The sequence below is a fragment of the Mesorhizobium sp. B2-6-4 genome, from assembly GCF_006441495.1.
Classification (GTDB): domain Bacteria; phylum Pseudomonadota; class Alphaproteobacteria; order Rhizobiales; family Rhizobiaceae; genus Mesorhizobium.
In genome coordinates this window covers 171,440-228,215 of the sequence record NZ_VFUE01000001.1, presented here as the reverse complement: position 1 = coordinate 228,215, position 56,776 = coordinate 171,440, and the positions used below count along the sequence as shown (strand labels likewise).

Genomic DNA, 56,776 nt, shown 5'->3' with positions numbered 1-56,776 from the left:
TTTTGCCGTGTCGGCGGCGATGATGAAGTCGCACATCATCGCCAGTTCGCAGCCGCCGCCCAGCGCATAGCCGGCCACCGCCGCGATGATCGGCTTGCGCGCCCGGGTCAACTCTTCCCAGCCGACGAAAAAGTCCTTGATGTAGGCATCGACGTAGGAAATCGACTGCATTTCCTTGATGTCGGCGCCTGCGGCGAAGGCCTTCTCGGAACCGGTGACGACCATCGCGCCGATGCCGTCATCTGCCCCGAACACGTTTACCGCGGCCACCAATTCCGCCATGACCTGGGAATTCAGCGCATTGAGCGCCTTCGGCCGGTTCAAGGTGATCAGCCCGACCTTGCCCCTGGTTTCAACGACGATCGTTTCATAGGCCATGGCTTCGGCTCCTCTTCCAGGCAATTGAAGATCGATCTAGCTCACCGCTGACAGGTCCGGCAATAGAAGGTCGAGCGGCCGCTCTGCGTGATGCGCTCGATATGGCCGCCGCAGCCAGGCTTGGAGCAGGATTCGCCCTCCCGGTCATACACCGCGAAGGAGTGCTGGAAATAGCCCAGCGAACCGTCGGTCTGCATGTAGTCGCGCAGCGACGATCCGCCGGCCGCAATGGCATCTGCGATGACCGAGCGGACCGCCACGGCAAGCCCCCGGCTTTGCTCACCCGCTTTCTTGCCGGCTTTGGCTATCGTGCCCGCCTCGCGCAGCGGCGACAGCCCGGCGCGCCATAGCGCCTCCGAGACATAGATGTTGCCGAGCCCGGCTATCAATCTCTGGTCGAGAAGAGCGGCCTTCAGCGGCGATTTCCGGCCCTTCAGCAGTGAGGCCAGCAGCACTCCGTCAAGCGCATTGCCGGTGGGTTCGACGCCGAGCCCCGCCAGCATCGGATGGGTGTCCGGCGGCCCTTCGCAAAACAGCATGAAGCCGAAGCGACGCGGATCGTTGAAAACCACGCGCGAGCGGGTGCCGTCCCGAGAGGCGACGTCGAAGATGACATGGTCGTGCGTCGAACTCTTCGACCGCTCGTGATGGAACACGCCGGGCATTTCGGCAGCGTCGGCCGTCTCGATGCGAAACGAGCCCGACATGCCGAGATGGCAGATCAGGGCGGGACCGCCTTCGAGATCCATCGTCAGATATTTGGCTCGGCGTCCGAGCGCCGTGATCGTCTTGCCGGTCAGCCGCTCGGCGAATTTTTCGGGGAATGGAAAACGCAGGTCCGGCCGGCGTGCCTCGGCGCGGATGATGCGGGCACCCTCCAGAACCGGCTCCAGCCCGCGCCGGACCGTCTCGACCTCGGGCAATTCAGGCATGGCCGCCCATATCCGGGTAAAAGGAAGTGCCGTAGCGGCCGTGCGCCAACCCGAGATGTTCGGCCACGGTTTCACCAATGTCGCAGAATGTCGTTCTCAGCCCGATGTCGCCGCCCGTCAGACCTGGTCCGATGCCGATCACCGGAATGCGTTCGCGTGTGTGGTCGGTGCCGCGCCAGGTCGGGTCGTTGCCATGGTCGGCCGTCAGGATCAGCAGATCGCCCTGTCGCAATCTCGCGAATGCTTCCGGCAGTCGCCGGTCGAAGGCCTCGAGCCCGGCGGCATAACCTGCAACATCGCGGCGATGGCCGAACTCGGTGTCGAAATCGACGAAATTGGCGAAGACGAGATCGCCGTCGCGGGCCGCATCCATTGCATCAAGCGCCTGGTCGAACATGGCCATGTTGCCCGCGGCCTTGCGCACTTCCGAAATCCCCCGATGGGCAAAGATGTCGCCGATCTTGCCGACGGCGATGACGCGGCTGCCACGCGCCGTCAGCCGGTCGAGCAATGTCGGCTCGGGTGGCGGCACGGCGTAGTCGTGTCGATTGTAGGTCCGCTCGAAAGTGGCTGCCGTCTCGCCGACGAACGGTCGCGCGATCACCCTTCCGATCCTCAACGGATCAACCAGGCGACGCACCACCTTGCAGAATTCGTAGAGCCGCTCCAGGCCGAAATGGACCTCGTGCGCGGCGACTTGCAGGACTGAGTCCACGGAGGTGTAGCAGATTGGCTTGCCCGTGCGGACGTGCTCCTCGCCGAACCGTTCGATGATCTCGGTACCAGGCGCATGGCAGTTGCCGAGAATGCCCGGCACCTTGCCTTCGCGGATGATGGCCTCGGTCAGTTCGGAGGGAAAGGCCGGGACCGTGTCGGGAAAGTAGCCCCAGTCGAAACGTACCGGCAGGCCTGCTATCTCCCAATGGCCGGATGGCGTGTCCTTGCCGCTCGAAACCTCCTGGGCGGCACCGTGGAAGGCATTGGCGACGAGATCCGTCCCGAAAGAGGCAAAGCCCAGCCCCGTCGCGGTCTCGGCAGCCTTGCCAAGTCCGAGCGACGCCATGTTGGGAACAAACAACGGTCCCTGGCGAAGTCCTTCACGATCGGCGCGGCCTTCCGCACAGGCCTCGGTGATATGGGCGAAGGTGTTGGCACCGGCATCGCCGTAGCGTTCGGCGTCGGCGGCGCCGCCTATGCCGAAGGAATCCAGGACGAAGAGGAAAGCACGCGCCATGAGAACATTGTTGCCGGTTTGAGCATCCAGACATAGGGTTCCACGGCGGCATTGGCAATTCGGAAACCAAACGGCAACCGCTCGGCGCGATAGTCCGGAACCAATTCACTGACGGATCGCAGGACCGGGTCTCCCATGAAAGCTGCCCTGAAGGCATGCGCCGCTCTCATGATCGCGCAAGGCGCGGTCTGGTCCGGCTCGGCGCGCGCCGACTGGCGTGACGATATCGGCACGTTTCGCATCGGCATCGTCGCCGAACCCGGCGCAGCCAACACCGTTCCAGGCCTGGCGCGGTTGACCGAGGCCTTTACCAACGCGCTGGGCATGAAGGTGGAGTTCGTCGTTGCCCGCGACTATGCCGCGCTGATCGATGCGCAGGCCAATGCCCGCATCGAATATGCCGTCTACTCGGCGACCGCCTACGCAACGGCGTCAAGACGCTGCGAGTGCGTCGAACCGCTCGTGGCTCCGGTCGATTCCGATGGCGCGGTCGGCATCCGCGCCGTGCTGCTGACGAAGGAAGGCAAGGTGCCCAGCCTGGCGGCGATGGAAACCCACCGGATCGCCATGCCGCCGGCGGACAGCATTGGTTCTCTTTTGCCATTGGCCGGACTGGCCGCCGAGCACGTCAAGATCGCAGAGGATGCATCGTTTCTGGTTCGCGCCGATTCCGCCTCGGCCGCGGAAGGAATGCTGGTCGATGGCCAGGCCGATGCCTTGTTCGGCTGGGCGACGGCGGCGGCCGACGGCGAGCCAAGACTATCGGGCACGCAGGCAAGGCTCGAAGCCGCCGGGCTTTCGGCGACCGCCCTTCAAGTCGTATGGACGTCGGGTTTGCTGAGATACGGTCCTCACGCGGTGCGTAGCGATCTCGACCCGGAAGCCAAGCGCCGGTTGGCGGTTTTCCTGACCAATCTCAAATCGACGACGCCCGACATCTACGACCTGCTGGAATCGAGGCATTCCGGCGGTTTCGCCACCGTGGTTCCCAAGGATTACGAGATGGCGCACGCCATCGTGCGTCTGGTGTCGGACGGTGGCGTGCGGCGATAGGGTCGTCAGCAGTCGCCGCAGGGGATCGTCAGGCTTCTGCGCGGACGCAGATAATAGGTCTCGCCCATCGATATGTTGTTGAAGACCGTCGTCAATCCGGCCGTCTGTGAGCTGTCTGCGGACCAGGTGATGATCGGTTTGTAACCAAGTTTGCTTTCGACACGAATGAGAAAGGTGCCTGCGACCCTGAGCGTTGCCGGAACCGTAGTGGTTGCGGGCAGGGCGGTGCCGATACTGTAAGCACCATTGACCACCTTGCGCGACCACACCACGTTCACCCTGGGCGGCGTGTCGGTTGTGACCTGTATTGCCGTGATGGTGATATCCGGCTTCGAGCGATTGTACGGCTGCAAGGTGGAGGTGCCGATCTTCATGATGGCATCCAGATCCGCCTTGACGATGGTCGGCTGCTGCGTGACCAGATCCGCGACCATGCTGCCGATGCGGCTGACCTTCTTGCTGGTCTCGATGGCCTGCGAAGCCTCCATGGTGATGAAATACATGATCAGCAGGATTGGCACGATGAGAGCGAACTCGACCGCCGCGATGCCACGGCGATCGCGTATGAAACCGACCCACTTCCCCCAGCGTCCTGCAATTTCTGGATGTGCCCCCGCACGCATCATGCCCGTCCCTTTTTCTTGGCTTTGCTTTCGCCGCGAACTCAGTTGTCGAATGGCTCGTTCTGCCAGGTCACCGATGCAAAATGCAGTGTCTTGTTACCGCCCATCGACTGAGCCAGAAGATCGGTCATGACGGGCCATTTGTAGAAGACCCGCAGCATGTTCTTCGATTCTGCCAGGCCCGGCGTGGTCGCGAAGGGCTGCGAGTTGGCGCCTTGCATCAAGATGATCTCGCCATTCTCGATCTTGAAGCTGGCCGTGGCCGCGTCGGCGAACGTGGTATATGCGCGAAGGTCCACGTCCAGCTGATTTGGGCAATCCTGCGAGACGATGATCTTCAGTTTGTCGCAGATCATGGTCTTCAACTTGTCCCCGGCGACGTCGGCCGGTCTCAACTGCCCGGTGCGCAATTTGCGCGCGATGTCGTCGGTGATGTTGGCCATAACTTCCTGGCCGGCAAATGAGATGCAGCTTTCCAGGATGGCGAAGACAAGAACCGCGAACGGCAATGCGAGCAGCGCGAATTCCAGTGCCGTACTGCCGCGGCGGTCGCCGGCGAAGCGTGCGAAAAGCCGTGCCCGTCTTGCCTTGCGGTCGCTTGTCGAGACGAATTCGATGCTCATGCTCTGATCCTGCCCATCCCCAGACGGTCTCGGCAGGTGTACTAGTGCAAACCAGTTGAAGTCCGGTTTGAATGATCGTTAAAGTCGCCGCGGGCGCCTTAACCACCCGCTAACCTGGACCGCGTGCCTACCGGCTGACGCTCATCTCGGCTTCTGAGGATTTTTCGGCTTCGCTCTTGTAGGAGCTTTCGCAATAGGGCGTGCAGGACATGGTCTGAACTTCAGCGCGCCGGTAGATGCGCACCGACGAGGCCGCCTGCCGCACGACGGTGATCTGTTCATCGATGATCGGGCTGCCATCCTGGTCGAGGACGACGAGGTTGGTGACGCCGAAGCCCTTGCCAGTCAGCACGATCGTCGAGGCGTCCTGCACGGACGCGTCGGCGATTGCCGGGTTGCCGACCACGATCGTGTCGGCGGGGCGCGACAGTTTGACGATCTTGGCCTGGTTCATGGTGACCTCGATGCCGGTGTCGGCCCTGGCGGGCATGACAAAGCTCACGGCGGCAAGAAGCACGGCAATCAGGATCGACGATTTCGGCTCGGCCATTGACGCGCTCCAGGCGGGCGGACTGTTCAACGGAACATGAACGAGATTGGTGAACCAACGGTTAAGCAGGCCCGGGCGCCATATGCCGCGATCGTCATACGCGCCGCGGAGCTGTTTCTTTTGCGGCTGCTTGCCTGGGAATTGCGCCTCGGCCGGCGCTTAGCCCATAGTTAACCACGCAATATGTTCCAACCGGGAAAGGAATCGGTAAGGCTGTTTATTAAGTCGATCGAAAGAGCTTCTCCCTAGATTGGCAGCATCCGATCAACCATCACAGAAGTTGACGGAAGTGCTGTAACACGTGGAGTAGGAGCTCTCGAATGTCTAATCTCATTGCACGTTTCGTAAAGGACGAATCCGGCGCGACCGCTATCGAATATGGTCTGATCGCCGCCCTCATCGCGCTCGCCATCATCGTCGGCGCCGGCGCGCTTGGCAACGCCATCAACGCCAAGTTCGAAGCTATCGGAACGTCCCTGAACAACGTCCCGACGCCCTGAACGACGTCAAGTATATTGAGCGCTCGGATTGCGTTCTGGACAAGGGCCGCCACCTGGCGGCCCTTGTTCTATTCAATGTCTTTTTGCCCTGGGCCTCATCAATCGTTAATCGAACATGCTTAGATTGAGTGCGGCTTAATCCGATAATAGGCATAGCGCCGATGCTTGAAGCCCTGATCTTCGTCGTCTTCCCGTTCTGCATGCTGTTCGCCGCGATCTCCGACATGCTGTCGATGACGATCGCCAATCGCGTGCCGGTGCTGCTCGTCGTCGTCTTCGCGCTGGTTGCGCCGCTGACCGGCATGGAATGGGCGGCCTATGGCTGGCATTTCGCCGCCGGCGCGCTGGTTCTTGCCGCAACGTTCGGCCTCTTTGCAATGGGCGGCATGGGCGGCGGTGATGCCAAGCTGCTGGCCGCGACCGCCGTGTGGATGGGACTCAACATCCAGCTCGTCGAGTATCTCGTGGTCTCGACCTTCATAGGCGGCTTGCTGACGCTTGCCATTCTCGTCTACCGGAAGTCGCCGCTTGCGGTTTTTACCGGCCGCAATCCGTTCCTGCGTCACTTCGCGGACGAGACGACCGGGGTTCCCTACGGCATCGCGCTCGGTTTGGGCGGATTGCTGACCTACCCGGATTCGCCCCTGATGGTCTGGGCGCTGGCCAGGCTGGCGGCCTGACCTTACCGATCATTCCTTGGCTGTGTTGCGGCTGGCTCCGTGGAGCGGGGCTGGCTGTTTGTCCGTGGCTGCGCAATACAGCTAATTTATGTAAACCTTAAATTAATCACGATCGTAAGCATTACATTAACCTTGTTTTGACGATTGCCGCTGCAAAGTCCGGCCTGGCTAGGTGGTTTGCCAAGGCGAGGGTTCGGACAGATGCCAGCATCCCGATTGATTATTCTGAGCGTGGCGGTCGCCGCGGCGGGTGGTGCTGGCTATGTCGCGAAGAACATGGTCGCCGCGCCGCCACCGCAGATCGTCGAGTCCGGTCCAGCGGCTCCCGCCGTGGCATTGCAGGACGTGCTTGTCCTGTCGGGTGATGTCACCATGGGCAGCCAGCTCGAGAACAACATTGCCTGGCAATCCTGGCCGGTCGACGGCATCAACGCCAATTTCATCACCAAGGCCACTGCTCCCGACGCCCTGGAGAAACTGAAGGGGTCCATAGCCCGTGTGCCGATGTACGCGGGCGAGCCGGTGCGGCGTTCCAAGCTGATCGGCGAGGGGCAAAGCTTCATGTCGTCGATCCTGCCCTCCGGCATGCGGGCGGTCGCCACGACGATATCGGCCGACACCTCTGCCGGCGGCTTCATCCTTCCGAATGATTTCGTCGACGTCATTATGACCCGCCGGGCCGATGCCAACAGCGGCGGCTCCGGCTTCAACACCGAAACCATCCTCAAGAACATCCGCGTCCTGGCGATCGACCAGACCATCCAGGAGGACGAGGAAGGCAAGAAGACCAGGGTGGGCCAGACCGCCACGCTGGAACTGACGCCCAAGCAGGCGGAGATCATCACCGTCGCCCAGCAGATGGCGGATCGCCTGACGCTCGCGCTGCGCGCGATCACGGACACCCAGGAAAAGAATTTGGATGAGGCCGACTATCTCGTTTCCGGCAATGGCCGCAAGGGAACGGTCAGGCTGATCAAGTCGGGCGAAGTTTCCGAAGTGGGGGCAAGGAAATGAGGCTAAGCGGTAAACTGCCGGCGATCATGGCAGCGGCTTTCGGCCTGCTGCTCATTGGGACAAACGTGCAGAGCGTTGTCGAGGCCAAGAGTGCACAGGTTTCGGCTTCGGCGGCCACCCAGCGCGTCAAGCTCGGCCTTAACAAGTCGGTGGTCATCGACCTGCCGAGTGATGCCTACGACATTCTTGTCGCCAATCCGACCGTCGCCGATGCGGTGACCCGCACCGCGAGGCGCATCTACCTGTTCGGCAAGGCGGTTGGCGAGACCAACATCTTTGTGTTCGGGCCGAATGGCGAACAGATCGTCAGCCTCGATCTGGCCGTCGAACGCGACGTCGCAGGCCTGGAGGATTATATCAAGCGCTTCATCCCGACATCGTCCATCAAGGTCGAACTGCTGAACGACAACGTCGTCCTGACGGGAACCGTCGACACGCCGCTGGACGCCAAACGCGCCGTCGACCTGGCGACGATCTTCGTCTCGGGCGGTGAAGCGACGACGGGACAATATTCGCAGACCGCGGCCGGCGGCTCGGCCCAGAGTGGTGTCGACATCAACAATCCGGACCAGGAACGCCGCGTCTCGAAAATCGTCAATCTTTTGCAGATCATCGGCGACGACCAGGTCACGCTCAAGGTGACGGTCGCCGAAGTCAGCCGCTCCGTGATGAAGCAGCTTGGCGTCAACATGGTGGGCAGCGGCGGTAGCAACGGCATCAGCTATGACGCGATGAGCACCCCGGCATACGGGCTTGGGAAACCGCTCTCGCAATTCTCGGGAGCTTCGATCGGCACCTCGGCGCTTCAGGCGTATCTAAACGCAATGGAGCAAGGTGGCGTCATGAAGACGCTGGCGGAGCCGACCCTCACCGCCGTGTCGGGTGAGAAGGCAACATTCAGGGTCGGTGGCGAGTTCAATCTCATCACCAGCCGTACGAACAATGTTTCGGACGAGAACAAGACAGGGCAGGTCACATACACCAACGACAAACTTGAATACGGCATCGGCCTGGAGTTCCAACCGGTTGTGCTGTCGGCCGGTCGGATCAGCCTCAAGGTCCGGACGTCCGTGTCGGAGCCTACTGCCGAAGGCGCCACCACGCTGGAAGCTGCAGGCAGGTTGCCCGGAACCACGCTGTTGTCTATCCGCAAGAGACTTGCCGACACGACCGTCGAATTGCCGTCAGGTGGTTCGATGATGATCGCCGGCCTCGTCCGCGATGACGTCAGGCAGGCTGTCGCCGGCCTGCCCGGGCTGACAAAGATCCCGGTGCTCGGCACACTGTTCCGAAGCAGAGACTTCGTGCGCAACGAGACCGAACTGGTGATCATCATCACGCCCTATCTGGTGAAACCGGTGGCACGAAACGACCTCGCCAAACCTGACGACAATTTCAACGCCGCCAGCGATGGCGCCGGTATGTTCCTGGGCCGAGTCAATCGTGTCTACGGCACAATGCAGACGGACAAGCCCAGCGGCCGTTATCACGGCGTCGTCGGCTTCATCTACAAGTGAACGGGGAAGCGGACATGTCTCAGTCAGCATTGCAGGCAAGGACCATCGCCATGACCACGCGCTCCGGCCGTTCGGGAATTCTCCGGCGCGCCATTCCTGCCCTGGCGGTGGCGATGGCGGCATTGCTGGCCGGCTGCGCCCAGCGCGACAGTGTCACCGTCGGCGCCATTCCAGACGACTACCGCACCAACCATCCGATCGTGATCGCCGAGAAGAACCAAAAGATAGATCTACCTGTCGGTGCAGGTGACCGCGGCATGACCGGCTCGCAGCGCGATACGCTCCTGGGTTTCCTCGACGGCTATGACAAGAGTGCTGCCCCGACGCTGACGATCCAGGTTCCGAGCGGCTCGGCCAACGAGGTCGCCGCCGCCGCAGCAGCGCGCGATTTCGCCCGGCTCGCGATTGCCGCGGGCGTCAAGCGCAACCGGATCGTGGTCGTCTCCTATCAGGCTGCCTCGAGTGAGACATCCGCCCCGATCCGGGTCGCCTATATCGCCGTGAAGGCCCAGACCGACAAATGCGGACGATGGCCAGATGACCTGCTGGAGACGTCTGAGAACAAACACTATGCCGATTTCGGCTGCTCCTATCAAAACAATCTCGCCGCCCAGATGGCCAATCCGGCCGACCTGATCGGGCCGCGCAAGCAGACCACCATCGACGCGGAAAATCGTGGCGCGGTGATCGACGTCTACCGCAGCAGGGGTATTTCGGACGAGTTCCTCGGCAATTCTGAAGTGACATACTGAGCCGCGCCCTAAGGAAAAGAGAAGTCACGGAAAGATGACCATGAGCAATCTTGCCTATGACACCCCCGTGGACGGCGGTGAGACCTCGCCGCAGGACATCGCCGCGATGCAGGCGCTGCGGCCGGTTCCCCGCATCTCGATCCAGGCATTCTGCGAGACCGAGGGTGTCGCCAATCCAGTCGAGCGCGCCGGCGAGGACCGCCGCATGACCAAGGCCCATCTCAAGGTCCATATGGGCGGCGTCCCCACGGCCATCGAATTCTACCAGTCGGCGCCGACGCCGAACCTGATCCTGCTGGAGTCGCGCAGCGAACCCAAACAGCTGCTGGAACAGCTCGCGCAGCTCTCGGAATATTGCGACCCGTCTTCCAAAGTGGTGGTAATCGGCCACTACAACGATGTCGGCCTCTATCGCGAGCTCATCCGCTCCGGCATTTCCGAATATGTCATCGCGCCGGTGTCGATGGCCGACATCGTCAGCGTCATATCGTCGATCTTTGTCGATCCGGAAGCCGAGCCGCTCGGCCGCTCGATCGCCTTCGTCGGCGCCAAGGGTGGCGTCGGCTCTTCCACCATCGCCCATAACGTGGCTTGGGCGATGTCCTCCCTGTTCAAATCCGAGGTGGTCGTCGCAGACCTCGACCTCGCTTTCGGCACGGCCAACATCAATTTCGACCAGGATCCCGCGCAAGGCATCGCCGAAGCGGTGTTTTCGCCCGAGCGCATCGATGAAGTCTATCTCGACCGGCTGCTGACCCAGTGCGCCGAACACCTTTCGCTGCTCGCCGCGCCCTCGACGCTCGAACGCGTCTATGATTTCGATCCCGACGCCTTTACGCAGCTTGTCGACACCGCGCAGCGCACCGTGCCGCTCCTGGTGCTCGACGTTCCCCATGTCTGGACGGGTTGGACCAAGAACACCCTGATCAAGGCCGATGAAATCGTCATCACGGCGACGCCGGAACTGGCCAATTTGCGCAATACCAAGAATTTGGTCGACATGCTCAAACGGCTTCGTCCCAACGACTCGCCGCCCAAACTCATCATCAATCAGGCCGGCGTGCCCAAACGTCCGGAGATTTCCCCGTCCGATTTCGCCGAGCCGCTCGGCCTGGCCGCGATGGCGATCATCGGCTTTGACCCGCTGCTGTTCGGCAATGCCGCTAACAACGGACGTATGCTTGGTGAAATGGACGCCAAGAACCCGGTTGTCGCCACGATCAACGAAATTGCCCATGTGCTGACCGGCCGCAGCGAAATCCGGGTGAAGAAAAAAGCGGGTCTCGGAAATCTGCTCGGCAAGCTTTCGCGCAACAAGAAATGATGCTTCTTCAGTGGAATCGGTAGTCGATCATGTTTGGTAAGAGAGGCAGCGACGACGGCAACCGGTTCAAGCCGGAATTCCGCCAGCCGGCACCGGCGCCGACCGCGCCAGCCGTCGCGGATTCGGCCGATACGGCGGTTCTTGCGAGGCCGGCGGCCGCACCCGCGTCGAGCGCTCCTGTTGCACCGCCGGCCCGCCGCGCGGTCGAGTCGCCGCCGATAGCTCCGGAGCCGAAGCGGGCGGCGCGCGAAAAGAGCGAAACCTACTACGACACCAAGAGCCAGGTCTTCGCCGCCCTGATCGACACGATCGACCTGTCGCAACTCGCCAAGCTCGATCCCGAAAGCGCGCGCGAGGAAATCCGCGACATCGTCAACGACATCATCGCGATCAAGAATTTCGCGATGTCGATCGCCGAACAGGAAGAACTGCTCGAGGATATCTGCAACGACGTGCTTGGCTATGGGCCGCTCGAGCCATTGCTCGCCCGCGACGACATCGCCGACATCATGGTCAACGGCTCCAAGAACGTCTACATCGAAGTCAACGGCAAGGTCGAACAGACCGGCATTCGTTTTCGTGACAACCAGCAGCTTCTCAACATCTGCCAGCGCATCGTCAGCCAGGTTGGCCGCCGCGTCGATGAATCCAGCCCGATCTGCGATGCGCGTCTTCCCGACGGCTCCCGCGTCAACGTCATCGCGCCGCCGCTCGCCATCGACGGCACCGCGCTCACCATCCGCAAATTCAAGAAGGACAAGCTGACGCTCGATCAGCTGGTGAAGTTCGGCGCCATCTCGCCGCAAGGAGCCGAGGTTCTCAAGATCATCGGCCGTGTCCGCTGCAACATCGTCATCTCCGGCGGCACCGGCTCGGGCAAGACGACGCTGCTCAACTGCCTGACCAACTACATCGACCGCGAGGAACGCGTCATCACCTGCGAGGACTCGGCCGAACTGCAACTACAGCAGCCGCATGTTGTCCGTCTGGAAACCCGCCCGCCCAACCTTGAAGGCGAAGGCGAGGTGACGATGCGGGATCTGGTCAAGAACTGCCTGCGCATGCGGCCCGAGCGCATCATCGTCGGCGAAGTGCGCGGACCCGAGGTGTTCGACCTTCTGCAGGCGATGAACACCGGCCATGACGGCTCGATGGGAACGATCCACTCGAACAGCCCGCGCGAATGCCTGAATCGTATCGAATCCATGATCGCAATGGGCGGTTTTTCGCTGCCGCAGAAGACCGTGCGCGAAATCGTCGTCGGCTCCATCGACGTGATTATCCAGGCGGCACGCCTGCGCGACGGGTCGCGCCGCATCACTCACATCACCGAGGTGATCGGAATGGAAGGCGACGTCATCATCACGCAGGACATCGTCCTCTACAACATCAAGGGCGAGGACGCGAATGGGCGGCTGCTGGGAGAGCATGTATCGACCGGCATCGGTCGCCCCCATTTCTGGGACCGCGCCCGTTACTATGGCGAGGAGCAGCGCCTCGCAATAGCGCTTGAGGCGATGGAGAAACGCGCTGACTGACGCTGCTGCAGGCGTAAGGGTTCTGGTCGATGTTTGGAATTGACGGCACCGTATTGGCGTTTGTCGTGCTCGCCGGCTTCAGCGCCGGCGCGGTCGCCTATGCATTCCTGTTCACCCGGATCAGCAACGAAAAGCAGGCCGGCAAGCGGCTGGAAACGATCAAGACCGCGGAGACGGATCGCTCCGTCGTCAAGGCCTCGCGCGATCGCGTGGCGGAGGCGGCCAAAAGACGCAAGTCGGTCCAGGATTCCTTGAAGGAACTCGACGAGAAGCAGAAATCCAAGGACAGCGCGGTCAAGAAACCGCCGCTGAAAGCCCAACTGCGCCAAGCCGGCCTGAAGGTTTCCATCGAACGCTTCTACATCTATTCCGCCATTTGCGGCCTAGCCCTGACGATCATCGCCTTTGTGGTGGGGGCGCCGCTTTTTGTTTTGCCTGGCGTGCTGCTGGCCGGTGCGCTCGGCCTGCCGCGCTGGTTCGTCTCATTTCGCCGCGCGCGGCGGGTCAAGGCATTCCTCAACGAATTTCCCAACGCGCTCGACATCATCGTGCGCGCGGTCAAATCCGGCCTGCCGCTGAACGATGCGGTGCGCCTGATCGCCAATGAATCCCCCGAGCCCGTCAAGGCCGAGTTTCGCCGCATCGTCGATTCGCAGCAGATGGGCCTGTCGATCCCGGATGCCACCTTGCGTATGCCCGAGACCATGCCATGCACCGAGGCGAGCTTTTTCGGCATCGTCATTCAGATCCAGTCGCAGGCCGGCGGCAATCTCTCCGAGGCGCTGGGCAATCTTTCGCGCGTGCTTCGCGACCGCAAGAAGATGAAGGCCAAGGTCCAGGCGCTGTCGATGGAAGCCAAGGCGTCCGCCGCCATCATCGGCGCGCTGCCTTTCATCGTCGCATTTCTCGTCTATCTCTCCAGCCCCAACTACCTGATGCCGCTGTTCACCACGAGCATCGGTAACCTGATCCTGGGGGTTTCGGCCGTCTGGATGTCGATCGGCATCTTCGTGATGCGCAAGATGATGAACTTCGAAGTCTAGGGCCGCAGCATGACCGAACAAGTCGTCAAATCACTGACGGATCCCGGCCTCCTGATCGCGCTGCTGGTCGGCATTGCCGTGTTCGCGACGGTCTTCACCTTGCTGCCGGCATTTGGCGGAAACCAGCTCAAGGCGCGCATGAAGTCGGTCGCGCTGGAACGCGACGAATTGCGCGCCAAGCAGCGCGCGCGGCTTGCAAGCGAGGCGGATCGCCGCCGCAAGGGCCTGCGCGAAGAACAGTCGATCGGCATGCGCAACATCGTCGACAGGCTCGACCTGCGGCGCGCCCTCGCCGACGAGGGTACCTTGCAGAAGCTCAAGGTTGCCGGTTTCCGTGGACAGAACCCGCTGACGCGGTTTCTCTTCTTCCGCCTCGTGCTTCCGTTTGTCGGCTTCGCACTGGGCGTGATCTACATATTCGTGCTCGGAGGACTGCCGCAGCAGCCATTGTTCATCCGGCTGTTCGTCTGCGTCCTCGTTGCCTATGGCGGCTTCTACGCACCGGTCGTCTATGTCAACAACCGCGCCACCAAGCGCAAGCAATCGATCCAGATGGCATGGCCGGACGCGCTTGACCTGATGCTGATCTGCGTCGAGTCGGGCATGTCGGTGGAAGCGGCATTGCGCAAGGTCGCCGACGAGATCGGCGCCCAATCCGTGGCCCTTGCGGAAGAATTCATCCTGACGAACGCCGAGCTCTCCTATCTGCAGGAGCGCAAGCAGGCCTATGAGAATCTCGCCAGCCGCACCGGCCTGGAATCCGTCAAGTCGGTGTCGCAGGCACTCGTCCAGGCCGAGCGTTACGGCACCCCTGTGGCGCATGCGTTGCGCGTGCTCGCGGGTGAAAGCCGGGACCAACGCATGAACGCTGCCGAGAAGAAGGCCGCCGCCTTGCCGCCCAAGCTCACCGTGCCGATGATCCTGTTTTTCCTGCCGGTGCTGTTCGCCATCATCCTCGGCCCTGCCGGCATCCAGGTCAGCCAGCGCGGCATCTTCGGCCAGGCGCACGAAACCAGCAGCCAGTAGGTGAATCTGACCGATCCAAAGAAAAACCGCGCGGCTGACGCAGCGCGGTTCTCTTATGCAGGGGTTCGGTGGCCGCGTGCCGCTCAGTTGGTTGCGGCTTTCGCCTTGTCCTGGTCCTTGAGCTGGCTCCAGGCATTTTGCTGAGCCAGCATCTGCCTGAGATAAGCGACATTGGCCTGCGCCTGTTCAGGTGACAGCTCCTGCGAGGCGATCTTCTCGGCTTCGTCGAAGCGGCCCTGCAGGCCGACGACCAGCGCCAGGTTCTGGCGCACGCGGCTGTCGGCATTCGGCTGCTCTGCGGCCGAGCGCATATAGGTTTCGGCGGTGCGCAGGTCGCCTCCCAGCACATAGGACATGCCAAGGTTGGAAAGCACCGAAGGTTCGTTCGGCTTGAGCTCCAGCGCCTTGCGGTAGAGCTGGCGCGCGTCGTCCTTCTGGCCGAGCTGGTCGAGAATGGCCGCTTCCGCCGACACCAGCCTCCAGTCGGGATATTCCGGCGTCTGCGCCCGGCGCACGGCGTCAAGCGCCGCCTCGAACTGGCCGTTGGCGGCAAGCGCCTTGCCGTAGGCGGCAAGCACGTCGCGATCCTTGGGATAGGCGATCGCCAGCTTGCGCATCACGGCAAGCGACTGGTCGGCATCGCCATCCATCTGCAGCGCCGCAGCGAAGTTGGTCGCTATCCGCTTATCGTTGGGATTCCTGGAATAGGACTGGCCAAGCGCTGCCGTCGCATTGTGCAATTCTCCCGCCGACATCGTCTCCAGCGGCTTGCCGCTGGTGCGTCCGATCGAGCCTGTGCTGATCTTGTCGGTTCCGCAGCCGGCAACGCCTGCGGAAAGGGCGAGCATGAAGGCCGTGGTGATGAGCCGCTTTCCGCTGGCGTTCATCGTGCGGTTCGTCGACATCGGCACCCTGGGCCTCCATTCGTGCGCGTGGCCATTGCGTGGCCATCTTCCCTCTCGAAGAAATATTCTGTTAACCCTAACGGACAGTTAAGAAGCGCCGAATCGACGGACGTCGGCAGGAGAACATCGAATGTCAGTGGAACTGGTCGAGAACAAGCTGAACAACCCGCTTCCTGTCCATCTAGTGGCTAAGGACGGTCTGGAGACGGCCGGTCTGACGTCATCAGCCGTGGCGTGGGCCAGGGCCAACGGCTTCTCCGGCGAAGCGGGCAGGACGCTCATCGTGCCTGCGGAAAACGGCGCGCTCGGCGGTGCCTTGTTCGGCATTGGCGACGGCGAGGGCGCGCTGGCCGTCGGCGCGCTAGCGAAAAGCCTGGCGGAGGGCGACTGGCATTTCGCCTCCGCGCCGGCCGAGCCGGAGCTGGCGGCGATCGCGCTGGCCCTCGGCGGCTATGTCTTTACCCGCTATGGCAAGAAACCGGGCAAGGCGCTGCGCTTCGAATTGCCGGCCGGCGTAGAGGCAAAACGCGTTCGCCGCATCGTCGAAGGCGTCTTCCTGACGCGCGATCTTGTCAACACGCCGACCAGCGACATGGGGCCGGACGAGCTGGAGAAGGCGGTTCGAGCCCTGGCCGAAATTCACAAGGCCGAGGTGTCGGTCATCAAGGGCGACGATCTCATCAAGCAGAATTTCCCGATGATCCATGCCGTCGGCCGGGCTTCGTCCAGCGCACCGCGTCTTATCGACATGGGCTGGGGGCCAAGGAGCGCGCCGAAAGTGACGCTGGTCGGCAAGGGCGTCTGTTTCGACACTGGCGGCCTCGATATCAAGCCGTCGTCCGGCATGCTGTTGATGAAGAAGGACATGGGGGGCGCCGCCAATGTGCTGGGTCTGGCCTCGATGATCATGGCCTCCGGATTGAACGTGCGGCTGCGCGTGCTGATCCCGGCCGTCGAGAATTCGATCGCCGGCAACGCCTTCAGGCCTGGCGACGTGTTGGCGAGCCGCAAGGGCATGTTAGTCGAGATTGGCAACACCGATGCCGAGGGAAGACTGGTTCTGGGTGATGCGCTGGCGCTGGCCGACGAGGAGGAGCCGCAATTGCTTGTCGACATGGCGACGCTCACCGGGGCTGCTCGTGTCGCGCTAGGTCCGGACCTGCCGCCCTTCTACACCAGCGACGAGGCGCTGGCCTCGGAACTGACGACAGCCTCACTGGCGGTCGAGGATCCGCTGTGGCGCATGCCGCTGTGGCGGCCCTATGATGTGAAGCTGTCGTCGAAGATCGCCGACATCAACAATGTCACCACGGATGGGTTCGCCGGTTCCATCACCGCGGCGCTGTTTCTCAAGCGCTTTGTCGAGAAGACGGCAAGCTGGGCGCATTTCGACATATTCGCCTGGAACCCCGCCGATCGTCCGCACGGACCTGCCGGCGGCGAGGCGCAAGGCATCCGGGCACTGGAGCGCGTCATCTCGAAGCGTTTTGGCTGATGTGGCGGCGACTTTCAGGGCCGGCAGGTTGCCGAAACTGAAACGGAACCGAAACAATTTGCCGTCATTCTCGTGCGATGTCGATTTCGATGCGCCCGAGCCAGGCCTTGCGACTGTGGCAGCAAGTGATGCTGTCGCAGGTGCGCGACGACGCGCCCGACCTCACCATGCGCCAGACGGCTATCCTGTTCACCATCTATCTCGATCCGCCGCCGCACACGGTGCGCGGGCTGGCTGCCCGTCTCAACGTCACCAAGCCGGTCATCACCAGGGCGCTAGACACGATGGGCGCGCTCAAACTGGTGTCGCGCCATCGCGACGAGCTCGACAAGCGCAACGTGCTGATCAAGCGCACGGTCGAAGGCGCCCTCTTTGTCGAGCGCTTCGGCGATGGTATCATCGCCAAGGCACAAGAGCTGCCCATCTGACGACTAGCCGCTTCAATGGATAAACTGATTTGACCGCCAGGGATGCCCGCCTCCACGCCTTTCGGCCCGATCTTGCCGATGCGAGATTGAAAGGAGAGGTCGCTGCCGACCGCTTTGTCGCCGGCCGGCCGGCGCGGATTTCGATCCCGGTTGCCGATATCCGCAAGGCTCCGCGTCCAGACGCTGGTGTCAACACGCAAGCCCTGTTCGGCGAAGACGTGCTCGTTTTCGAGGACAGAGAGGGCTGGGCCTGGATCCAGGCCGAACGGGACGGTTATGTCGGCTATGTCGCCGACGCCATGTTGGGCGGGCGGGATCATGCGCTCACCCATATCGTCTCCGTGCCCCGAACTTTCCTCTATCCCGGCCCGGATCTGCGCCTTCCGATCGCGGGACAGCTGTCGATGGGGTCCACCGTCACGGTGACCGGGTCCGCCGAAACGCGCGGCACCCACTATGCCGTCCTGCCCTCCGGTGAGGCAATCATAGCGGGTCACCTGCGGCCGCTCAGTAATGTGGCCGCCGACTATGTTTCGGTGGCCGAGACGTTCCTTGGCACCCCTTATCTCTGGGGCGGTGTCTCCGGCTTCGGCATCGATTGCTCCGGCCTCGTGCAACTGGCGATGCGCATGGCCGGCGCCGATGTCCTGCGCGATTCCGACATGCAGGCGCAGAGCATCGGCGAGCCGCTCGATCCGGGCCCCGATTATTCCGGCCTGCGCCGCGGCGATCTCGTTTTCTGGAAAGGCCATGTCGCCATCATGACCGATGCCGAGACCATGATCCACGCCAACGGCCACACCATGCTGGTATCGCGCGAAGGTCTGAAGGAAGCCGTCGCCCGCATCGGCTATCTCTACGGCGGGCCGACGGGGTTCCGGCGGCCCTAGCCCCAATCCTCCCTTCTCCCAGGGAGAGAAAAACTGCTCGATCACCTTTTGTTCCGATTGTTCTTGGCGTTAGCGCGCCGTCGCGCTAACTCTGACGCGTGACAGAGAAGCCGCGCCTTGCCGACCAGAATGCCGCCGTCATTCTGCCCGACCCATTCCTGAGATGGTTTGGCGAGAAAGGCTGGTCGCCGCGCGCCCACCAGATCGAATTGCTGGCGAGGGCTCAGGCAGGGCAGTCGGTGCTGCTGATTGCACCGACCGGCGCCGGCAAGACGCTGGCCGGGTTCCTGCCTTCGCTGACCGAACTGGCCGTCAGGGCCAGGCGAAAACCGGGACAGGCCCGCCGCGGCATCCACACGCTCTACATCTCGCCGCTGAAGGCGCTGGCTGTCGACATCGAGCGCAACCTCGGCAAACCGGTGGAAGAGATCGGGCTCTCCCTCACCATCGAGACCCGCACCGGCGACACGCCGGCGCACAAGCGCCAGCGGCAGAAGCTGGTGCCGCCCGACATCCTGCTCACCACGCCCGAGCAGCTTGCGCTGCTGATCGCGGCACCCGATGCCAGGCGTTTCTTCGAAGACCTGCGCTATGTCGTGCTCGACGAGTTGCATTCGCTGGTGATTTCGAAGCGGGGTCATCTCCTGGCGCTTGGTCTGGCGCGCCTGCGCCAGTTCATGCCCGAGCTTCAGACCATTGGACTGTCCGCCACTGTGGCCGAACCGGACGAATTGCGCCGCTGGCTGGTCGGCCAGAATCCGCCCAAAAATACGGCAAGTCCCGAAAGGGCCGAACTGATCGTCGTTACCGGCGGCGCAAAGCCCGAAATATCCATCTTGGATTCGGAGGAGCGCGTGCCCTGGGCCGGACATTCGGCCCGCTACGCGACGCCCGAGATCTACCGCGAGATCAAGCGCCACAAGACTACCCTGCTGTTCGTCAATACGCGCAGCCAAGCGGAGTTGCTGTTCCAGGAACTGTGGCGCGTCAACGAAGATACCTTGCCGATCGCCTTGCATCATGGGTCGCTCGATGTCGCGCAGCGGCGGCGGGTCGAGAAGGCGATGGGCCACAATGCGCTGCGCGCCATCGTCGCCACCTCGACGCTCGACCTCGGCATCGACTGGGGCGACGTCGACCTCGTCGTGCATGTCGGCGCACCCAAGGGAGCGAGCCGGCTGGCGCAGCGCATCGGCCGCGCCAACCACCGCATGGACGAACCATCCAAAGCCGTCCTCATCCCGGCCAACCGCTTCGAGGTGCTCGAATGCCGGGCAGCGCTGGACGCCAACTATCTCGGCGCGCAGGATACGCCTCCACTGGTCGATGGCGGGCTGGACGTGCTGGCGCAACATGTCCTTGGCTGTGCTTGCGGCGCACCGTTCCGCGCGGACGATCTTTACGAGGAGGTGCGGTCGGCGGCCCCCTATGCCGGGCTGGGTCGGCCGACATTCGACCGCGTCGTCGATTTCGTCGCCACGGGTGGCTACGCCTTGAAGAGCTATGAGCGATACGCCCGCATCCGCCTCAACAAGGAGGGATTGTGGCGGGTATCCAATCCGCGCGTGGCCCAGCAATACAGGCTGAACGTCGGCACTATCATCGAGGTGCCGGCGCTCAACGTGCGTTATGTCCAGGCCGGCAGCAAGGGTTCCGTGTCGCGCGGCGGCAGGGTTTTAGGCAAGATCGAGGAGGCTTTCCTCGAGACGCTGACGCATGGCGACACCTTCATGTTCGCCGGCAAAGTTCTTCGCTTCGAAGGCATTCGCGAGAATGAGTGCTTCGTCTCGAACGCGCCCGGCAGCGATGCGAAGGTGCCTTACTATGGCGGCGGCAAGTTCCCGCTTTCGACCTATCTCGCCGAACAGGTCCGCGCCATGCTGGACGATCCGCAGCGGTGGAAGAAACTGCCCGAGCAGGTGGCCGACTGGCTGCGCTTCCAGGCCGACAAATCGGTGCTGCCCAAACGCGATGACCTGCTGATCGAGACCTTTCCGCGCGGCAACTGCCACTATCTGGTCGCCTACCCCTTCGAGGGCAGGCTGGCCCACCAGACGCTCGGCATGCTGCTTACCCGCCGTCTGGACAGGACGGGCGCCAGGCCGCTTGGCTTCGTCGCCACCGACTATGCCTTGGCCATTTGGTCGCTGGGCGACATGGGGGCGATGTTCAAAGCCGGAAAACCTTCGCTCGGCGCGCTTTTCGATGAGGACATGCTTGGCGACGATCTCGAGGCCTGGCTGGCAGACAGCTGGCTTCTCAAGCGCACTTTTCGCAATTGCGCGCTGATTTCAGGGCTGATCGAAAAGCGTCATCCCGGCAAGGAGAAGAGTGGCCGTCAGGTGACTGTCTCGACAGACCTTATTTATGACGTCCTGCGCAGCCATGAGCCGGATCACATATTGCTCCAGGCGACGCGCGCGGACGCGGCGGCGGGCCTGCTCGATGTCAGCAGACTTGCGGACATGCTCTCGCGCATTCAAGGTCGAATCATGCATAAGAACCTCGAACAGATATCGCCGCTCGCCGTGCCGATCATGCTCGAGATCGGCAAGATGCCGGTGCACGGCGAAGCCGATGAAACGCTGCTGATGGATGCGGCCACGCTGGTTGAGGAAGCCATGGGGCCGGAGATGGCTGAGGAATGAATTTTTCGCTGGCGCGCGCATCGTTGATCGCCGACGCCGATCTGGTCGGCATCGCCGGCGAACGTGCGGTCTGCGATCCGCGCGGCGTGCTCTACTTTCCCGAGCTCAAGCTTCTGGCCGTTTCCGATCTGCATCTGGAAAAAGGCTCATCGCTGGCAAGGCGCGGCATGCTGCTCCCGCCCTATGACACCGGCGCGACCTTGCTGCGATTGCAGGCCGTCATCTCAGACTACCAGCCGGCAATCGTCATCAGCCTGGGCGATTCCTTCCACGATGGCGGCGGCGCCGAGCGCATGCATCGAAGTTTCCGCGAACGGCTGGAGGCGCTGATGGCGGGCCGCGACTGGTTCTGGGTGGCCGGCAACCATGACCCGGAGGCGCCGGCCGACCTGCCGGGCGATACGGTGCGCGAACTCGCCATCGGCTCGTTGCTGTTCCGGCACGAGCCGTCGAAGCTGCGCGTCGAGGGCGAGATATCGGGCCATCTCCATCCCTGCGCCCGCATCGTCCAGCAGGGCCGTTCAGTGCGGCGGCGCTGCTTCGCCGGCGATGGCGGCCGCATGATCATGCCCGCCTTCGGCGCCTATACCGGCTCACTCAACGTGCTCGACCGCGCCTATGCCGGCCTGTTCCGCCTGGAATCGCTGATGGCCTATATGCTCGGCACGGACCGCATCTTTGCGATTTCAGGCTCGATGCTGCGACCCGGCTGAAGCCGCTATTTCCCGTAGTAGAGAGTGACCGTGTGCTTCGCTTCGGCGAAGAACAGCCAACGTTCGACCAGCATGCCGACAAACTGTGCGACCGCGGCGAACACCGATGCGAGCGCCGCGAAAGGTGACGGCAAGGCGAAGGCCGTAATCAGCAGCAAGGCGGGTAGCGCGAAACCCAGGAGCTGGGTGATCCGCCGCATCTTTGCGCTGTGCTTGCGCGCGATGCGAAAACCCATTTCCTTGAGCAAATAATTTTCCTCGGTATGCGGCCATTCCAGCGATCTAACCGTCCCCCCGGCAAGCCCGGTTGCGGTGTTGGCGTTGGTGGGGATTTCCAATTGGTCGTTGTACCGCCAGGTCGCAAGCTTCCAGGCCCAACCGAGCAGGGTCAGCAGTACGCAGGCTGCCAGAAGCATTTTGGAACCGACGGCAAAGCCTTGGCATAGCGCGGCCAGAAGTACACTGCCGCTCATAGCCGAGAAAATGAGATAGCCGGGCAAGGTGTAAGGGCTGTGCCACTGAGCGATGGGTTTCAGCGAGGCATAGATCATGCCGGTCATGCAGACGGTGATGACGGCGCCAATCGTTGCCAGAAGTCCGGCGGCGGCGACCCAGCCATCGGTGCGGCCAAGAATGACCCAGCCAATGCCAAACAGTCCGGCCGGGACGAAGGTGGCGACCGAGGCGACGCCTTCGCGCGATAGCCAGGAACTGCGCCATTGCGAGAACGCACGCCAGGCGCGTTCGGGGCGGCCGAGATGTCCGGTCGAGGACAACAGGCCGGCGGTGATCAGCCCGAGCGCCAGTCCCATGCCGATGAAGCCCAGCCAGAAATCGGGTGCGATGACGCCAAGTGGCGCCAGCACGCCGAGCAGCGCCAGCAGGCCGTAGCCGGCGCCGGTGGCGGTGGTGAAGAAGACGACCGAGAAGGCTGGATGCATGGGGTTTAGTTCGAGAGCATGCGGTCGACCCAGCCGAGGAACCCACCCTCGGCCCTCACCGGCTCCAGGGTTGGCGCAGAAATCTTTGCTGCGCGTTCGGTATGCGCGCGCGGCGGCAGGTATTTGTTGGTCGGGCGGTAGCCGAGTTCCGGCATCAGGTCGACGCCGCCACGCTCCTCAACCAGTTGCGACACCGCCGAGGCGGGGTCGCCGAGATCGCCGAAATGCCGTGCGCTGGTCGGACAGGCCGCGACGCAGGCCGGCACGCGGTCCTCCTCGGCCAGATTGTCATTGTAGATGCGGTCGACGCAGAGCGTGCATTTCTTCATCACGCCGACATCGGTGTCGAATTCGCGCGCGCCATAGGGGCAGGCCCAGCTGCATAGCTTGCAGCCGATGCACTTGTCCTCATCGACCAGCACGATGCCGTCCGAGGCTCGTTTGTAGGAGGCGCCGGTCGGACACACAGTGACGCAGGCCGGCGTCTCGCAATGCAGGCACGAGCGCGGGAAGTTCACCGTGCGGCCGCCCATCGCGGTGGTGTGCTCGTAGCTGTGCACGCGATTGAACCAGACGCCGTCGACATGGCCGCCATAGGGGTCGATGTCGGTCAGCGGCGCCATGTGGCCGCCGGTGTTCCATTCCTTGCAGGCGGTGACGCAGGCCTGACAACCGACGCAGGTGTCGAGGTCTATGACCAGGCCTAGTTTTTTGCCCGTGTGGGCGGGGACGCAGGTCATTTGGCGGCTTCCCTGTTCATGCGGAATTCGGCGCCAAAGCGAAGTGTGTCCGGCGATGGCTGGAATTGCGGCGGCTGGTGGAAACGCTCGAATTGCGGCTCGGTGAAACCGGCTTCCTCCGCCGCGCATTTGACGATGCGCACTTTGAGATCGAACCATGCCGCCTGGCCGGTCACCGGATCGGAATTCGAATACCGCCTGCCGTTGGTGTCTGCCGTGGTCTGGTCGCCGATGATGTGGTTGAGCAGGAAGCCGCGATTGCTCTCGGCGGCATCGTCCTTCAGCCCCCAGCTGCCGCGCCTTTTGCCGATGGCGTTCCAGGTCCAGACCGTGCTTTCGTTCACGCCCTCGACCAGCTTGATCTGTCCCTTGACCTTGCCATTGATGCTTTCGATCCACACCCAGTCGTCGTCGGCAAGGCCGAGACCTGCGGCGGTCCTCTCATGCACGAACAGCCGGTTTTGGCTGGTAATCTGCCTCAGCCACGCATTCTGCGAACCCCAGGAATGGTACATGTGCATCGGCCGCTGCGTCAGCGCATGCAACGGATATTTCTGCTGGTCGACGGCCGCTTCCTCGAACGGCACGTACCAGAAGGGTAGCGGGTCCATGTAGGTCTCGATGCGCTGGCGTTCGCTCTCGGGCGGCACGGCCCGACCATGGCCGCGCGCGGCAAGACGAAAGCGCTGCAAGGGTTCGGAATAGAGCTGGAAGACGACTGGTTCGGCCTTCGGGATGAAGCCCATCTGCACCGCGAAATCGAGATAGGACCGGTTGGCCATCTTGTAGTAACGCTGGTCCTCAGCGAAATCGTGGTGCCAGAAGCCGCCATTGTCGATGTAGCGCTGCAACTGGTCCGGGTTTGGCTCGCCCTTGCCGGTCGAATTGCCGTCCTTGCCACGCCAGCCGGCAAGCGGGCCGATACCGGGCGTGCGCTGGTGATTGACGATGTAGTCGGCATAGTCGGCATATTTGGCCGCCCCGTCTTCTCTGACGAAACCCGGCAGGCCGAGGCGCGCGCCGAGCTCGATCAGCACCGATTGGAACGGGCGCACGTCCCGGTCCGGCTCGACCACGGGATGGCGTATAGCATCGCCCGGTCCGTCGGCATGGCTGATCGGCCGGTCGAGCAGGCTGATGCAGTCGTGCCGTTCGAGATAGGTTGTGTCGGGCAGCACGAGGTCAGCGAACGGCACGGTCTCGGAATAATAGGCGTCGGAATAGATGATGAAAGGGATCTTGTAATTGCCCGCCTCGTCGCGGTCGGTCAGCATACGAATCGTCTCGACGGTGTTCATCGAGGAATTCCAGGCCATGTTCGACATGTACATCATCAGTGTGTCGATCTTGTATGGATCGCCGGCCCAGGCGTTACGGATGGCGGTGTGCATCAAGCCGTGCGCAGCGAGCGGCGCCTCCCAGGAATAGGCCTTGTCTATGCGGATCGGCACCCCTGCCTCATCGACCAGAAGGTCGTCAGGCCCGCAGACGAAGCCGAGCGGAATGCCGTCCAGTGGCGTCATCGGCCGGACGCTCTTGCCGGCAGGCTTCGGTCCTGGCGGCGCGCAACGCGGATAAGGCGGTTTGAAGCGGAAGCCGCCCGGGACGTCCACCGTACCGAGCAGCACCTGCAGAAGATGAATGGCTCGGCAAGAATGAAAACCGTTGGAATGGGCTGAGATGCCGCGCATCGCGTGCATCGACACAGGCCGTCCCCTAATCGTCTCGTGGCGGTGGCCGGCCCAGTCGGTCCACGCCACCGGCAGTTCGATCGTCTGCTCAAAGGCGACATGAGCGAGCTCGGCGGCGATCCTGCGGATCGTATCGGCGGCAATGCCGCAGCGCTCCGCGACCGCATCGGGCGAATAGCTCTCATCGAGGTATCGATCGGCGATCAGCTGGAACACCGGAACGCAGCGACGACCGTCGACGGTGAAGCTGCCGGTCAATGCCGGTTTGGCACTGGCGTCGGTGGCGCGGACAGGCACCTTCGCCACTCTGTCCCAGGCGAGCAGGTTGCCGGCGCCATCGCGGACAAACAGCCCGTCATCGGCCGCACCCGGATCCTGGATGACGAGCACATGGGCGTTGGTGTAGCGCAGGAGATAGTCGAGATCGACGCGGCCTGCCTTCAAGAGCTCGTGGATGAGGGCAAACACGAATAGGCCGTCGGTGCCCGGCCGGATGCCGATCCAGTCGTCGGCGATGGCGTTGTAGCCAGTGCGGCATGGATTGATCGACACCACCTTGGCGCCGCGCGCCTTCAGCTTGCCGAGGCCGATCTTGATCGGGTTGGAATCATGGTCCTCGGCGACGCCGAAAAGCATGAAATACCGGGTATTGTCCCAGTCGGGTTCGCCGAACTCCCAGAACGAGCCGCCGATCGTATAAAGCCCGCCTGCGGCCATGTTCACCGAACAGAAACCGCCATGCGCGGCGAAGTTCGGCGTGCCGAACTGGCTTGCCCACCAGCCGGTCAGGGATTGCGATTGGTCGCGGCCGGTAAAGAAGGCGAGTTTCTTCGGGTCGCTGCGGCGGATGGACGAAAGCCGCTCCGCGGCGATCGTCAGCGCTTCTTCCCACTCGATCTCGCGGAATTCTCCCGAGCCGCGCGAGCCGGTGCGCAGCAGCGGCTTTTTCAGCCGGGCAGGGCTGTAATGCTGCATGATGCCGGAGCTGCCCTTACCGCAGATCACGCCGCGATTGACCGGATGATCCTTGTTGCCGTTGATGTAGCGGACCTTGCCGTCCTTGATGTGCACGTCGATGCCGCAGCGGCAGGCGCACATATAGCATGTGGTCTTGGCGATGCGGTCGGAGACGGCGGGCGAGGTGTCGACGCCATCGTTCTCGTCGGGTGCGTTCGTGTCGGCGAGCGGGCGTTGGGACGGGGCGGAATTCGCGCCGCGCAGAGATCCTTGGGTCATGATCCCCGAGCGCTTCTGCGGTTCGCGGCTTTGGCCCTGGTTTTCGGCCCGGGACCGCGCATGTAATGCTCTTCCGGATGATAGCGATCGCCGGCCAGCCGCCGCCGCAGGCCGCGGGTCCAGTGCGCGAACAGGGACTTGAACCGCCCGATCATTTCATTCTCTGTCAATCGGTAGCGAATTTTTTCTAACTTCGATTGAAAACTTAGAATAAAGCTATCAACCCGTCTAATCAATTGTTCTTGTAAATTCGATCGATATTGGTTCTTAATGCCTTATGACACTTGACCAGTTGCGGATATTTGTCGCCGTCGCCGAGCGCGGCCACATGACCAAAGCGGCGGAGCTGCTGGGCATCTCCCAATCGGCCGCGTCGGCTGCCATCCGCGCGCTTGAGGAACAGCATGGCGTCCATCTGTTCAACCGCGTCGGCCGCAACATCGAGCTTGCCCAGACCGGTCACCGGTTCCTGCCAGAAGCCAAGGCCGTACTGGAACGAGCCGCCGCCGCACGCAATGTGCTGGAACATGTCTCGCAGACGGTTGCCGGCAGCCTCTCCATCGCCGCCAGCCTGACGATCGCCAGCTATTGGCTGCCGCGCCGGCTGGCGTCCTTCCACGAAGCCTATCCTGCGGTCAGGCTGAGCGTCAGCATCGGCAACACCAGGCAGGTCGAAGCCAGCGTGCTGGATGGAACCGCCGATCTCGGCCTGGTCGAGGGGCGCACCGAGTCTGACATATTGCGCCGCGCCAAGGTCGATATCGACCGGTTGATGCTGGTGGTTGCCGGTTCTCATCCCGAGATCGCCGAAATCGCGCCGGGCCGCCCCGACATAAAAGGGCTGCGCTGGATCATCCGCGAGGGCGGTTCCGGCACACGGGAGGTGCTGGAGGATCTGGCGCGCCGCGAAGGGATTTCGCTTGACGACCTGCAGATATTTCTGGTGCTGCCGAGCAACGAGGCGGTTCGCCAGGCGGTCGAGGCCGGTGCCGGCGCCACCATCATTTCGGAGCTCGTCGTTGGACGCGCCGTTGCTGAAGGCAGCCTGCGGTCCGTGCCGCTCGAACTGCCGAAACGCGACTTCGCCATGATTACACATCGCGACCGCCAGGCAAGCCTGGCCCAGATGGCGCTCAAGGCGCATTTGGGGGCCGACGAGAAGGCGTCCGCGCGTTCGTGAATTGTCCGGATATCAGCCGAACTTGCGCTGCGCGTCCAGCGCAAGGCCAAGTCCGACCGAGCCGAACATATCGCCCTCGATGACCGAAGCCTGAGGCACCAGCGACAGGATTTTTTGTCTCGCCAGCGGGATCGCGGTGGATCCTCCGGTCAGGAACACGGCGGTGATGTCGGACGACTTGACCCCGGCGTCGCCGATGGTCTGGCCGACCGTGGCGGCAACGCGCTCGATGTCCCTGGCGATCGTGGCGTTCAGCGCCTTTCGGGTGATCTCGGCGGCGAACTGGACTTCCGGCAGCCTCACCTCGACATCGGCCGAGACCTTGTCGGTCAGCGCGATCTTGGCCCTTTCGACAAGAGCGGCCAGCGCGTGCCCATACCGGTGCTCGACGATATGGATGAAGCGGTCGACGAGATCGGCGCGCTCGGCCTCGTAGCGGATCTGGCGCAGATGCGTCATCGCCTTGGCCGTGTAGACCAGGTTGATGCGTTGCCATGTGGCAAGATCGATGAAGTAGCTGGCCGGCAGGTTGCGCTTGCCGTCCTTGGTCGGGCTGAGGTAGCCGAGTTCCGGCATCACATGCGCGATGCTGAGCAATCGGTCGAAGTCGGTGCCGCCGATATGGATGCCGCGGCTGGCCAGGATATCGTCCTTGCGGTCAAGCGAGCGGGCACGCTGCGGCGAGACCCTTACGATCGAGAAGTCCGACGTGCCGCCACCCATGTCGATGATCAGCGCCAGTTCCTCGCGCGTCACCTTCTGCTCGTAGTCGAGGGCCGCCGCGATCGGTTCGAACTGGAAGGCGATATGCTTGAAGCCTTGGGCGCGGGCGGCTCCTTCGAGCTCGCTTTGTGCCCTGGCATCGGCCTCGGCGTCGCCGTCGACGAACTGCACCGGCCGACCGAGCACCACGCTCTCGACGGCGCCGCCGGCATCGTCCTCCAGTCTTTTTCGCAGATGGCCGAGGAACAGGCCGACGATCTCCATGAAGCCGATCGATCGCGCCTTGATGCGCGTCTTTTCCTGCGCGAGCGCGCTGCCGAGCACGCTCTTCAGCGAGCGCATCAGCCGACCTTCGACGCTGTCGGTGTAATTGGCGATTGCGTGGCGGCCGAAACAGGTACGGTTGTCCTCGAAGTTGAAGAACACGGCGCTTGGCAGCGTGACCTCGCCGCCTTCCAGCGCGACGAGGTGCGGCTGGCCGCTCCTGACCACGCCCACGGTGGAGTTGGAAGTGCCAAAATCGATGCCGGCGAATGCTGGTCGCATCGCAGCCTCCTGTCATCTCTGCTAAGGCAGCGGTTCGGCGCCGTCTGTGAAGCGTGCGCTCTCTGTCGTCCGGGGTGATCGGACCGCTCTGCCGAATTGAATTGTGCGTGTTGCCCGGCGGGCCGGGAGGTGGCGGTCTATAGCATGATCCGGGAAAGGAAAACCCCTTTGTAGCCGCTTTAGTCCTTGCGGAAGATCAACCTTCCGAGCCAGCCCGTCACCATGGCCAGCGATATGGCGAAGACGCCGTAGAGGAAGGAATAGTCGTGGGCGACACGGAAGATCGACTGTTCGAAACCGGATTTGCGGATCTCGAGCTGGGCCGAGCTCTCCTTGATGAACAAGCCGCTCTTGAACAGGAACGCGCGCGCCTTGTGGGTGCCGACCGGAACGTTCGGCGCCAGCCGCACCGTGGCGCGGAACAGGTTCTGTGACAGGAACTGCACGCCGCCGACATTCTCGCTGTAGAGGCCGGTTGCGGCCTTGCGTTCGCGCAACGCCGCGGTGAATTCCTCGATCGTGGCCGGGCTGTCGCCGGCATCGGCCGGCTGCATGTAGAGATTGGAGGCGCCGAGCGACAATTGCCTGTAGCTGTTCGGCTCGGTGATGTCCTGCAACGGCCGCGTCGTCGCCACCGAATAGGACACCGGCACGTTTTCGAAGGTCTCGGATTCCAGGTTGACCCAGACGCCGAGCACCCGGTCCTTGCGGCGCACCACCACCGGCTTGGGTGGACCTTCGAGCACGACGATGATGTCGTAGCGGCCTTGGCGCGCCACCAGCGGATCGGGATTTTCCAGCGAGCCGAAAATGGTCAGATCGGCGCCGGAAAAGCCGGCAGTGATCGAGACTTTGTCGGTGGAAAGGCCGATCTGGACGCTTTCGGTCGGCGGCGTCTGCGCCTTCGCGGGTGCGGCGGCGATCAATGACAGAAGAGCCGCGGTTGCGAGCGCTTTCAGGCCATTCATCAGTTGAAGCCCGCGCCGGACAGCGAATAAAGGTTGGGCGGCGTGACGAAGAGGTCGATGGCAAGCCTTATCGCCACCGCCAGCACCAGCATCGCCAGCAGCGCTCTCAACTGCTCGCCGCGCAGCCGCTGGCCGGCCTTGGCGCCATATTGCGCGCCGGCGACACCACCGGCCATCAAAAGAAAGGCCAGCATCACGTCGACCGTCTGGTTGGTGGTGGCGTGGACCAGAGTGGTGTAGGCCGAGGTAAAGATGATCTGGAACAGCGAGGTGCCGATGACGACGTTGGTCGGCACTTTCAGGAGATAGATCAGAGCCGGCACCATGATGAAGCCGCCGCCGACACCCATGATAGACGACAGGAAGCCGATGGCCGCGCCCAGCCCAAGCACTGGGATGACGCTGACAAACAGCTTCGAGGCCCTGAATCGCATCTTCAGCGGCAGGCGGTGGATCCAGTTGTGCTGGCCGGATTTCTTCATCACCGGTGCCGCGCCGCTGCGCGTGGCGCGTAGCGCGTTGATGCTTTCGACCAGCATCAGCCCGCCGACGGTGCCCAGAAGCACGACATAGAGCAGCGAGATGAACAGGTCGAGCTGTCCCAGCCTGCGCAGGAAAGCGAAGACGTAGATGCCGCCGGTGGAACCGACGATGCCGCCGGCAAGCAGCACCCCGCCGAGCTTGAAGTCGAGCGTGCCGCGCTTCATATGCGACAGCGCGCCGGAGAAGGATGAGGCGATGACCTGGTTGGCGCCGGTCGCCACCGCGATTGCCGGTGGGATGTTGTAGAAGATCAGGAGCGGCGTGATGAGAAAACCGCCGCCGACGCCGAACATGCCCGACAGAAAGCCCACCGCAGCGCCCATGGCCAGCAGCACGAAGACGTTGACGGAAATTTCCGCAATCGGGAGATAGATGCCCACCCGTCGGTCTCGATCAGTTTGCCAGTCGGCGAATACCGCCGTTGCGATAGTATCGCACCGAAAAGCCAATTTTTCCTTGCGCCGAAGCGGCGGCGGGGTCAAACCCCGCCGCCGCGCCGAAACAAAAAACATCTCAAGCAGTTAACAGGCAAATGTGTGGCAGGGGCGTCGCGGATACGACGCTCCTGCCGCTATTTGCGCGCCAGCAACGCCTTAACCAGCTTTTCGTCGACCGCACCGGTCGCGGGGAGCTTGTTGTCGGTCTGGAACGCGACGATCGCGTTCTTGGTCTTCGCGCCCATCACGCCGTCGGCGCCGCCGGCGTCGTAGCCGTTCTTGTTGAGGATGAGCTGGATGTTCTTGACCGCCTTCTTCATATCGATGCTGGCCGTCGTCTGCGGCGTGCCGTCTTGCCAGGATTCGGGAATGTCGGCCGAATTGGCGGCCTGATCGAGCGGCTTGGCCTTCCACAATTCGGTGGCGGCGCGGGCGCGCTCGAGTTGCTCGGGCCGTAGCGCGTTGGCGATCTCGTCGCGCTTGGCGGCAGCGTCCTTGTCGCCGGTCTTGGCGACGAGCGCGAACCATTTGTAGGATTCCTCCAGGTTCTGCTTCATGCCGACGCCCTTGGCGGCGAGGATGCCGAGATTGAACTGGCTGTCCTTCACGCCGAGATCCGCGGCCTCCTGGAACCAGTGCGCGGCCGATTCATTGTCGGTCACGCCGTCAGCGGCCATGGCGAACAGCACGGCCAGATTGTGCATGGCGCTGGCGTTGCCCTGATCGGCGGCGAGTTGGTACCAGGTCTTGGACTTCTTGATGTCGCGCGGGACGCCGATGCCCTTCTCGTAGAAATTGCCGATGCGATACTCGGCCGGAGCGAAGCCGAGTTCCGCGGACTTTTCATACCATTTGGCCGCCGCCGCCATGTCTTCCTTGACGCCGCGCGCCTCGGAATAGCGCGAGCCGATCTCGAACAGCGCCTTGGCGTCGCCGGTGGCTGCGGCGTCGCGCAGTGCGACCGGGCCCGCATCGGCGGGAATGTCGAATTTGGCCGGGGCCGCGGGAGCGCCGGCGGGCACGACGGCGCCGGTGGTGTCATTGGCCATGGCCGGTGCAGCCATTGTCGGTTGGATACCGTTGTCCGCATCCGTCGTTTGCGTTCCGCCGGCAGCAGCGGAAGGTGCCGGAGAAGAAGGAGCCGCTGCGACGGGACCGGCGGAAATGGGTTCTGCCGAAGCCATCGCGTCGGAGCCTGCCGCACCCGCGCCGGCAGGCATGACGGGAGCCATCGCCGTCGGAGCCCGCTCCGCCGTCGGGCCAGCGTTCGTCGGCCCATCGCCGTCCGACGCCATGGCGAGCGCGGTCTGCGCCACCATGTCGTCCTTGACCGCCGGAGCGGAGGGCTCGGCCTGCCTGACCTCACGGGCCGGTTCGCTGTTCGCTGCCGCCAACTGGGTTTCCGGCCTGGGCGGGCTCGCAGCGTCGACGAATGCGGTTTCCAGCGGTTGCGAGGCAACGGCCGGCGCATCATTGCTTGCCACCTGGGCGGGATCGGCGAGGAACGCCTTGCCAAGCTGCAGGCCGGCAAGCGCCAGCATGATCGCGGCGGCCGCCATCAGAATCGGCTTGCGCCGCGCCTTGAGCAGGTCGCCGATCCTGAGCGCCTTCACCGGTCCCTTCATCGTCGACTGGCGCTTCAAGGCGTCGGCCTCGGCGGCGGCGGCCTGCGCCGCGCGGCGGGCAGCCGCGATGAAGTCCGATTTTGCGGCATCGCTGTCGCTGAGCTTCGCCGGTTGCCCGCGCTCGTCGCGCACGCGCTTCATGATGGCGTTGAGGTCGGGCGCGCCGGAGCCAGGCTCCAGTGGCCGATTGGCCATTTTCGGGTCGAGCGGCTCGTCGAGGTCGACGCTCGGGATTTCCGGACCCGGCATCGAGCTCGCCAGCGGCGGAACGTCTGCTTCCTTCTTGCCCTTGAAAGCGCGCGCCAGGCCGCCCAACATCGATTTGCGGCGGCTTGCCGGCTCGCCCTTCCCGGCGATCGGATCGGAACCAAGCGCGGCCATGGCGGCGGCGGCCGCCGCCTCCGCGGGCGAGCGCGCACCCGGCCCGCGTGGCGAAGCGGGCTGGCTGCGCATGATCGCGGCGGCGCGGCCGTCGAGATCGGCCATGTCCCCTGTCAGCGGCATGGGCTCGTCGATATCCATCGACGGAGCGTCCACGGCCATCTTGCCGGCTCGCCCACGGCGCTTGCCGATCGCTTCATCCGGGCGTGCGTCCAGGAGCTCGCTCATCGCCTCGGACGGTTCGCCTGGTTCCAGCGAACCCAGCCTGTCGACGATCTTGAGCAGGGTGTCGTGGATGGCCTCGAACGTTCTCGAGTTACGCTCGTCGGAACGGCGTGTCAGCGTCTCGAGCGTCTTCAGGTCCTGGGCAAGGCCGGAAACCGCCGACGTGTCGGCGCCCGAGCCGGCCAGCGAGCGCACCGCGTTCTCGGCCGCCTCGCGCGCCGCGCCAAGGATGGAGTCGCGCGTTCCCGCCAGCGCCTTCTCGATTTCATTGAGGCGTGGGCTGATGTCCTCGAACTCCGGCAGCGGTGCGCTGGGCCTGGACAGGTGGGCGGACAGGCTGGCGACTTGCGCCTCCAGGCTGCGGATCAGCGCCGGATCGATGCCGGCGACTTGCGCGGCGGACGAGTCCAGGCGGCTCGAAATGTCTTCGAGCCGGCTTTCCAGGCCACGGATCGCGGCTTCGCCGGCGGGGTCGGGAATGCGTGTTTCCATGCGCTTGGCGAGCGCCGTGAAGCGGGCATCGATGGCTTCCATGATGCCGGCGCCGTCGACTTGCGGCATGCGCCGGTCGAGCCGGTCGGCAACCTCGTCCAGTCGGCGCTCAAGATCGCGGAACAGCATGTTGCCCTGTTCGATGGCGTCACCCTGGCGCCGTTCCATCATCGACGACAGCACGTCGAAGCGTTGCTCCAGCCCGTGGAAGATATAGTCGGCGTCTGGCATGGCCGGCGCCTGGTCGATCTTGTCGGCGATGAGCGCGATCTGCTTGGCCAGCCGTTCCATTGCCTGCTCGGGCAGGGCGGCGCGGCCGGCGAGTTCGTCGACCCGGCTCGACAGCGTGTTCAGCCGGTCGACGACGGCGTTGCCGGGGTGGTCCTGCGCCACTTCCTCGATCTGCCGGGCGAGCGAATCGATCCGTTTCTCGATGCGCTCGAAGGCTTCATGGTCGAGCGTATTGGCCTGTGCCGCGACGGTCGAGGCGACGATGGCGCGGGAGATCTCGTCCAGCCGCTCGTCGATCATGGCCAGCGTGCTGCCGCCGCGATTGTCCTGCTGGCTGGCGAAATGATCCACGGCGCTGGCCAGCGTGCGGACCTTTTCCTCCAGCGAGCGCAGGGATAGCGATTCCGGCAGGTTGTTGACGGCGTTGCTGATCTGCTCCAGCCGATCGGTCAGGCCCGAAATGGCGGGGTCCGGTGAGCGGTTGCGCTGGTCGGCGTCGACGCGGTCCTCGAAGGCTGTCCAGCGACGATCGAAATCGTCCCAGCGGCGGTCGACCTTCTGCACGCTCTCCTCGCGCGCCAGCGTGTCGAGCGCGGCTTTGACCTGTTCGAGTTCGAGCCGCAGCATGTTGACGCTTCTGTCGTCGCTTTTTTCCGACAGCGTCTTGATGGCGCCGGAAAGCCGCTCGAATTCGAGGCCAAGTTCGGCGCTGCCCTTGCCCGAAGCGCCTGACTTGGCGTTTGCCAGCAGTGCGCGGTCGATGTCCTTGCGCAGCGCCTCGAATTCGCTCTGCAGCCCGGCAGTCATCTGGTGGCGCAATTCCTCGCGCATGCCGCGCAGCTCGCCGGCGATCTTGCCGACCATGGCAACGCTGTCTTCCTGGCCGCGGATGCGGTCGATATCGCGGGCAAGGTTCTGGTAGTTCTGGCCGACGGCCGGCGCCGGCATCGGGGCCTGCGGATGCGCTGCGGGCTGCGGATCCTGGTACCAGCGCGGCTGAGCCGAAGGCTGTGCGGCGGGATAGCGCGGTTCGGTGCCATAGTGCCGGGGATCGGGACGTCCAATCGTGTCCTCGCGCGTTCTCTCCAGGCGCTGTTCCAGCGTCTCCAGCGAGCGGTTCAACTGCTCGAGCGTGGTCTGAGGCCTGCGCTGCCTGCCGGCGTTGAGTGTGTCGAGGTAGGACCGCTTGCTGTTCATCGGTGCGTCCGTCTTTCAGATTGGCCGGTTTGCGACCAGCTCCCCAAATCCTCGCCGGAACGAAGGCGACCGCACCACGGTGGAAGACAAGCTTCCCAGGGTTCACCCGCGCTCCGAAAAACCGTGAAAAAATCGATACAAGATAAACACGGGTAGCCGACATGCGCACAATTCGCCCAACGTGGTAAACAACGCGTTAACCAAGCTTAAGAAGTTGCGACGAAGTTCGCGGTGAACCGGTCGCTGCGGCATAAAGCGCCGCCCGCACAACGCCCTTGCGTCATGAGAGGGCTATCGGTATAGAATTGACGTAAACGTAAAAGGCGCATCAAGCGTGCTGTTTGCGATTTGTTTGTCGAAACCACGGCTGGAAGCACGCCCCCGCTTTCAGTCAGGCATCGCTTGGTCCAGGACCGCGACGCCACAGACGGGGAAAGCCAGTGACCATGAAGCTTATCTCGGCCGGCGAGACCGCGGCCAATACCAACACTATATCCGTCGACTCGGGCGAGGACCTCGTCCGCATCGGCGAAATGGCCAAGAAATATGGCGTGACGCTGCGCACGCTGCGTTTCTACGAAGACAAGGGCCTGCTCAACCCGCAGCGCGACGGTTCAACCCGCCTCTACACGCGCCGCGACAGGGTTCGGCTGAAACTGATCCTGCTCGGCCGCAAGGTCGGGTTCTCGTTGCGCGACGTCAAGCAGATGATGGATCTCTATGATCCCACCGGCTCCAACACCAAGCAGTTGCGGCTGGCATTGGACAAGTCGGAGAAGCAGCTTGCCCGCCTCCAGAAGCAGCGCACGCTCATCGATGACGCCATCAGCGAGTTGAGCACCTCCATGGCTGCCGTCCGGCAGATGCTGGTCGAGCGCTCGGCGCCGCAGGCGAGCGTCGCCGGCTGATTTGGGCCGCCGCCTTGCGGCGCAACATCCATGATCGAAAAAAGCCGTGTGGCGAGCGCCACGCGGCTTTTGTCATTGAGGGTTCCAACACATGTACTGCATCGCGTGCGGTTTGCTGCGGTGCAGGAGAAATTTTGTCGCATCGGCTGAATTGACGTTTACGCAAACGTCAATTTTTGTTATCTCCCGCTGAACACGGGTCCGCATGCCGCCTGACATGAATTCGGGGGGGTCGGATCAGGTCCGCAGGGTGGAGAAGAGCATGCCGATCTACAGGGCGCCGGTGCAGGATACGCTGTTCGTGCTCAACGAGGTGCTGGGCTACCAGCGCTATTCCAATCTCCCCGGCTTTTCCGATGCAACGCCCGACGTGCTGGAGGCGATCCTCGTCGAGGGCGCCAAGCTCGCGGAAAACGTCATGCATCCGCTCAACCGTGTCGGCGACATGGAAGGCTGTGTGCGCCATGACGATGGCTCGGTGACGACGCCGAGGGGCTTCAAGGAAGCCTTCGATCAGTATCGCGAGGGCGGCTGGATGGGGCTGGCGGCGCCCGTCGAGTTCGGCGGCCAGGGCCTGCCCTATGCCGTTCATACCGCCGTGGCCGAGTATATGGTGTCGGCCAATATGTCGCTGATGATGTATCCGGGCCTGACGCAGGGCGCGATCGCGGCGATCATCACCCATGGCACCGACGAGCAGAAAGCCAAATGGCTGCCGAAGATGGTCGAGGGCGCCTGGACCGGCACCATGAACCTGACCGAGCCGCATTGCGGCACCGATCTGGGCCTGCTGCGCACCAAGGCCGTGCCGAATGGCGACGGCACTTACAAGATCTCGGGCCAGAAGATATTCATCTCGGCCGGCGAGCACGACATGGCGGACAACATCGTCCACCTGGTGCTGGCCCGCATCGAGGGGGCGCCCGAAGGGGTGAAGGGCATCTCGCTGTTCATCGTGCCGAAGCTCAAGCTCGATGCTTCTGGCAATCCCGATGAGAGGAACACCGTCTCCTGCGGTTCGATCGAGGAGAAGATGGGCATCCACGGCAATTCGACCTGCGTCATGAATTATGACGAGGCGCAAGGCACGCTGCTGGGTGAGGCCAATGGCGGTCTCAAGGCGATGTTCACGATGATGAACGAGGCACGGCTCGGCGTCGGCCTGCAGGGGCTGTCGCTGTCGGAGATTGCCTACCAGAATGCCGTCGCCTACGCCAAGGACCGCTTGCAGGGCCGCTCGCTGTCGGGGCCGAAGGCGCCGGACAAGAAGGCCGATCCTATCATCGTCCATCCCGACATCCGCCGCAGCCTGATGACCATGAGGGCCTTCAACGAGGCCGGCCGTGCGCTGGCGCTGTGGACGGCGATCAAGTCGGACATCGCCCATCGCTCCGCCGACGACAAGGACCGCCAGGCGGCCGACGACTACACCGGGCTGATGACGCCGGTGGTCAAGGGCGTGCTCACCGACAAGGGCTTCGATCACGCCGTGATGGCGCAGCAGGTGTTCGGCGGCCATGGCTACATCGAAGAGCACGGCATGAGCCAGTTCGTGCGCGATGCCCGCATCGCCATGATCTATGAAGGCGCCAACGGCATCCAGGCGCTCGACCTCGTCGGCCGCAAGCTGGGTCTGAACGGCGGCCGCGCGGTGCAGTTGTTCTTCAAGGAAGTCGGCGAATTCTGCGAAGAGAACCGCGCCGACGAGAAGATGGCCCCCTTCACCAAGGCATTGAAGAAGAGCCTCAACGATCTTCAGACGGCGACCATGTGGCTGCTGCAGAACGGCATGGCCAAGCCCGACAATGCCGGCGCCGCCTCGACCGACTACATGCATCTCTTCGGCCTCGTGGCGCTCGGCTATATGTGGGCGCAGATGGCCAGGGCCGCCCAAGGCAAGCCGGGCGCCAACGGCGCGTCGTCCTTCTACGACAACAAGCTGGTGACGGCGCGCTTCTTCATGGAGCGGATCATGCCGGAAACCGCGACGCGTCTCGCCCGCATCTCCAGTGGCGCCGATACGTTGATGGCACTGCCGGCGGAAGCGTTCTAGAAATGGTCCCTCTCCCTTTGAGGGGAGGGCGGTCCAGAGGGGCCGGGAGGGGGCGCCGCGACAGTGCGCGGATCTCAATTTCGATGGCAGACCTTGGGAGGAAGATCATCGCATGACCAACCCAGCCGAAATCCTTGGCCTGCCGAAGCCCGCCTGGGCGGCGGACGAGGTCGGCATGCTCTACGACATGGCGCACCGCTTCATGTCCGAAGAGATCGCGCCGCGTTACGACGAGTTCGAGAAGAACGAAATGGTCGACCGCGAGAGCTGGCTGAAGGCCGGTGCCGCCGGCCTGCTCTGCGCCTCAATGCCGGAGGAATATGGCGGATCGGGCGGCACCTTCGCCCATGAGAGCGCCATCATCGAGGCCATCGGCCATGTCGGCGTCGACGGCTTCGGCATCGGTCTGCACAATTCGATCGTCGCCCCCTACATCCTCCACTACGGCTCGGAGGAGCAAAAGAAGAAATGGCTGCCGAAGCTCGCCACCGGCGAACTGATCGGCGCCATCGCCATGACGGAGCCCGGCGCCGGCTCCGACCTGCAAGGCGTCAAGACGCGGGCCGAGAGGGACGGCAACCAATACAAGATCAATGGCTCCAAGACTTTCATCACCAATGGCCAGCTCGCCAATTTCATCATCGTCGTCACCAAGACCGATCCGGACAAGGGCGCCAAGGGGACTTCGCTGATCGTCGTCGAGACCGACGAGGTCGACGGCTTCGAGCGCGGCCGCAACCTCGACAAGATCGGCTTGAAGGCCAATGACACATCGGAGCTGTTCTTCAACGATGCGCGTGTGCCGACCTCCAACCTGCTCGGCCACGAGGAGGGACAAGGCTTCATCCAGCTCATGCAGCAATTGCCGCAGGAGCGTTTGCAGATCGGCACAGGCGCGATTGCCATGGTCGAGCGCGCGCTGGCGCTGACCATCGAATACGTCAAGGAGCGCAAGGCGTTCGGCAAGGCGGTCATCGATTTCCAGAACACCCAGTTCAAGCTGGCCGAACTGAAGACCGAGGCCACGATCGGCCGCGTCTTCTACAATGATTGCGTGGCGCGCCACATCGATGGCGGTCTCGATCCGGTGACGGCGTCGATGGCCAAGTACTGGCTTTCCGACCTGCAGGGCAAAGTCGTCGACGAATGCCTTCAATTGCATGGCGGCTATGGCTACATGAATGAATATCCGATCGCCCGCATGTTCCGCGACGCCCGCGTCCAGCGCATCTATGGCGGCACCAACGAGATCATGAAATTGCTGATCGGCCGCTCGCTCTGAGCATCGGTCGGCAAACCCAAGGAGCAGGAAAATGGCCGAAGCTTACGTCTATGACGCCGTTCGCACGCCGCGCGGCAGGGGCAAGAAGGATGGCTCGCTGCACGAAGTGCCGGCAGTGCGGCTCGCCGCCAGGACGCTGGAGGCGCTGCGCGACCGCAACGGGCTCGACACTGCAACTGTCGACGACATCATCTTCGGTTGTGTCGACCCGGTCGGCGAGGCGGGGTCGGTCATTCCGCGCGCCGCGGCCTTCGAGGCCGGCTACGCGACCTCGGCGCCCGGCATGCAGATCTCGCGCTTCTGCGCCTCCGGCCTCGACGCCATCAATTTCGGCGCCGCCAAGATAGCCCAGGGCGCCGATGAGATCGTCATTGCCGGCGGTGTCGAATCGATGTCGCGCGTCGGCATGGGCGCCTCGGGTGGCGCCTGGTTCATGGACCCTTCGGTCGGCCTGCCCGGCTGGTTCGTGCCGCAAGGTATTTCGGCCGACCTGATCGCCACAAAATACGGCTTCAGCCGGGACGATGTCGACGCCTACGCCGTCGAGAGCCAGAAGCGCGCGGCAAAATCCTGGGCCGATGGCCGCTTCAGGAATTCGGTGATCCCGATCAAGGACCAGAATGGTCTCACCATCCTCGACCATGACGAGCATATGCGCCCATCGACCGACATGCAGTCGCTGGCCTCGCTCAATCCCTCCTTCGTCATGCCCGGCGAAATGGGCGGCTTCGACGCCGTGGCGGTGCAGAAGCATCCGGAAGTGGAGGAGGTCAATCACGTCCACCATGCCGGCAATTCGTCGGGCATCGTCGATGGCGCGGCCGCCGTGCTGCTCGGTTCGAAGAAGGCCGGCAAGGCCATGGGCCTGAAACCGCGCGCGCGCATCCGCGCCTTCGCCAACATCGGCTCCGAGCCGGTGCTGATGTTGACCGGCCCCGTTGACGTCACCGAGAAGCTGTTGAAGCGCGCCAAGATGAAGCTGTCGGACATCGATCTGTTCGAGCTCAACGAGGCCTTCGCCTCCGTGGTGCTGCGCTACATGCAGGCCTTCGATATCGAGCACGACAGGATCAACGTCAATGGCGGCGCCATCGCCATGGGCCATCCGCTGGGCGCCACCGGCGCGATGATCTTCGGCACCGTGCTGGACGAGCTCGAGCGCCGCGATTTGAACACCGCGCTGGTGACGCTGTGCATCGGCGCCGGCATGGGCACCGCAACCATCATCGAACGCGTCTGACGGGGAGAGAAACGATGAGCTACACCAATTTCACCCTCGACATCGACGCCGACGGCATTGCGCTGGTCACCTGGAACATGCCGGACCGCTCGATGAACGTCTTCACCGAGGAGGTGATGCGCGAGCTGAACGCCATTGTCGACAGGGTGGCGGGCGACGCCGCCATCAAGGGCGCGGTCATCACCTCCGGCAAGGATACGTTCTCAGGCGGCGCCGACATCACCATGCTCCAGAAGATGCTGACGACCTTCGCGGCTGAAAAGGGCAAGGATCTCGAAAAGGCGACCAGGGCGCTGTTCGAAAACGCCGGCACCATGACCGGTCTGTTCCGGAAGCTGGAAACATCGGGCAAGCCGTGGGTTTCAGCAATCAACGGCACCTGCATGGGCGGTGCATTCGAAATGTCGCTGGCCTGCCATGGCCGCGTCGCCGCCGATTCCGACAAGGTGAAGATGGCGCTCCCCGAGGTGAAGATCGGTATTTTCCCGGGCGCCGGCGGCACCCAGCGGGTGCCGCGTCTCACCGACCAGCAGCAGGCGCTGCAAATGCTGACCTCCGGCCAGAACCTGTCGCCGCAGAAGGCGAAGGCGATGGGCCTGATCCACGAGGTCGCCGAGCCGGCCAAGCTGGTCGAGACTGCGAAGGCCATGATCAGGAACGGCCTCAAGCCGGTAGCGCCGTGGGACGAGAAGGGATTCAAGCTGCCCGGCGGCCCGGTCTATTCGGCGGCGGGCGCTAATCTGTGGCCGCCGGCCATCGCCATCCTGCGCCGCGAGACCTATGGCAATTATCCGGCCGCCGCGGCGATCCTGAAATGCGTCTATGAGGGCCTGCTGGTGCCGTTCGACACCGCCCTCAGGATCGAACAGCGCTATTTCACGGAGATTATGCAGACCAAGGAAGCGGCGGCGATGATCCGCTCGCTGTTCGTATCGTTGCAGGAACTCAACAAGGGCGCGCGCCGCCCGGCCGGCGTGCCGGAAACCAGGTTCAAGAAGATCGGTATTCTCGGCGCGGGCTTCATGGGCGCCGGTATCGCCTATGTCACGGCCAAAGCCGGCATCCCGGTGGTGCTGCTCGACCGCGACATGGAGTCCGCCGAGAAGGGCAAGGCCCATTCGGATGGTCTGATCTCGGATCAGGTGAAGAAGGGGCGTGCCAAGCCCGAGGACAAGGACAGGCTCCTGTCGCTGATCACGCCGACATCGGACTATGCCGACCTTGCCGGCTGCGATCTCGTGGTCGAGGCGGTGTTCGAGGATTCCGCGGTGAAGAAAAGCGCCACCGAACAGGCGGAAGCGGTGCTGAAGTCGTCGGCGATCTTCGCGTCGAACACCTCGACCATTCCGATCACCGCCCTGGCCAAGAATTCGGCGCGGCCGAAGAATTTCATCGGCATCCATTTCTTCTCGCCGGTCGACAGGATGATGCTGGTCGAAATCATCCTTGGCAAGAAGACCGGTGACAAGGCGCTGGCCACCGCGATCGACTTCGTGCGCGCCATCAAGAAAACGCCGATCGTCGTCAACGATACGCGCGGTTTCTACGTCAACCGCTGCGTCCTGCGCTATATGTCGGAAGCCTACAAGATGTTGATCGAGGGCGTTCCGGCACCGATGATCGAGAACGCCGCCAAGGCCGCCGGCATGCCGGTCGGCCCGCTGGCGCTGACCGACGAGACGGCCATCGACCTCGCCCAGAAGATCATGAAGCAGACCATCAGGGATCTCGGCGACAAGGCGATCGACCCGAAGCAGATGGCGCTGATCAACACCATGGCCGACGACCACGGCCGCTTCGGCCGCAAGAACGGCAAGGGCTTCTACGACTATCCGGCCAAGCCGGCCAAGAAGAAGCTGTGGCCGGGCCTTAAGGAGCTCTATCCGCAGCTCAAGCCGGAGAAGGTCGACTATGCGGAATTGCAGCAGCGCCTGCTGGTCACCATCGCGTTGGAAGCGGCTCGGGTGATGGAGGAGGGCATCGTCACCGATCCTCGCGAGGCCGATGTCGGCTCGATCCTGGCCTTCGGCTTCGCGCCCTATACGGGCGGCGCGCTGTCCTACATCGACGGCATCGGCGCCGGGCAGTTCGTCAAGATCGCAAAGAGCTTGCAGAAGAAATACGGCGCCGAGTTCAAGGCGCCCAGGCTGCTGCACGACATGGCAGAAAAGGGCGAGACTTTCTACCAGCGCTTCGACACCTACGCGAAGGGCGACGTGAAGCAGGCGGCCTGAGCGTGGCCGGAATCAAAGGTGCCGCGGCGTCCCTTGCGCGTCCGAAAAGACGCGCCGCGCCGTAATGTATGTCTGGGGGCGCCTTGCGCGTATGATGGCCACGGCGGGCAGCCGTGGCTCCTACCAGATGGGTGACGAAAGCCGGTTGGCCTTTCGCTGCCTGCCGACGGACATCGATTTCAACCGCCATCTCAACAATGCCCGCTATATGATGCTGGCGGACCTTGGCCGCATCGATATCTTCATCCGCGCCGGCCTCATCACGCTGGCGAGAACGAATGGCTGGGCGCCGATGATCGGCGGGCTGCAATCGGCCTATGTGCGTGAGATCAAACTGTGGCGGCGTTTCGAAGTGGTGTCTTCGATCGAGACCTGGGAAGGCAGCCAGGTCATCGGCAAGCACCGTTTCGTCCTCGACAATGGCGAGACCGCCGCATTGATCATGACGACAGCCGGCGTCTACGACCGCGCCGCCCGGCGCTTTCTCGATATTGACGAGGTCGTCGCCGCGCTTGGCCGCTCCGCCCAGCCGCGTCCGCCCAGCGAAGCCGAGCGGGCGTTCATGGCCTCGCACCGGAACCTGCGCGGGCAGGCCAAGCGGATCGGTTGACCCGGAAACCGGAATTGGCGCGGCCAGCAGGAAGATGTAGTGCCATGGCACAACCGGTGGACAAACCTTCATTCGAAGACTAGAAAGGAAAGGCATTTTTTCCTTTTTGCAAGGAGAGCGGAATTGCTCTCGCATGACCGTGTTTGGGCCGCCATCGACGCTCTGGCCGAGCGGTATTCGCTCTCGGCTTCCGGCCTGGCGAAGCGGGCCGGCCTTGATTCGACTGCCTTCAACAAGTCGAAGCGACTGTCGTCGGACGGCAGGCCGCGCTGGCCCTCGACCGAATCGCTGGCCAAGATCATCGAGGCGACGGGCGCTTCGCTCGACGAATTCACCGGGCTGATAGAAGGTCGGGCCGGCCACGGCGCGATGCCCGCCCGCGGGCGTGCCGTTCCGTTGCTCGGCTTTGCCCAGGCCGGCGCCGGCGGGTTTTTCGACGATGCCGGCTTCCCGGCCGGTCAAGGCTGGGATCTGGTGGAACTGCCGGCGCAATCGACCGAGAGTTCCTATGCGCTTCAGGTGCAAGGCGATTCAATGCTGCCGCTCTACCGCAATGGCGACGTGCTCATCGTCGAGCCGGCAGCCCTCATCCGCAAGGGCGATCGCGTCGTCGTCAAGACGACGGGCGGCGAGGTGATGGCCAAGGTGCTCGATCGCCAGACCGCTAGGTCGATCGCACTGGTTTCGCTCAATCCCGATCATCCGGACCGCGACATTCCCATGCGCGAGGTTGAATGGGTGGCGCGGATCGTCTGGGCAAGCCAATAGGGTGCGGGCTGGTGCGGCTTCCTCATCTTGTCCTTGCGGTTCTGATGGTCCCTGGAATGGCCGCGCTGGTAGTCGCCGGCGGCCGCGCGCTGAAGAGCGGCGAAGCTGCCGTCGGGGTGGAACAGATCGATCCGAGCGCCGATACGGTCTCTCAGCCAGGCACCGACGGTGTGCCGGAGGAGCCGGCCACATCGGCCATTGCCGCTCCGCCGCCCCCCGCCGCTAGCCTGCACTCGCGTGCGATCGATCCCCAAGTCGTGGCGCCGCCGGAGCTTCCCAGCAAGGAGCTGGAGCGGGTGGAGCCGCGCGCGCCGTTGAGCAAGCTGGCGCTGGCCATGCCGCCCAAGCCGAAAATGCCGGACGACTGGAAAGGGACGAAGCTGTTCCAGCCGGTCGCGCCCGCCGCCGGACTGATCGAGGCGAAGGGCTATTCTGTCGCGGTTTCCGGCGTCGACATTGTCGGGCAGAACGAGACCTGCACCTCGGACGGTAAATCCTGGCCCTGCGGCGTCCGCGCGCGCACGGCGTTCCGCGCCTTCCTGCGCGGCCGGGCGGTGGTCTGCGCCGTGCCGCCGGAAGGCGGCCGCGACCTGATCGCCGCCGACTGCCGGATCGGCAAGCAGGATGTCGGCCGATGGCTGGTCGAGAACGGCTGGGCGCGCGCCGCCAAAGGCGGCCCTTACGTCGAAGTCGGGGAAAAAGCGCGCAGCGAAAGGAAAGGCATTTTCGGATCGGCGCCAAGCCTTTCAGGCGTGCCTTCGATGCCGGCCGCCCGCGCCCCGGCGCCGCAAGCGCCGGGCTCGATCTTGGAAGAGGTCGGCGGCATTCTCAAGCCAGCTGACCAGCCAACGCCTTCTGAATGAGCCCGCGCGTCTCGGCGATGCCGTAGAGTGCCGCGAACGAGCCGAAGCGCGGTCCGCGCTCCTGCCCGATCAGCACCTGGTAGATCATCTGGAAGAAGGCGCCCGAAACGCCCGGACCACCTTCGGGGCTCTTCTTGGAATGATCCTGATAGCGTTCCACCTTGCGGGCGATGTTGAGCGCGGCGTTCTGGATCGCCTCGCCGTCCGAGCCCGCCGGCAGGGCGCCGAGCGCCTGATCCAACGCTTCCAGCGCCTCCCGCTCGACGTCGTCGGGCGCGCGGAAGGTCTTCGTCGGCTTCACGAAATCGTCGAAATAGCGGATCGCATAACCCGTCAGCCTGTCGAGCTCAGGGTGGGTCGCCGGCGTCACGCCCCGCACATGGCGCGAGATGAAGCCCCACAGCACGTCCTTGTTCTGCGCATTGGAGGCGCTGACTAGGTTGAGCAGCAGCGAGAACGGCACCGGCATGTCGATGGCGGGCGGATTGCCGTCGTGCATGTGCCAGACCGGGTTGCCCAGCCGTTCCTTCCAGTCCTGCCTCCGATAGGCTGCAAGGAAGGTGTAATATTCGTCCACGGCCCGCGGGATGACGTCGAAATAGAGCTTCTTGGCCTGTCGCGGCCGCTGGTACATATAGAGCCCCAGGCTCTCCGTCGGCGCGTAGGTCAGCCATTCGTCGATGGTCAGACCATTGCCCTTGGATTTGGAGATCTTCTGGCCGTTCTCGTCCAGGAACAGCTCGTAGACGAAATGCTCCGGCGCGTGCCCGCCGAGGATGTTGCAGATGCGGTCATAGACCACCGCATTGGTCTGATGGTCCTTGCCGAACATCTCGAAATCGACGCCAAGGGCCGCCCAGCGCATGCCGAAATCGGGCTTCCACTGCAGCTTCACCTTGCCGCCGGTAACCGGAAGCGTGGTCTCGGTACCGTCATCGTCGAAGGTGATGGTGCCCGCCCTGGCATCGACGTGCTTCATGGGAACGTAGAGCACGCGGCCGCTCTTCGGCGAGATCGGCAGGAACGGACTGTAGGTCGCCTGCCGCTCCTCGCCCAGCGTCGGCAGCATCACCGCCATGATCTGGTCGTAGCGTTCGGCCGCGCGCAACAGCATCGCGTCGAAGCGGCCGGTCTTGTAGTACTGCGTCGCGCTGGCGAACTCATAGTCGAAGCCGAACGTGTCGAGGAAGCGGCAGAGCATCGCGTTGTTGTGGTCGGCGAAACTCGCATAATCGCCGCCGAAAGGGTTGGGCACCGAAGACAGCGGCTTGTGCAGGTGCGGCTCCATCGCCGCGCGATCCGGCACGCTGTCGGGTATCTTGCGCATGCCGTCCATGTCGTCGGAAAAGCACAGCAGCTTGGTGGCGACCTTGTCCTGCGTGATGACGCGGAAGGCATGCCGCACCATCGACGTGCGCGCCACCTCGCCGAACGTGCCGATATGCGGCAGGCCGGACGGGCCATATCCGGTTTCGAACAGCACCGTTTGCGGGAGTTCGCGGCCCTTGTAGCGCTCGATGATCTTGCGGGCTTCCTCGAACGGCCACGCCTTGCTTTCGGCCGCCGCCGTCAGCACTTCGGGATTGAGATCGATGATGTTTGATCCCGCCATGTCACTGTTTTCCAAATTAGACGCCGGCAAAGCCGCAAGTGAGGATTTTCAACCGGTCTCTATGCGCGCCTGACCGGAGCGTCAACGAGCGCGGCGCTTTTTCCTTGCAGCGCAGGGAACGCGTTCCTACCTTCGCAGCCCGTATCGAGGAGTTGTTGAATGCCGACCCCGCATGAAGCGCTGATCTACCTGATGGTCATCACCTCCGCCTCCGACCGCGACATGACGGATGTCGAGCTGGCGCGGATCGGCGAGGTCGTCCGCTCATGGCCGGTGTTCGAGGATTTCGACCACGACCGCCTGGTTGGCGTCGCCCAGGCCTGCCAGAAGAAGCTGCATGAAAAGGGAGGGCTGGAGGGTGTCCTGGCAAGCGTGGCCGAGGCCCTGCCGGAGCGCCTGCGCGACACCGCCTATGCGGCCGCCTTCGAGGTCGCGGCCGTCGATCTCGAAATGCGGATGGAGGAGGTGCGGGTGCTCCAACTCATTCGCCTCAAGCTCGATCTCGACACGCTGACCGTCGCGGCGATCGCGCGTGCGGCCAAGGCGCGCCTGCGCACGCTGACCTGAGCGGCGACACTCAACCCGACCGGAAGAAACTGATCGGGACCGGATCAGAAAGCTGACCGGGACCGGATCAGAAGAAACTGACCGGGAAATAGCGCAGGTAGAACTCGGCGAACGTGCCTTTCAGCGAAATCTCCTGCAGCGCGTAGTCGAGAGCGGCGGCCAGCGCCGGGTCATCGGATCGGGCGGCGATGGCCATGCCCGAACCCAGATATTCCGGCGCCAGATAAGGTCCGCCGGCAAAGCGGCAGCAGCCGGCCGCATCCGAACCGCCCAGCCAAAAGGCGAAACGCATGCCATCGCCGAAGGCGGCATCGATCTTGCCGGCCTTGAGGTTGGCGTAGAGGTCTTCCGGCCTGTCGAAGGTGACGACCTGAACGGTGTTGAAATAATCGCGCAGCATGCGCTCATGCGCCGAGCCTGATATCACGCCGACACGCTTGCCGCGCAGCTTGGCGAACAGCGGCTCGGTCAGCGCCTCGCCCTTCGGCATGATGAAGCGCGCCGGAAATTGCAGGTAGGAGCGCGAGAAGGCGTATGTCTGGCGTGACTGCGGCGTCGCGGCGATGCCGGCAATGATCGCTTCGCCTTCGCCTTTCTCAAGCGCTCCTTCGAGCTCGGTCCAGGGCAATGCCTGGATCTGACATTTGTCGACGATGCCGAGCTCGGCGCAGATGGCGCGCGCCAGGTCGATGTGGAAACCGGACAGCTTTCCCGCGGCGTCCAGGAAGTTGAAGGGCGGGAAATCGGTTGTGGTCAGGAACCGCAGCCGCGGCAGTGCGGAGAGCTCCGGTTTCGGTAGCCGCTCCTTGGCATCCCACAGCACCGGCACCTGCGGCTCGGCCGCGCGCGCGCGCTCACCCAACGCCAGCGACGCGATCAGCATCGACGCAAGGACGAGAGACCTCCGCTGGAACGCCATGATAAACTTCCACCGCACCTGTGTTCGCATCGGTTCTGGTACGAAAATAGTACAGGCACAATGCTTTTTGATTTCAACGCGTCGATTTCAGGATATGCTTTAGCAGGTTTGCAAACAGCGGTGGCTGCCCGGGTGGGGACCAGGGTCGAGAACCACAACCACAAGGCAACGCTTTGCAATCCCTGGTCGGTGGCGAAGTGCCAACAAGGCACGGATCATCGATTTCAACGAGGCAACATGGGGTTTGATGTTGCGATGGGTCAGTTCGATCGCACGCTGGAATACATAGATCACCTGCAGCAAGCCGGAACGGCGGCTGCGGTTTGCGAGAGGCTGTTGGGCATAACGTCGGATTTTGGCCTGACCGCTCTGATGGCGGGCACCGTACCGCAACCGGGCACGCCGACCGGCCAGCAAAAGCAGCATGTGCTGCTTTGCGACTGGCCTGTCGAATGGTTGGAGCGCTACGTGGCGCGCAACTATGTCGATCACGACCCGATCGTCAGCCACATGAAACAGTTGCAGGCGCCGTTCCAGTGGCGGGAAGCGGCCCAGGGCGTTAGCATCGACAGAAGCAGCGGCGAAGTGATGGGCGACGCCGTCGTGTTCAAGCTGCGCGACGGGCTGGCATTCCCGCTGATCACGCTCGACGGCCAGATCGTCATGGTGTCACTGGGCGGCGAGGCCGTGGAACTGTCCGCCGCCGAGTTCGGCCTGGTGTCGCTGGTGTCGACCTATGCGGTGGGTCGCGCCATGCAGCTTCACACGAAGGCCAGCAAGACCATCGATAATGTCGAGCTGACGCCGCGCGAACGCGAATGCCTGCAATGGGCCGCCGTCGGCAAGTCCGAATGGGAGATTTCGCAAATCCTCGGCATCTCCGAACACACGTCGGAGAAACACCTCCTTAACGCCAAAAGCAAACTCGGTGCCGTCAACCGCGTACAGGCAGTCGCTGAAGCGATAAGGCGCGGCTATATTAGTTAGGTCGGCCGGGTCGGCCTAGAAATTCCTGCCTACGTGATCGCGTAATTTTCTTGCGAGGGCACGGCCGTATCTTCCTCTTGAACAGGAGACGGCAAAATGATTTTTTCCCTTACAACAAAAGAACTGATGGAACATCCCGATCTGTGGGAGGCCGTGCATCGGCTGCGCTACAGGATTTTCGTCGAGGAAATGGGGTGGGAGGACCTGCGGCGCCCCGATGGCTTCGAGATCGACCAGTTCGATCATGACGAAGCGGTGCATCAGATCGTCATCAGAGGCAACGAGGTCGCGGGCTATCAGAGGATGTTGCCGACCACGCGGCCACATCTCTTGACCGAGGTGCTGGCCGATCTTTCCGTGGGAACGCCGCCGTCGGGTCCGAACATCTGGGAACTGACCCGCTATGCAGTGGCACCCGGCTTTCGCGACGGCCGCCGAGGCGTTTCGACCGTCGGTACCGAGCTCATTGCCGGCTTCGTCGAGTGGGGGCTGAAGCGCGGCGTCGACAAGGTGATCATCGAGTTCGAGCCGATGTGGGTGCTGCGCGCGCTGCAGCTGCATTTCCTGGCCACGCCGCTGGGCTATCAGCGCACCTATGGCAACCAGCAGGTCGTCGCGACGCTGCTCACCTTCAATGAGCACACGCTGGATGTGGTGCGTTCGCGCCGCAATCACCACGCTCCCGTTCTGGCCAGGGGATATCCCGATATGTTCGGGCAAAGGCGGGCGTCATGAGATCGGAAACGGCCATGAACGCGCACCCGCAACCCGAACTGCGCAACCACACGCTGATCGTCACCGTATCGTCGACCGACGGCCGGCCGGTGCTCGACAGAAGGGCCTATGAAAGCCTGGCAAGGACGTTCCACGAAGCCGCCGACAATGACGACGTTCGTGTCGTCGTGCTGCGCGGCCTGGCGGGCTGCTTCTGCCTCGGCGGCGATTTTTCCGAATTCCTCGATGCTACCAAGCACCAGAAGCTGATCGCCGCCGTCACCGACATGTTCCGCACGCTGGCGACGTTCCCCAAACCCATACTGGCCTGTGTCGACGGCGATGCGGTCGGCGTCGGCTGCACCATCCTGTTCCATTGCGACATGGTGATCGCGTCCGCCGAAAGCACGTTCCGGGTGCCGTTCGTCGATTTCGGCCTGGTGCCGGATGCCGCGACCAGCATCCTGGCGCCGCAGAAGCTCGGCTACGCCGGCGCCTTCCGCTTTTTCTGCCTCGGCGACACGCTGCGCGCCGACGACGCCAGGGCGCTCGGGCTGGTCGCCGAGATTGTCTCCGAAGGCAGCGTCGAGGAGGCAACCCTCGGCCGGGCAAGGCAGCTCGCCAGGAAGCCGGTCGCCGCGTTGCTGCAGACGCGGGGCCTGCTCAAGGGGAACCCCGCGGAACTTTGCGAACGCATCGATCAGGAGATCTCGCTGTTCCAGCAGGCGCTGCAGGACGACACCACGCTGCGGCGGCTGCAGCGGATTGCCCGGTTGGCGGCCTGAGCGTCGCGCCGAAGGCGTTGCGCCACGCGGTCCAGTGCCGCGTGGCGCAGGCACCGTCAGTCCTGTTTTGCCAGGAATGACGGCCCTTCGCCGATGATTTTCTTGTCTTCCTTGCCGATGATGTCGAGGTCGCGGCCGTCATAAGGCAGCGACAGGAGGATGCGCCGCATCACCGCCAGCCGCGCGCGGCGCTTGTCGTTGGCACGCACGATGATCCACGGAGCGAATTCCTTGTGGGTGCGCTCGAACATGGTATCGCGCGCCCTGGTGTAATCGTCCCACTTGGTAATGCCGGCAATGTCGATCGGCGAAAACTTCCAGCTCTTCAGCGGACTGTGGCGGCGATCGTGAAATCGCTCGAGCTGCGTTTCCCGGCCGATGTTCAGCCAGAATTTGAAGAAGTGGATGCCGTCATTGACGATCATCCTTTCGAAGTGCGGTGTCTCGTCGAGAAACTTCTCGTGCTGTTCTGGCGTGCAGAAGCCCATCACCGGTTCGACGCCGGCGCGGTTGTACCAGGAACGGTCGAACGTGACGAATTCGCCCGCGGTCGGGAAGTGGTCCGCATAACGCTGGTAGTACCATTGCCCCAGCTCGGTCGGCGTCGGCTTGGTCAGCGCCACGTTGCGTGCCGTGCGCGGATTGAGGTACTGGCGCAGGACGAAAATCGTGCCGCCCTTGCCGGCCGCGTCGCGGCCCTCGAACAGCGCCATCATCCGCCTGCCTGTCGACTGCAGCCACGCCTGCGCCTTGACCAGCTCGATCTGCAATGCCTCGAGCGTCTCGTCATATTCGTCGCTTTTCATCTTCTTGTCGTAGGGATAGCCGCCCGCGGTCAGCTTGCGCTCCTCGATCCAGTCCGGCAGTGCTGGATTCTCGATGTCGAACTCCCGCTCCTTGCCGTTGATCCTGAGCTTCAGCGGCCCCGGGGTCGGCGCGGCGGTGTTTTCCTTGGCTTTTTTCATCGAGACGAACCTTTCCAGCTTACGGACTCGTGCTATTGAGCCATTGCAGTGCCGCGCGCCGCTTCAGACGCAAAGGGCGCTGCACTTTTGGATTTTGCGCATGATCCTTTCCGAAAATCGATTCTGATTTTTCGGCGTCATGCGCCAGGCCGGTCCAGCGAAATTGCCGGACCGGGAGCGGGGCGCAGGCGCGAATGGCGGACCAGGGCGCAGATGAGAAGGGCGTGACGCAGGCGCTTGCCGCGCGGCTGTGGAACAGCCGATGGTTGCTGGTCGCCGGTCTTGTCGCGGTCATGGCGGTTTATGCCTTTGCGGGCATTTCCGCCTATGTGCTGCTGCCGGCGCTGGCTTTGCTGCTGGTGGCGGCGATGATACCGGCTGGAGCCACGCGCCAGCCCGGCGAAAGCGGCGCGGCGATCGAGGCCATCGGCCTGCAACGCCTGTCCGGCGAATATCTGGCGGCGGCCGTCGCCGACCCCTTGATCATCTTCGACCATGCCGCGGCCATCGTTCATGCCAACGCCGCCGCCTTCGCCGCCTTCGGCGGCATCGCGCCTGGCGTATCGTTGTCGCTGAAATTCCGGGCGCCGGAAATGCAGGCTCTTCTGGACGGCGTGCTGTCGGGCGAGGTCGCGTCGGATGTCATCGATTACACCGAGAGGCTGCCGGTCGAGCGGACTTACCGGGTCAGTGCCTCCTCCGTCGGTCACGGCACTGATCTCTACGTGATGGTGTTCAAGGACCAGAGCGAAGCGCGCCGCATCGACCGCATGCGCGCAGATTTCATCGCCAATGCCAGCCACGAATTGCGCACGCCGCTCGCCTCGATATCGGGTTTCATCGAAACGCTGCGCGGACCGGCCCGCAATGACCCGGCGGCGCGCGAGCAGTTCCTGCAGATCATGCAGAACCAGACCGGCCGCATGGCACGCCTGATCGATGACCTTTTGTCGCTGTCGCGGCTGGAGATGAAGCCCTATCTGCGGCCGGGGACCGAGGTCGACCTGCGCCAGACCGTCGACAGCGTCATCGATTCGCTGGCCCCGCTGGCGCGGGAAAACGGCGTCGTCATCGAGCGGGATTTCGCCGACGGCCCTCTCGACGTGCCGGGCGACCGCGACGAACTGTTCCAGGTCTTCGAGAACCTTCTGGAAAACGCCTGCAAATATGGGCAGTCGGGCGGCCGCGTGGTGGTGTCGATCGAGCGCGGCGACGCCGAGGGCGAAGCGGGCATCGACGTGACGATCAGGGATTTTGGCCCCGGCATTCCCGAGGAGCACATTCCGCGCATCACGGAGCGCTTCTATCGCGTCGACGTCGAGAGCAGTCGAACCCAGAAGGGCACAGGCCTTGGCCTGTCGATCGTCAAGCATATCCTGACGCGCCACAACGCCAGGCTCTCGATCAAGTCCGAAGTCGGCAAGGGCGCCGCCTTCTCGGTTCATTTGCCGGCGGCCTGAGCCGCCCTAGTTTCCAAGGTGCCATTTCTTTTTTCTGTCATCCGGTTAGCGTATCAGCGGGGATTCGAGGAAACGACTCAAAATCAGATCATCCGTGGGAAGGCATCCGGTCATGCAGTCCGTGCACATAGTCAGCGCCTATGACGAGGAGCTGAAAGATCTGTCGAAGCGCATCGCCGCCATGGGCGGACATGCCGAACGCATGGTCGAACAGGCGATCTCCGCCTTGGTCAATGCCGATCCCGGCCTTGCCCAGAAGGTGATCCGCGACGACGCCGTCCTCGACGAAGGCCAGCGCGAAATCGACGACAGGGCAATCATCATCATCGCCCGGCGCCAGCCGATGGCGACGGACTTGCGCGAGATCGTCGGCGCGATCCGCATCTCGGCCGATCTCGAGCGGGTCGGCGATCTCGGCAAGAATGTCGCCAAGCGTGTGGTGGCGGTTGCCGACGGGCGCCAGCCGACCAGCCTGTTCCGCGGCCTCGAAGCCCTGGCCGACCTGGCGTTGACCCAACTCAAGGAAGTGCTCGACGTCTACGCCTCGCGCTCGGTCGAAAGGATCGGCTTCGTACGTGACCGCGACGACCAGATCGACGCCATGTACACGTCGCTGTTTCGCGAATTGCTGACCTACATGATGGAAGATCCGCGCAACATCACGCCCTGCACGCATCTGCTGTTCTGCGCCAAGAACATCGAACGCATCGGTGACCATGCCACCAACATTGCCGAGACGATCTACTATATCGTCACCGGCGACCAGATGCCTGCCGACCGGCCGAAGGGCGACAAGACGGACAAGATCGGCCTTTCCGCAACGCAGCCGATCAAGTGAACGCACTTTCTCTCGAACGCTTGGTCGTATTGCGCTAGACTATCCCTGAGGCAAGCCTGCTGGTTCCCCGCAAAGGCAGTGCTTCGGGAGGCTGCGATGGAATATGTCCGGGACTTCAAGCCCGCGCCGCCGACATCGGCCGTCATCGCCTCCAGCGTCTACACAGCCGGGCGCCGCATCGCCGACATCCCGATCGAGGAAGCCGGCACATGGGCCAGGAAAGCGGGACACGTCGTGTGGATCGGGCTGCTTGAACCCGACCGCGAGCTTCTGCTGCGCGTGCAGGCGCAATTTCATCTGCATGAGCTCGCAATCGAGGATGCCGAGCATCCGCACCAGCGGCCGAAGATCGAGCAATATGGTGATGCGCTGTTCATCGTCGCCCGCACCGCGCAGCTGATCGAGGGCCGCGTCACCTTCGGCGAGACGCATCTGTTCGTGGGCAGCGGCTACATCGTCAGCGTCAGGCACGGCCCTTCGACATCCTATGCTGTGGTGCGCCAGCACTGGGAAAGCTGCCCGCATTCACTGGCCAAGGGCGAGGATTTCGTCCTCTATGCCATTCTCGATTTCATCGTCGACAACTACATGCCGGTGCTCGAGCAGATCGAGGATGAGGTCGAGGCGATCGAGGACCGGGTCCTGCTGAAGCCGATGACCGGCCCCGATATCGAACGCCTTTATATGCTGCGTCGCGATCTGTTGCGGCTGCGCAATGCCGCACTGCCGCTGGTGGAGGTCTGCCGCCGGCTGACCAGCGCCGACCTGCCGCAGATCCATTCAGCCATGCACCCGCTGTTTCGCGACGTGACCGACCATATCCGCACCGTCCAGGAAAAGATCGACAGCTTGCGCGAAGTGCTGGCCTTTGCTTTCGAGGCGAGCCTGCTGGTGGGCCAGAGCCAGGAAACGGCGATCTCCAAAAAGCTCGCCTCATGGGCGGCAATCCTGGCCGTGCCGACAGCCTTCGCGGGCATATACGGCATGAATTTCAGCGACATGCCGGAACTGAAGATGGAATACGGCTACCCGATGGTGCTGCTGGCGATCGCGCTGATCTGCAGCTTCCTCTACTGGCGGTTTCGCAAGAATGGATGGCTGTGAGAGTAGGGCAGTAGGCAGTAGGCAGTAGGCAGTAGGCAGTAGGCTAAACGCTCGGGAGCGCAAATTCAAAACATACTGCCCTACTGCCCTACTGCCCTACTGCCTTAGTCCCTTATCTATTCCGCCGCCGCTCCGCTGCCGGCTGGAACGCCACGCGGGCATGGTATTTACAATAGGGTCCGGTTTCGGCGGCTTCGTTGCCGCAGAAATTGAAGTCTTCCGACAGCGGATCGCCGTTCGGCCATTTGCAGGTGCGCTCGGTGAGTTCGGTGAGCTGGAGATGCCGCGAGATCGGCACCACCACATTCTCGACCGGCCGGATATAGTGGCGGGCCACCGGCTCGGCATCGAACTGCGCTTGCAGCGCCGTTGCTCCGATCGATGTCGTGACGTGGCGGGTCGCACTCGCGGGGCGCGACACCGATTTTTGCGCGCCCGACCCTTGCGCCGTCTTCTTCTGGCGTGCCGGCGCTGCCGTGGCGCGCCCGCGGCCCGACAATTTCAGCCGGTGCACCTTGCCGATGACGGCATTGCGGCTGACCCCTCCAAGCTGGGCAGCAATCTGGCTTGCGCTCAGACCCTCCGACCACAGTTTTCTCAAGAGTTCGACCCGCTCGTCAGTCCAATTCATGACCGCGCTCCTGCTAAGCGTACGGCAATCGGAATCCATTCCCGGCCCAGCACCACTGCTGGGGCAGACACCACATATATCTGGTGATTAGGTCCGCCGCACGAAATCTAGTTATTTCCCGACTACAACTACCTTATGCGCTGACTCGGTGACAAGAGTCCGAAGTGCAACACGAATCGGTTTTTTCGGTTTTCCCCAACTTGCCAGCTCACTTATGAGCCGGCGTCCCGTCGGGAGGCTTGCCGCGCGCCACTACGCGACGTTTTCGTTGACTTCATGGCTGAAAAACCCGATAAGCCGCAAAGGCCGCCGCTTTGGCGGCTTTTTTGATTTTCCGGTTCCGGAGACGCATATAATGAGCGGTTCGGCGCTTTTCGAGACCTTTGCTCGCGCACCCCTGGCCTTCGATCACGGGGAAGGCACTTGGCTGGTTACCGACAAGGGCGAGCGATATCTCGACTTTGCCGGCGGCATAGCCGTCAATTCGCTGGGCCACGGCCATCCGCATCTGGTCGCGGCGCTCACCGAGCAGGCTGCCAAACTCTGGCACGTCTCCAATCTCTACGAGATCCCGGGGCAGAGCCGGCTCGGCGAGCGGCTGGCCGACGCCACCTTCGCAGACAAGGTGTTCTTCACCAATTCTGGCGCCGAGGCGCTGGAATGCGCGATAAAGACGGCGCGGCGCTACCATTTCGTCAAGGGGCATCCCGAGCGCTTCCGCGTCATCACTTTCGAAGGCGCCTTCCATGGCCGCACGCTGGCGACCATCGCGGCCGGCGGCCAGTACAAATATCTCGAAGGTTTCGGCCCGAAGGTCGAGGGTTTCGACCAGGTCGGCTTCGACGATATCGACGCCGCCGAAAAGGCGATCACGCCGGAGACCGCGGCGATCCTGATCGAACCGGTGCAGGGCGAGGGCGGTATCCGCCCGGTGCCGACACAATCGCTGAAGCGGCTGCGGCAGCTCTGCGACCAGCACGGCCTGCTGTTGATCTACGATGAGGTCCAGTGCGGCATCGGCCGCACCGGCAAGCTGTTCGCGCATGAATGGTCGGGGGTCGCTCCAGACATCATGGCCATCGCCAAAGGCATTGGCGGTGGCTTCCCGATGGGCGCCTGCCTTGCCACCGACGAGGCGGCTGTCGGCATGACCGCGGGCGTCCACGGCACTACGTTCGGCGGCAACCCGCTGGCCATGGCGGTCGGCAATGCCG

50 protein-coding genes (2 of these 50 cut by a window edge) are annotated in these 56,776 nt (G+C 63.3%); 32 read left to right on the top strand and 18 right to left on the bottom strand.

Going from position 1 to position 56,776, the window contains the following annotated elements:
• The 3 genes in view from FJ426_RS01035 to FJ426_RS01025 are tightly spaced (at most 41 nt apart) and all read right to left on the bottom strand, a layout consistent with a single transcriptional unit that may run on beyond the window.
• Positions 1-378, bottom strand: partial view of an enoyl-CoA hydratase gene (locus FJ426_RS01035; RefSeq protein WP_140560886.1) — the 5' end (the start) only. Its footprint begins 396 nt before the window's first position; only the first 378 of its 774 coding nucleotides appear in the window; the start codon lies at positions 376-378; its stop codon lies off the left edge, out of view.
• A gap of 41 nt (positions 379-419) precedes the next feature.
• A complete protein-coding gene (gene mutM, locus FJ426_RS01030; RefSeq protein ID WP_140560885.1) occupies positions 420-1,310 on the bottom strand; it encodes a bifunctional DNA-formamidopyrimidine glycosylase/DNA-(apurinic or apyrimidinic site) lyase in 891 nt (296 codons plus the stop codon).
• Positions 1,303-2,544, bottom strand: coding sequence for a phosphopentomutase (locus tag FJ426_RS01025; protein WP_140824713.1), 1,242 nt, complete (start codon positions 2,542-2,544; stop codon positions 1,303-1,305). The genes mutM and FJ426_RS01025 overlap by 8 nt, the downstream gene beginning before the upstream one ends.
• Positions 2,545-2,679: 135 nt before the next feature.
• Between FJ426_RS01025 and FJ426_RS01020 the strand changes: the two genes are divergently transcribed.
• Positions 2,680-3,597 carry a PhnD/SsuA/transferrin family substrate-binding protein gene (locus tag FJ426_RS01020; protein WP_140560883.1) on the top strand — a complete coding sequence of 306 codons (918 nt, stop codon included), beginning with the start codon at positions 2,680-2,682 and terminating at the stop codon, positions 3,595-3,597.
• Positions 3,598-3,602: 5 nt separating this feature from the next.
• Here the strand turns inward: FJ426_RS01020 and FJ426_RS01015 are convergent, their stop codons facing one another.
• The 3 genes from FJ426_RS01015 to FJ426_RS01005 all read right to left on the bottom strand — a co-directional run bounded on the left by FJ426_RS01015 (position 3,603) and on the right by FJ426_RS01005 (position 5,393).
• Entirely contained in the window at positions 3,603-4,223 is a 621-nt protein-coding gene (locus FJ426_RS01015) for a TadE/TadG family type IV pilus assembly protein (protein ID WP_140523898.1), read from the bottom strand.
• 38 nt (positions 4,224-4,261) lie between these two features.
• The gene (locus FJ426_RS01010) at positions 4,262-4,843 is read right to left on the bottom strand and encodes a TadE/TadG family type IV pilus assembly protein (RefSeq protein WP_140513202.1); all 582 of its coding nucleotides are present in this window, start codon (positions 4,841-4,843) and stop codon (positions 4,262-4,264) included.
• Between the two features lie 127 nt (positions 4,844-4,970).
• Positions 4,971-5,393, bottom strand: coding sequence for a pilus assembly protein N-terminal domain-containing protein (locus FJ426_RS01005; RefSeq protein WP_140496732.1), 423 nt, complete (start codon positions 5,391-5,393; stop codon positions 4,971-4,973).
• 320 nt (positions 5,394-5,713) lie between these two features.
• On the opposite strand from FJ426_RS01005, the gene FJ426_RS01000 reads away from it, so the two are divergent.
• The 9 genes from FJ426_RS01000 to FJ426_RS00960 all read left to right on the top strand — a co-directional run bounded on the left by FJ426_RS01000 (position 5,714) and on the right by FJ426_RS00960 (position 14,787).
• Positions 5,714-5,893, top strand: coding sequence for a Flp family type IVb pilin (locus FJ426_RS01000; RefSeq protein WP_140496730.1), 180 nt, complete (start codon positions 5,714-5,716; stop codon positions 5,891-5,893).
• Between the two features lie 161 nt (positions 5,894-6,054).
• Complete coding sequence (locus FJ426_RS00995; RefSeq protein WP_140513204.1) at positions 6,055-6,573, top strand: prepilin peptidase; 519 nt, start codon at positions 6,055-6,057, stop codon at positions 6,571-6,573.
• Positions 6,574-6,774: 201 nt separating this feature from the next.
• Complete coding sequence (cpaB, locus tag FJ426_RS00990) at positions 6,775-7,587, top strand: Flp pilus assembly protein CpaB (protein ID WP_140523901.1); 813 nt, start codon at positions 6,775-6,777, stop codon at positions 7,585-7,587.
• Complete coding sequence (locus tag FJ426_RS00985; protein ID WP_140513208.1) at positions 7,584-9,104, top strand: type II and III secretion system protein family protein; 1,521 nt, start codon at positions 7,584-7,586, stop codon at positions 9,102-9,104. Before cpaB ends, FJ426_RS00985 begins: the two co-directional genes overlap by 4 nt.
• 14 nt (positions 9,105-9,118) lie before the next feature.
• Entirely contained in the window at positions 9,119-9,856 is a 738-nt protein-coding gene (locus FJ426_RS00980; RefSeq protein WP_140513210.1) for a CpaD family pilus assembly protein, read from the top strand.
• 34 nt (positions 9,857-9,890) lie between these two features.
• Complete coding sequence (locus FJ426_RS00975) at positions 9,891-11,180, top strand: CpaE family protein (RefSeq protein ID WP_140513212.1); 1,290 nt, start codon at positions 9,891-9,893, stop codon at positions 11,178-11,180.
• A gap of 29 nt (positions 11,181-11,209) precedes the next feature.
• Positions 11,210-12,718, top strand: coding sequence for a CpaF family protein (locus tag FJ426_RS00970; protein WP_140560882.1), 1,509 nt, complete (start codon positions 11,210-11,212; stop codon positions 12,716-12,718).
• A gap of 29 nt (positions 12,719-12,747) precedes the next feature.
• On the top strand, positions 12,748-13,761 hold the full coding sequence (locus tag FJ426_RS00965; RefSeq protein ID WP_140496708.1) for a type II secretion system F family protein: 1,014 nt from the start codon (positions 12,748-12,750) through the stop codon (positions 13,759-13,761).
• 9 nt (positions 13,762-13,770) lie between these two features.
• Positions 13,771-14,787 carry a type II secretion system F family protein gene (locus FJ426_RS00960; protein ID WP_140496706.1) on the top strand — a complete coding sequence of 339 codons (1,017 nt, stop codon included), beginning with the start codon at positions 13,771-13,773 and terminating at the stop codon, positions 14,785-14,787.
• Between the two features lie 83 nt (positions 14,788-14,870).
• On the opposite strand, the gene FJ426_RS00955 is transcribed toward FJ426_RS00960, so the two are convergent.
• Positions 14,871-15,692, bottom strand: coding sequence for a tetratricopeptide repeat protein (locus FJ426_RS00955; RefSeq protein ID WP_140560881.1), 822 nt, complete (start codon positions 15,690-15,692; stop codon positions 14,871-14,873).
• A 130-nt stretch (positions 15,693-15,822) separates the two neighbouring features.
• On the opposite strand from FJ426_RS00955, the gene FJ426_RS00950 reads away from it, so the two are divergent.
• The 5 genes from FJ426_RS00950 to pdeM all read left to right on the top strand — a co-directional run bounded on the left by FJ426_RS00950 (position 15,823) and on the right by pdeM (position 21,866).
• Positions 15,823-17,187, top strand: coding sequence for a leucyl aminopeptidase family protein (locus FJ426_RS00950; RefSeq protein WP_140560880.1), 1,365 nt, complete (start codon positions 15,823-15,825; stop codon positions 17,185-17,187).
• Positions 17,188-17,264: 77 nt separating this feature from the next.
• Entirely contained in the window at positions 17,265-17,615 is a 351-nt protein-coding gene (locus FJ426_RS00945; RefSeq protein WP_140513216.1) for a MarR family winged helix-turn-helix transcriptional regulator, read from the top strand.
• A gap of 29 nt (positions 17,616-17,644) precedes the next feature.
• Positions 17,645-18,505 (top strand): NlpC/P60 family protein, encoded by an 861-nt coding sequence (locus FJ426_RS00940; protein WP_140560879.1) that lies wholly within the window; start codon positions 17,645-17,647, stop codon positions 18,503-18,505.
• Between the two features lie 98 nt (positions 18,506-18,603).
• Positions 18,604-21,153, top strand: coding sequence for a ligase-associated DNA damage response DEXH box helicase (locus FJ426_RS00935; protein ID WP_140824712.1), 2,550 nt, complete (start codon positions 18,604-18,606; stop codon positions 21,151-21,153).
• Positions 21,150-21,866: a ligase-associated DNA damage response endonuclease PdeM gene (gene pdeM / locus FJ426_RS00930; protein ID WP_140496693.1), complete on the top strand. Its 717-nt coding sequence runs from the start codon at positions 21,150-21,152 to the stop codon at positions 21,864-21,866. The genes FJ426_RS00935 and pdeM overlap by 4 nt, the downstream gene beginning before the upstream one ends.
• Positions 21,867-21,871: 5 nt before the next feature.
• On the opposite strand, the gene FJ426_RS00925 is transcribed toward pdeM, so the two are convergent.
• From FJ426_RS00925 to FJ426_RS00915, 3 genes are read right to left on the bottom strand one after another with little or no spacing between them, the layout of a single operon-like run.
• On the bottom strand, positions 21,872-22,807 hold the full coding sequence (locus FJ426_RS00925; RefSeq protein ID WP_140560877.1) for a DmsC/YnfH family molybdoenzyme membrane anchor subunit: 936 nt from the start codon (positions 22,805-22,807) through the stop codon (positions 21,872-21,874).
• 5 nt (positions 22,808-22,812) lie between these two features.
• On the bottom strand, positions 22,813-23,547 hold the full coding sequence (locus FJ426_RS00920; protein WP_140496689.1) for a 4Fe-4S dicluster domain-containing protein: 735 nt from the start codon (positions 23,545-23,547) through the stop codon (positions 22,813-22,815).
• Complete coding sequence (locus FJ426_RS00915) at positions 23,544-26,474, bottom strand: molybdopterin oxidoreductase family protein (protein WP_140580408.1); 2,931 nt, start codon at positions 26,472-26,474, stop codon at positions 23,544-23,546. The genes FJ426_RS00920 and FJ426_RS00915 overlap by 4 nt, the downstream gene beginning before the upstream one ends.
• A 277-nt stretch (positions 26,475-26,751) precedes the next feature.
• Here FJ426_RS00915 and FJ426_RS00910 point away from each other — a divergent pair, with 277 nt between their 5' ends.
• The gene (locus tag FJ426_RS00910; protein ID WP_140496685.1) at positions 26,752-27,654 is read left to right on the top strand and encodes a LysR family transcriptional regulator; all 903 of its coding nucleotides are present in this window, start codon (positions 26,752-26,754) and stop codon (positions 27,652-27,654) included.
• Between the two features lie 12 nt (positions 27,655-27,666).
• On the opposite strand, the gene FJ426_RS00905 is transcribed toward FJ426_RS00910, so the two are convergent.
• From FJ426_RS00905 to FJ426_RS00890, 4 genes are all read right to left on the bottom strand, one after another.
• Positions 27,667-28,923, bottom strand: coding sequence for an Hsp70 family protein (locus FJ426_RS00905; protein WP_140560875.1), 1,257 nt, complete (start codon positions 28,921-28,923; stop codon positions 27,667-27,669).
• A gap of 179 nt (positions 28,924-29,102) precedes the next feature.
• Positions 29,103-29,891 carry a TIGR02186 family protein gene (locus FJ426_RS00900; RefSeq protein ID WP_140523928.1) on the bottom strand — a complete coding sequence of 263 codons (789 nt, stop codon included), beginning with the start codon at positions 29,889-29,891 and terminating at the stop codon, positions 29,103-29,105.
• A complete protein-coding gene (locus FJ426_RS00895) occupies positions 29,891-30,814 on the bottom strand; it encodes a sulfite exporter TauE/SafE family protein (protein ID WP_140560874.1) in 924 nt (307 codons plus the stop codon). The genes FJ426_RS00900 and FJ426_RS00895 overlap by 1 nt, the downstream gene beginning before the upstream one ends.
• 191 nt (positions 30,815-31,005) lie before the next feature.
• Positions 31,006-35,022: a peptidoglycan-binding protein gene (locus FJ426_RS00890; RefSeq protein WP_140560873.1), complete on the bottom strand. Its 4,017-nt coding sequence runs from the start codon at positions 35,020-35,022 to the stop codon at positions 31,006-31,008.
• A 446-nt stretch (positions 35,023-35,468) separates the two neighbouring features.
• Between FJ426_RS00890 and FJ426_RS00885 the strand changes: the two genes are divergently transcribed.
• From FJ426_RS00885 to FJ426_RS00850, 8 genes are all read left to right on the top strand, one after another.
• Complete coding sequence (locus FJ426_RS00885) at positions 35,469-35,930, top strand: MerR family DNA-binding transcriptional regulator (protein ID WP_140497287.1); 462 nt, start codon at positions 35,469-35,471, stop codon at positions 35,928-35,930.
• A 262-nt stretch (positions 35,931-36,192) separates the two neighbouring features.
• Positions 36,193-37,983 (top strand): acyl-CoA dehydrogenase, encoded by a 1,791-nt coding sequence (locus FJ426_RS00880; RefSeq protein WP_140560872.1) that lies wholly within the window; start codon positions 36,193-36,195, stop codon positions 37,981-37,983.
• A gap of 112 nt (positions 37,984-38,095) precedes the next feature.
• A complete protein-coding gene (locus tag FJ426_RS00875) occupies positions 38,096-39,265 on the top strand; it encodes an acyl-CoA dehydrogenase family protein (protein WP_140496673.1) in 1,170 nt (389 codons plus the stop codon).
• A 31-nt stretch (positions 39,266-39,296) separates the two neighbouring features.
• Positions 39,297-40,505 carry an acetyl-CoA C-acetyltransferase gene (locus FJ426_RS00870; protein ID WP_140523939.1) on the top strand — a complete coding sequence of 403 codons (1,209 nt, stop codon included), beginning with the start codon at positions 39,297-39,299 and terminating at the stop codon, positions 40,503-40,505.
• 14 nt (positions 40,506-40,519) lie between these two features.
• Positions 40,520-42,739 (top strand): 3-hydroxyacyl-CoA dehydrogenase NAD-binding domain-containing protein, encoded by a 2,220-nt coding sequence (locus tag FJ426_RS00865; protein WP_140560871.1) that lies wholly within the window; start codon positions 40,520-40,522, stop codon positions 42,737-42,739.
• A 64-nt stretch (positions 42,740-42,803) separates the two neighbouring features.
• Complete coding sequence (locus FJ426_RS00860) at positions 42,804-43,349, top strand: thioesterase family protein (protein WP_140523944.1); 546 nt, start codon at positions 42,804-42,806, stop codon at positions 43,347-43,349.
• Positions 43,350-43,472: 123 nt separating this feature from the next.
• The gene (locus tag FJ426_RS00855) at positions 43,473-44,117 is read left to right on the top strand and encodes a helix-turn-helix transcriptional regulator (RefSeq protein ID WP_140496665.1); all 645 of its coding nucleotides are present in this window, start codon (positions 43,473-43,475) and stop codon (positions 44,115-44,117) included.
• 11 nt (positions 44,118-44,128) lie between these two features.
• Complete coding sequence (locus FJ426_RS00850; protein ID WP_348642470.1) at positions 44,129-44,980, top strand: thermonuclease family protein; 852 nt, start codon at positions 44,129-44,131, stop codon at positions 44,978-44,980.
• Here the strand turns inward: FJ426_RS00850 and FJ426_RS00845 are convergent.
• On the bottom strand, positions 44,946-46,592 hold the full coding sequence (locus FJ426_RS00845) for a lysine--tRNA ligase (protein WP_140560869.1): 1,647 nt from the start codon (positions 46,590-46,592) through the stop codon (positions 44,946-44,948). The genes FJ426_RS00850 and FJ426_RS00845 overlap by 35 nt on opposite strands.
• Before the next feature lie 159 nt (positions 46,593-46,751).
• Between FJ426_RS00845 and FJ426_RS00840 the strand changes: the two genes are divergently transcribed.
• The gene (locus tag FJ426_RS00840; RefSeq protein WP_140496659.1) at positions 46,752-47,159 is read left to right on the top strand and encodes a tellurite resistance TerB family protein; all 408 of its coding nucleotides are present in this window, start codon (positions 46,752-46,754) and stop codon (positions 47,157-47,159) included.
• Positions 47,160-47,226: 67 nt separating this feature from the next.
• Here FJ426_RS00840 and FJ426_RS00835 read toward each other — a convergent pair whose 3' ends face one another.
• Positions 47,227-48,078: a transporter substrate-binding domain-containing protein gene (locus tag FJ426_RS00835; protein WP_140560868.1), complete on the bottom strand. Its 852-nt coding sequence runs from the start codon at positions 48,076-48,078 to the stop codon at positions 47,227-47,229.
• Between the two features lie 60 nt (positions 48,079-48,138).
• On the opposite strand from FJ426_RS00835, the gene FJ426_RS00830 reads away from it, so the two are divergent.
• The 3 genes from FJ426_RS00830 to FJ426_RS00820 all read left to right on the top strand — a co-directional run bounded on the left by FJ426_RS00830 (position 48,139) and on the right by FJ426_RS00820 (position 50,564).
• Positions 48,139-49,065 (top strand): LuxR family transcriptional regulator, encoded by a 927-nt coding sequence (locus FJ426_RS00830; RefSeq protein WP_224647240.1) that lies wholly within the window; start codon positions 48,139-48,141, stop codon positions 49,063-49,065.
• A gap of 96 nt (positions 49,066-49,161) precedes the next feature.
• A complete protein-coding gene (locus FJ426_RS00825; protein ID WP_140496654.1) occupies positions 49,162-49,800 on the top strand; it encodes an acyl-homoserine-lactone synthase in 639 nt (212 codons plus the stop codon).
• Positions 49,801-49,814: 14 nt separating this feature from the next.
• Positions 49,815-50,564 (top strand): enoyl-CoA hydratase-related protein, encoded by a 750-nt coding sequence (locus FJ426_RS00820; protein ID WP_140496652.1) that lies wholly within the window; start codon positions 49,815-49,817, stop codon positions 50,562-50,564.
• A 56-nt stretch (positions 50,565-50,620) separates the two neighbouring features.
• On the opposite strand, the gene ppk2 is transcribed toward FJ426_RS00820, so the two are convergent.
• Entirely contained in the window at positions 50,621-51,529 is a 909-nt protein-coding gene (ppk2, locus tag FJ426_RS00815; RefSeq protein ID WP_140496649.1) for a polyphosphate kinase 2, read from the bottom strand.
• A 194-nt stretch (positions 51,530-51,723) separates the two neighbouring features.
• On the opposite strand from ppk2, the gene FJ426_RS00810 reads away from it, so the two are divergent.
• From FJ426_RS00810 to FJ426_RS00800, 3 genes are all read left to right on the top strand, one after another.
• Complete coding sequence (locus tag FJ426_RS00810; protein ID WP_140557631.1) at positions 51,724-52,989, top strand: ATP-binding protein; 1,266 nt, start codon at positions 51,724-51,726, stop codon at positions 52,987-52,989.
• A gap of 112 nt (positions 52,990-53,101) precedes the next feature.
• On the top strand, positions 53,102-53,827 hold the full coding sequence (gene phoU / locus FJ426_RS00805) for a phosphate signaling complex protein PhoU (protein WP_140496645.1): 726 nt from the start codon (positions 53,102-53,104) through the stop codon (positions 53,825-53,827).
• A 96-nt stretch (positions 53,828-53,923) separates the two neighbouring features.
• Positions 53,924-54,931, top strand: coding sequence for a magnesium and cobalt transport protein CorA (locus tag FJ426_RS00800; protein WP_140496643.1), 1,008 nt, complete (start codon positions 53,924-53,926; stop codon positions 54,929-54,931).
• Between the two features lie 112 nt (positions 54,932-55,043).
• Here the strand turns inward: FJ426_RS00800 and FJ426_RS00795 are convergent, their stop codons facing one another.
• Positions 55,044-55,562, bottom strand: a complete 519-nt coding sequence (locus tag FJ426_RS00795; RefSeq protein WP_140496642.1) for a GcrA family cell cycle regulator — start codon at positions 55,560-55,562, stop codon at positions 55,044-55,046.
• A 355-nt stretch (positions 55,563-55,917) separates the two neighbouring features.
• Here FJ426_RS00795 and FJ426_RS00790 point away from each other — a divergent pair, with 355 nt between their 5' ends.
• Positions 55,918-56,776, top strand: the 5' portion of a protein-coding gene (locus FJ426_RS00790; protein ID WP_140523959.1) for an aspartate aminotransferase family protein. It continues 341 nt past the right edge of the window; 859 of the gene's 1,200 nt are visible here — the first part of the coding sequence; the start codon lies at positions 55,918-55,920; the stop codon falls past the right edge of the window.

Excerpts from the sequence above, each read along its gene's own strand:
- phoU (WP_140496645.1), top strand. The coding sequence starts at position 53,102 with ATGCAGTCCGTGCACATAGTCAGCGCCTATGACGAGGAGCTGAAAGAT.
- FJ426_RS00995 (WP_140513204.1), top strand. The coding sequence starts at position 6,055 with ATGCTTGAAGCCCTGATCTTCGTCGTCTTCCCGTTCTGCATGCTGTTC.
- FJ426_RS01020 (WP_140560883.1), top strand. The coding sequence starts at position 2,680 with ATGAAAGCTGCCCTGAAGGCATGCGCCGCTCTCATGATCGCGCAAGGC.
- pdeM (WP_140496693.1), top strand. The coding sequence starts at position 21,150 with ATGAATTTTTCGCTGGCGCGCGCATCGTTGATCGCCGACGCCGATCTG.
- FJ426_RS00845 (WP_140560869.1), bottom strand. The coding sequence starts at position 46,592 with ATGGCGGGATCAAACATCATCGATCTCAATCCCGAAGTGCTGACGGCG.
- FJ426_RS00980 (WP_140513210.1), top strand. The coding sequence starts at position 9,119 with ATGTCTCAGTCAGCATTGCAGGCAAGGACCATCGCCATGACCACGCGC.
- FJ426_RS00910 (WP_140496685.1), top strand. The coding sequence starts at position 26,752 with ATGACACTTGACCAGTTGCGGATATTTGTCGCCGTCGCCGAGCGCGGC.
- FJ426_RS00795 (WP_140496642.1), bottom strand. The coding sequence starts at position 55,562 with ATGAATTGGACTGACGAGCGGGTCGAACTCTTGAGAAAACTGTGGTCG.
- FJ426_RS00920 (WP_140496689.1), bottom strand. The coding sequence starts at position 23,547 with ATGACCTGCGTCCCCGCCCACACGGGCAAAAAACTAGGCCTGGTCATA.
- FJ426_RS00905 (WP_140560875.1), bottom strand. The coding sequence starts at position 28,923 with ATGCGACCAGCATTCGCCGGCATCGATTTTGGCACTTCCAACTCCACC.
- FJ426_RS00885 (WP_140497287.1), top strand. The coding sequence starts at position 35,469 with ATGAAGCTTATCTCGGCCGGCGAGACCGCGGCCAATACCAACACTATA.
- FJ426_RS00945 (WP_140513216.1), top strand. The coding sequence starts at position 17,265 with ATGTCGATTTCGATGCGCCCGAGCCAGGCCTTGCGACTGTGGCAGCAA.
- FJ426_RS00900 (WP_140523928.1), bottom strand. The coding sequence starts at position 29,891 with ATGAATGGCCTGAAAGCGCTCGCAACCGCGGCTCTTCTGTCATTGATC.
- FJ426_RS00860 (WP_140523944.1), top strand. The coding sequence starts at position 42,804 with ATGTATGTCTGGGGGCGCCTTGCGCGTATGATGGCCACGGCGGGCAGC.
- FJ426_RS00925 (WP_140560877.1), bottom strand. The coding sequence starts at position 22,807 with ATGCATCCAGCCTTCTCGGTCGTCTTCTTCACCACCGCCACCGGCGCC.
- FJ426_RS00830 (WP_224647240.1), top strand. The coding sequence starts at position 48,139 with ATGCTTTTTGATTTCAACGCGTCGATTTCAGGATATGCTTTAGCAGGT.
- cpaB (WP_140523901.1), top strand. The coding sequence starts at position 6,775 with ATGCCAGCATCCCGATTGATTATTCTGAGCGTGGCGGTCGCCGCGGCG.
- FJ426_RS00890 (WP_140560873.1), bottom strand. The coding sequence starts at position 35,022 with ATGAACAGCAAGCGGTCCTACCTCGACACACTCAACGCCGGCAGGCAG.
- ppk2 (WP_140496649.1), bottom strand. The coding sequence starts at position 51,529 with ATGAAAAAAGCCAAGGAAAACACCGCCGCGCCGACCCCGGGGCCGCTG.
- FJ426_RS00915 (WP_140580408.1), bottom strand. The coding sequence starts at position 26,474 with ATGACCCAAGGATCTCTGCGCGGCGCGAATTCCGCCCCGTCCCAACGC.
- FJ426_RS00835 (WP_140560868.1), bottom strand. The coding sequence starts at position 48,078 with ATGGCGTTCCAGCGGAGGTCTCTCGTCCTTGCGTCGATGCTGATCGCG.
- FJ426_RS00825 (WP_140496654.1), top strand. The coding sequence starts at position 49,162 with ATGATTTTTTCCCTTACAACAAAAGAACTGATGGAACATCCCGATCTG.
- FJ426_RS00820 (WP_140496652.1), top strand. The coding sequence starts at position 49,815 with ATGAACGCGCACCCGCAACCCGAACTGCGCAACCACACGCTGATCGTC.
- FJ426_RS00810 (WP_140557631.1), top strand. The coding sequence starts at position 51,724 with ATGGCGGACCAGGGCGCAGATGAGAAGGGCGTGACGCAGGCGCTTGCC.
- FJ426_RS00960 (WP_140496706.1), top strand. The coding sequence starts at position 13,771 with ATGACCGAACAAGTCGTCAAATCACTGACGGATCCCGGCCTCCTGATC.
- FJ426_RS00840 (WP_140496659.1), top strand. The coding sequence starts at position 46,752 with ATGCCGACCCCGCATGAAGCGCTGATCTACCTGATGGTCATCACCTCC.
- FJ426_RS01015 (WP_140523898.1), bottom strand. The coding sequence starts at position 4,223 with ATGATGCGTGCGGGGGCACATCCAGAAATTGCAGGACGCTGGGGGAAG.
- FJ426_RS00955 (WP_140560881.1), bottom strand. The coding sequence starts at position 15,692 with ATGTCGACGAACCGCACGATGAACGCCAGCGGAAAGCGGCTCATCACC.
- FJ426_RS00970 (WP_140560882.1), top strand. The coding sequence starts at position 11,210 with ATGTTTGGTAAGAGAGGCAGCGACGACGGCAACCGGTTCAAGCCGGAA.
- FJ426_RS00975 (WP_140513212.1), top strand. The coding sequence starts at position 9,891 with ATGACCATGAGCAATCTTGCCTATGACACCCCCGTGGACGGCGGTGAG.
- FJ426_RS01010 (WP_140513202.1), bottom strand. The coding sequence starts at position 4,843 with ATGAGCATCGAATTCGTCTCGACAAGCGACCGCAAGGCAAGACGGGCA.
- FJ426_RS00800 (WP_140496643.1), top strand. The coding sequence starts at position 53,924 with ATGGAATATGTCCGGGACTTCAAGCCCGCGCCGCCGACATCGGCCGTC.
- mutM (WP_140560885.1), bottom strand. The coding sequence starts at position 1,310 with ATGCCTGAATTGCCCGAGGTCGAGACGGTCCGGCGCGGGCTGGAGCCG.
- FJ426_RS00965 (WP_140496708.1), top strand. The coding sequence starts at position 12,748 with ATGTTTGGAATTGACGGCACCGTATTGGCGTTTGTCGTGCTCGCCGGC.
- FJ426_RS01005 (WP_140496732.1), bottom strand. The coding sequence starts at position 5,393 with ATGGCCGAGCCGAAATCGTCGATCCTGATTGCCGTGCTTCTTGCCGCC.
- FJ426_RS01000 (WP_140496730.1), top strand. The coding sequence starts at position 5,714 with ATGTCTAATCTCATTGCACGTTTCGTAAAGGACGAATCCGGCGCGACC.
- FJ426_RS00985 (WP_140513208.1), top strand. The coding sequence starts at position 7,584 with ATGAGGCTAAGCGGTAAACTGCCGGCGATCATGGCAGCGGCTTTCGGC.
- FJ426_RS00880 (WP_140560872.1), top strand. The coding sequence starts at position 36,193 with ATGCCGATCTACAGGGCGCCGGTGCAGGATACGCTGTTCGTGCTCAAC.
- FJ426_RS00875 (WP_140496673.1), top strand. The coding sequence starts at position 38,096 with ATGACCAACCCAGCCGAAATCCTTGGCCTGCCGAAGCCCGCCTGGGCG.
- FJ426_RS00950 (WP_140560880.1), top strand. The coding sequence starts at position 15,823 with ATGTCAGTGGAACTGGTCGAGAACAAGCTGAACAACCCGCTTCCTGTC.
- FJ426_RS00865 (WP_140560871.1), top strand. The coding sequence starts at position 40,520 with ATGAGCTACACCAATTTCACCCTCGACATCGACGCCGACGGCATTGCG.
- FJ426_RS01025 (WP_140824713.1), bottom strand. The coding sequence starts at position 2,544 with ATGGCGCGTGCTTTCCTCTTCGTCCTGGATTCCTTCGGCATAGGCGGC.
- FJ426_RS00870 (WP_140523939.1), top strand. The coding sequence starts at position 39,297 with ATGGCCGAAGCTTACGTCTATGACGCCGTTCGCACGCCGCGCGGCAGG.